Origin of the sequence: Streptomyces sp. NPDC091281, from assembly GCF_044757425.1 — a bacterium.
In the GTDB taxonomy this organism is placed as follows: Bacteria; Actinomycetota; Actinomycetes; order Streptomycetales; family Streptomycetaceae; genus Streptomyces.
Genome location: NZ_JBIVUY010000013.1, coordinates 110549 through 166414 on the forward strand (window position 1 = coordinate 110549; position 55866 = coordinate 166414).

The 55866-nt window shown below is 71.8% G+C and carries 52 protein-coding genes (2 of these 52 only partly in view); 17 read left to right on the forward strand and 35 right to left on the reverse strand.

Annotated elements, in window-relative coordinates; genetic code table 11:
- Positions 1-120, reverse strand: the start of a protein-coding gene (locus ACIQPQ_RS29375; RefSeq protein WP_401309565.1) for a MarR family winged helix-turn-helix transcriptional regulator. 351 nt of this gene lie to the left of the window's left edge; 120 of the gene's 471 nt are visible here — the first part of the coding sequence; the start codon lies at positions 118-120; its stop codon lies off the left edge, out of view.
- A 103-nt stretch (positions 121-223) separates the two neighbouring features.
- On the opposite strand from ACIQPQ_RS29375, the gene ACIQPQ_RS29380 reads away from it, so the two are divergent.
- Positions 224-616, forward strand: a complete 393-nt coding sequence (locus ACIQPQ_RS29380; protein ID WP_401309568.1) for a nuclear transport factor 2 family protein — start codon at positions 224-226, stop codon at positions 614-616.
- Between the two features lie 39 nt (positions 617-655).
- On the opposite strand, the gene ACIQPQ_RS29385 is transcribed toward ACIQPQ_RS29380, so the two are convergent.
- From ACIQPQ_RS29385 to ACIQPQ_RS29395, 3 genes are all read right to left on the reverse strand, one after another.
- Positions 656-1267: a TetR/AcrR family transcriptional regulator gene (locus ACIQPQ_RS29385; protein WP_401309571.1), complete on the reverse strand. Its 612-nt coding sequence runs from the start codon at positions 1265-1267 to the stop codon at positions 656-658.
- Positions 1268-1362: 95 nt separating this feature from the next.
- Entirely contained in the window at positions 1363-2994 is a 1632-nt protein-coding gene (locus ACIQPQ_RS29390) for a TROVE domain-containing protein (protein ID WP_401309574.1), read from the reverse strand.
- Between the two features lie 431 nt (positions 2995-3425).
- Positions 3426-4886 carry a hypothetical protein gene (locus tag ACIQPQ_RS29395; RefSeq protein WP_401309577.1) on the reverse strand — a complete coding sequence of 487 codons (1461 nt, stop codon included), beginning with the start codon at positions 4884-4886 and terminating at the stop codon, positions 3426-3428.
- A 271-nt stretch (positions 4887-5157) separates the two neighbouring features.
- Between ACIQPQ_RS29395 and ACIQPQ_RS29400 the strand changes: the two genes are divergently transcribed.
- Positions 5158-6984 (forward strand): endonuclease/exonuclease/phosphatase family protein, encoded by a 1827-nt coding sequence (locus ACIQPQ_RS29400; RefSeq protein WP_401309580.1) that lies wholly within the window; start codon positions 5158-5160, stop codon positions 6982-6984.
- A gap of 71 nt (positions 6985-7055) precedes the next feature.
- On the opposite strand, the gene ACIQPQ_RS29405 is transcribed toward ACIQPQ_RS29400, so the two are convergent.
- The 4 genes from ACIQPQ_RS29405 to ACIQPQ_RS29420 all read right to left on the reverse strand — a co-directional run bounded on the left by ACIQPQ_RS29405 (position 7056) and on the right by ACIQPQ_RS29420 (position 9600).
- The gene (locus tag ACIQPQ_RS29405) at positions 7056-7832 is read right to left on the reverse strand and encodes an SRPBCC domain-containing protein (protein WP_401309583.1); all 777 of its coding nucleotides are present in this window, start codon (positions 7830-7832) and stop codon (positions 7056-7058) included.
- Positions 7833-7842: 10 nt separating this feature from the next.
- Complete coding sequence (locus ACIQPQ_RS29410; RefSeq protein ID WP_401309586.1) at positions 7843-8493, reverse strand: ArsR/SmtB family transcription factor; 651 nt, start codon at positions 8491-8493, stop codon at positions 7843-7845.
- Positions 8494-8674: 181 nt separating this feature from the next.
- Positions 8675-9184: a DUF3618 domain-containing protein gene (locus tag ACIQPQ_RS29415; protein WP_401309589.1), complete on the reverse strand. Its 510-nt coding sequence runs from the start codon at positions 9182-9184 to the stop codon at positions 8675-8677.
- Entirely contained in the window at positions 9181-9600 is a 420-nt protein-coding gene (locus ACIQPQ_RS29420; protein WP_401309592.1) for a phage holin family protein, read from the reverse strand. The genes ACIQPQ_RS29415 and ACIQPQ_RS29420 overlap by 4 nt, the downstream gene beginning before the upstream one ends.
- Positions 9601-9729: 129 nt before the next feature.
- Here ACIQPQ_RS29420 and dapA point away from each other — a divergent pair, with 129 nt between their 5' ends.
- The 3 genes from dapA to ACIQPQ_RS29435 are packed head-to-tail and all read left to right on the forward strand — an operon-like array spanning position 9730 to position 12000.
- Positions 9730-10635 (forward strand): 4-hydroxy-tetrahydrodipicolinate synthase, encoded by a 906-nt coding sequence (gene dapA, locus ACIQPQ_RS29425; RefSeq protein ID WP_401309595.1) that lies wholly within the window; start codon positions 9730-9732, stop codon positions 10633-10635.
- Between the two features lie 22 nt (positions 10636-10657).
- Positions 10658-11785 (forward strand): DUF1152 domain-containing protein, encoded by a 1128-nt coding sequence (locus ACIQPQ_RS29430; protein WP_401309597.1) that lies wholly within the window; start codon positions 10658-10660, stop codon positions 11783-11785.
- Positions 11782-12000: a hypothetical protein gene (locus tag ACIQPQ_RS29435; protein WP_401309600.1), complete on the forward strand. Its 219-nt coding sequence runs from the start codon at positions 11782-11784 to the stop codon at positions 11998-12000. Before ACIQPQ_RS29430 ends, ACIQPQ_RS29435 begins: the two co-directional genes overlap by 4 nt.
- Positions 12001-12555: 555 nt before the next feature.
- On the opposite strand, the gene dapD is transcribed toward ACIQPQ_RS29435, so the two are convergent.
- The 11 genes from dapD to ACIQPQ_RS29490 all read right to left on the reverse strand — a co-directional run bounded on the left by dapD (position 12556) and on the right by ACIQPQ_RS29490 (position 21494).
- Complete coding sequence (dapD, locus tag ACIQPQ_RS29440) at positions 12556-13545, reverse strand: 2,3,4,5-tetrahydropyridine-2,6-dicarboxylate N-succinyltransferase (RefSeq protein WP_401309603.1); 990 nt, start codon at positions 13543-13545, stop codon at positions 12556-12558.
- 164 nt (positions 13546-13709) lie between these two features.
- A complete protein-coding gene (locus ACIQPQ_RS29445; protein WP_401309606.1) occupies positions 13710-14252 on the reverse strand; it encodes a TetR/AcrR family transcriptional regulator in 543 nt (180 codons plus the stop codon).
- Complete coding sequence (locus tag ACIQPQ_RS29450; RefSeq protein ID WP_383772285.1) at positions 14252-14572, reverse strand: DMT family transporter; 321 nt, start codon at positions 14570-14572, stop codon at positions 14252-14254. Before ACIQPQ_RS29450 ends, ACIQPQ_RS29445 begins: the two co-directional genes overlap by 1 nt.
- A gap of 218 nt (positions 14573-14790) precedes the next feature.
- A complete protein-coding gene (locus ACIQPQ_RS29455; RefSeq protein ID WP_383772287.1) occupies positions 14791-15123 on the reverse strand; it encodes a metal-sulfur cluster assembly factor in 333 nt (110 codons plus the stop codon).
- Entirely contained in the window at positions 15120-15590 is a 471-nt protein-coding gene (gene sufU, locus ACIQPQ_RS29460) for a Fe-S cluster assembly sulfur transfer protein SufU (RefSeq protein ID WP_383772289.1), read from the reverse strand. The genes ACIQPQ_RS29455 and sufU overlap by 4 nt, the downstream gene beginning before the upstream one ends.
- 16 nt (positions 15591-15606) lie before the next feature.
- The gene (locus ACIQPQ_RS29465) at positions 15607-16863 is read right to left on the reverse strand and encodes a cysteine desulfurase (protein WP_383772291.1); all 1257 of its coding nucleotides are present in this window, start codon (positions 16861-16863) and stop codon (positions 15607-15609) included.
- Positions 16860-17624, reverse strand: coding sequence for a Fe-S cluster assembly ATPase SufC (gene sufC / locus ACIQPQ_RS29470; RefSeq protein WP_383772293.1), 765 nt, complete (start codon positions 17622-17624; stop codon positions 16860-16862). The genes ACIQPQ_RS29465 and sufC overlap by 4 nt, the downstream gene beginning before the upstream one ends.
- Before the next feature lie 7 nt (positions 17625-17631).
- On the reverse strand, positions 17632-17961 hold the full coding sequence (locus tag ACIQPQ_RS29475; RefSeq protein ID WP_383772295.1) for a non-heme iron oxygenase ferredoxin subunit: 330 nt from the start codon (positions 17959-17961) through the stop codon (positions 17632-17634).
- Positions 17958-19139 (reverse strand): Fe-S cluster assembly protein SufD, encoded by a 1182-nt coding sequence (gene sufD / locus ACIQPQ_RS29480; protein ID WP_401309613.1) that lies wholly within the window; start codon positions 19137-19139, stop codon positions 17958-17960. The genes ACIQPQ_RS29475 and sufD overlap by 4 nt, the downstream gene beginning before the upstream one ends.
- Before the next feature lie 70 nt (positions 19140-19209).
- Complete coding sequence (gene sufB, locus ACIQPQ_RS29485; protein WP_401309615.1) at positions 19210-20631, reverse strand: Fe-S cluster assembly protein SufB; 1422 nt, start codon at positions 20629-20631, stop codon at positions 19210-19212.
- Positions 20628-21494, reverse strand: a complete 867-nt coding sequence (locus tag ACIQPQ_RS29490) for a helix-turn-helix transcriptional regulator (protein WP_383772301.1) — start codon at positions 21492-21494, stop codon at positions 20628-20630. The genes sufB and ACIQPQ_RS29490 overlap by 4 nt, the downstream gene beginning before the upstream one ends.
- 229 nt (positions 21495-21723) lie before the next feature.
- Here ACIQPQ_RS29490 and ACIQPQ_RS29495 point away from each other — a divergent pair, with 229 nt between their 5' ends.
- From ACIQPQ_RS29495 to ACIQPQ_RS29510, 4 genes are all read left to right on the forward strand, one after another.
- Complete coding sequence (locus ACIQPQ_RS29495; protein WP_401309619.1) at positions 21724-22545, forward strand: aminoglycoside N(3)-acetyltransferase; 822 nt, start codon at positions 21724-21726, stop codon at positions 22543-22545.
- A gap of 102 nt (positions 22546-22647) precedes the next feature.
- Complete coding sequence (locus ACIQPQ_RS29500) at positions 22648-23571, forward strand: ABC transporter ATP-binding protein (RefSeq protein WP_383772305.1); 924 nt, start codon at positions 22648-22650, stop codon at positions 23569-23571.
- A gap of 56 nt (positions 23572-23627) precedes the next feature.
- A complete protein-coding gene (locus ACIQPQ_RS29505; protein WP_401310008.1) occupies positions 23628-24344 on the forward strand; it encodes an ABC transporter permease in 717 nt (238 codons plus the stop codon).
- A 66-nt stretch (positions 24345-24410) separates the two neighbouring features.
- A complete protein-coding gene (locus ACIQPQ_RS29510) occupies positions 24411-25421 on the forward strand; it encodes a heme A synthase (RefSeq protein ID WP_401309623.1) in 1011 nt (336 codons plus the stop codon).
- A 76-nt stretch (positions 25422-25497) separates the two neighbouring features.
- Here ACIQPQ_RS29510 and ACIQPQ_RS29515 read toward each other — a convergent pair whose 3' ends face one another.
- The 4 genes from ACIQPQ_RS29515 to ACIQPQ_RS29530 all read right to left on the reverse strand — a co-directional run bounded on the left by ACIQPQ_RS29515 (position 25498) and on the right by ACIQPQ_RS29530 (position 29087).
- Positions 25498-26247 (reverse strand): nucleotidyltransferase, encoded by a 750-nt coding sequence (locus tag ACIQPQ_RS29515; protein WP_401309626.1) that lies wholly within the window; start codon positions 26245-26247, stop codon positions 25498-25500.
- 222 nt (positions 26248-26469) lie between these two features.
- Complete coding sequence (locus tag ACIQPQ_RS29520) at positions 26470-27576, reverse strand: amidohydrolase family protein (RefSeq protein ID WP_401309629.1); 1107 nt, start codon at positions 27574-27576, stop codon at positions 26470-26472.
- A gap of 68 nt (positions 27577-27644) precedes the next feature.
- Positions 27645-28037, reverse strand: coding sequence for a hypothetical protein (locus ACIQPQ_RS29525; RefSeq protein ID WP_401309632.1), 393 nt, complete (start codon positions 28035-28037; stop codon positions 27645-27647).
- 96 nt (positions 28038-28133) lie between these two features.
- On the reverse strand, positions 28134-29087 hold the full coding sequence (locus ACIQPQ_RS29530) for a heme o synthase (RefSeq protein WP_401309635.1): 954 nt from the start codon (positions 29085-29087) through the stop codon (positions 28134-28136).
- A 491-nt stretch (positions 29088-29578) separates the two neighbouring features.
- Between ACIQPQ_RS29530 and tkt the strand changes: the two genes are divergently transcribed.
- From tkt to pgl, 5 genes are read left to right on the forward strand one after another with little or no spacing between them, the layout of a single operon-like run.
- Positions 29579-31666 (forward strand): transketolase, encoded by a 2088-nt coding sequence (gene tkt, locus ACIQPQ_RS29535; protein ID WP_401309638.1) that lies wholly within the window; start codon positions 29579-29581, stop codon positions 31664-31666.
- Positions 31667-31699: 33 nt separating this feature from the next.
- Positions 31700-32818: a transaldolase gene (tal, locus tag ACIQPQ_RS29540; protein WP_401309641.1), complete on the forward strand. Its 1119-nt coding sequence runs from the start codon at positions 31700-31702 to the stop codon at positions 32816-32818.
- Between the two features lie 4 nt (positions 32819-32822).
- Positions 32823-34346 carry a glucose-6-phosphate dehydrogenase gene (zwf, locus tag ACIQPQ_RS29545; RefSeq protein ID WP_401309644.1) on the forward strand — a complete coding sequence of 508 codons (1524 nt, stop codon included), beginning with the start codon at positions 32823-32825 and terminating at the stop codon, positions 34344-34346.
- Entirely contained in the window at positions 34343-35500 is a 1158-nt protein-coding gene (gene opcA / locus ACIQPQ_RS29550; protein ID WP_401309647.1) for a glucose-6-phosphate dehydrogenase assembly protein OpcA, read from the forward strand. Before zwf ends, opcA begins: the two co-directional genes overlap by 4 nt.
- Positions 35497-36279: a 6-phosphogluconolactonase gene (gene pgl / locus ACIQPQ_RS29555; protein WP_401309649.1), complete on the forward strand. Its 783-nt coding sequence runs from the start codon at positions 35497-35499 to the stop codon at positions 36277-36279. The genes opcA and pgl overlap by 4 nt, the downstream gene beginning before the upstream one ends.
- Before the next feature lie 93 nt (positions 36280-36372).
- Here the strand turns inward: pgl and ACIQPQ_RS29560 are convergent, their stop codons facing one another.
- The 5 genes from ACIQPQ_RS29560 to ACIQPQ_RS29580 form a co-directional block, all read right to left on the reverse strand.
- Positions 36373-37212 carry a carbohydrate ABC transporter permease gene (locus ACIQPQ_RS29560; protein WP_383772326.1) on the reverse strand — a complete coding sequence of 280 codons (840 nt, stop codon included), beginning with the start codon at positions 37210-37212 and terminating at the stop codon, positions 36373-36375.
- A complete protein-coding gene (locus ACIQPQ_RS29565; protein WP_401309653.1) occupies positions 37209-38570 on the reverse strand; it encodes a carbohydrate ABC transporter permease in 1362 nt (453 codons plus the stop codon). The genes ACIQPQ_RS29560 and ACIQPQ_RS29565 overlap by 4 nt, the downstream gene beginning before the upstream one ends.
- 5 nt (positions 38571-38575) lie before the next feature.
- Entirely contained in the window at positions 38576-39907 is a 1332-nt protein-coding gene (locus ACIQPQ_RS29570; RefSeq protein WP_401309656.1) for an ABC transporter substrate-binding protein, read from the reverse strand.
- A 40-nt stretch (positions 39908-39947) separates the two neighbouring features.
- Complete coding sequence (locus tag ACIQPQ_RS29575) at positions 39948-41570, reverse strand: alpha-amylase family glycosyl hydrolase (RefSeq protein WP_401310010.1); 1623 nt, start codon at positions 41568-41570, stop codon at positions 39948-39950.
- A 236-nt stretch (positions 41571-41806) separates the two neighbouring features.
- Positions 41807-43078: an ABC transporter substrate-binding protein gene (locus ACIQPQ_RS29580; RefSeq protein WP_401309659.1), complete on the reverse strand. Its 1272-nt coding sequence runs from the start codon at positions 43076-43078 to the stop codon at positions 41807-41809.
- Between the two features lie 117 nt (positions 43079-43195).
- On the opposite strand from ACIQPQ_RS29580, the gene ACIQPQ_RS29585 reads away from it, so the two are divergent.
- From ACIQPQ_RS29585 to ACIQPQ_RS29595, 3 genes are all read left to right on the forward strand, one after another.
- Complete coding sequence (locus tag ACIQPQ_RS29585; RefSeq protein ID WP_401309662.1) at positions 43196-43720, forward strand: PadR family transcriptional regulator; 525 nt, start codon at positions 43196-43198, stop codon at positions 43718-43720.
- Positions 43717-44466: an ABC transporter ATP-binding protein gene (locus ACIQPQ_RS29590; RefSeq protein WP_401309665.1), complete on the forward strand. Its 750-nt coding sequence runs from the start codon at positions 43717-43719 to the stop codon at positions 44464-44466. Before ACIQPQ_RS29585 ends, ACIQPQ_RS29590 begins: the two co-directional genes overlap by 4 nt.
- A gap of 231 nt (positions 44467-44697) precedes the next feature.
- Positions 44698-46977: an ABC transporter permease gene (locus ACIQPQ_RS29595; protein ID WP_401309668.1), complete on the forward strand. Its 2280-nt coding sequence runs from the start codon at positions 44698-44700 to the stop codon at positions 46975-46977.
- A gap of 40 nt (positions 46978-47017) precedes the next feature.
- Here the strand turns inward: ACIQPQ_RS29595 and pgi are convergent, their stop codons facing one another.
- From pgi to ACIQPQ_RS29630, 7 genes are all read right to left on the reverse strand, one after another.
- Positions 47018-48673: a glucose-6-phosphate isomerase gene (pgi, locus tag ACIQPQ_RS29600; RefSeq protein ID WP_401309671.1), complete on the reverse strand. Its 1656-nt coding sequence runs from the start codon at positions 48671-48673 to the stop codon at positions 47018-47020.
- A 267-nt stretch (positions 48674-48940) separates the two neighbouring features.
- Complete coding sequence (locus ACIQPQ_RS29605; RefSeq protein WP_003976875.1) at positions 48941-49276, reverse strand: RNA polymerase-binding protein RbpA; 336 nt, start codon at positions 49274-49276, stop codon at positions 48941-48943.
- Positions 49277-49483: 207 nt separating this feature from the next.
- The gene (secG, locus tag ACIQPQ_RS29610) at positions 49484-49720 is read right to left on the reverse strand and encodes a preprotein translocase subunit SecG (RefSeq protein ID WP_383772341.1); all 237 of its coding nucleotides are present in this window, start codon (positions 49718-49720) and stop codon (positions 49484-49486) included.
- 133 nt (positions 49721-49853) lie between these two features.
- Positions 49854-50630, reverse strand: coding sequence for a triose-phosphate isomerase (tpiA, locus tag ACIQPQ_RS29615; protein ID WP_401309675.1), 777 nt, complete (start codon positions 50628-50630; stop codon positions 49854-49856).
- 5 nt (positions 50631-50635) lie between these two features.
- Positions 50636-51847 (reverse strand): phosphoglycerate kinase, encoded by a 1212-nt coding sequence (locus ACIQPQ_RS29620; RefSeq protein WP_401309678.1) that lies wholly within the window; start codon positions 51845-51847, stop codon positions 50636-50638.
- A 156-nt stretch (positions 51848-52003) separates the two neighbouring features.
- Entirely contained in the window at positions 52004-53014 is a 1011-nt protein-coding gene (gap, locus tag ACIQPQ_RS29625; RefSeq protein ID WP_383772347.1) for a type I glyceraldehyde-3-phosphate dehydrogenase, read from the reverse strand.
- A gap of 182 nt (positions 53015-53196) precedes the next feature.
- Positions 53197-55866: the 3' portion of a M14 family zinc carboxypeptidase gene (locus ACIQPQ_RS29630; RefSeq protein WP_401309682.1), read on the reverse strand. Its footprint extends 288 nt past the window's final position; 2670 of the gene's 2958 nt are visible here — the last part of the coding sequence; its start codon lies off the right edge, out of view; the stop codon is at positions 53197-53199.

Genomic DNA, 55866 nt, shown 5'->3' on the forward strand with positions numbered 1-55866 from the left:
CTGGGTGAGGGCCCGGTGCAGCCCCAGCCGGGTACTGCGCTTGAGCAGCGTGCCCAGCGCGTCGGCGATCTCCCGTCCCACGGCGGTTTCGCGTCCCACGGTGATCTCGTCGGTCTCCATCCCCCCACAGTAGCGTGCGCCGAGCACGCATATGGGCTACGATGACGGAGACGCGTGCGCCACGCACGCAATACGAGTCGTACGACAGCCGAAGGATTCCGCCATGAACCGCACCAGCATCGCCGCCGCGCTCACGGACCTGCTCTTCACTCCGGGGCTCGCTCTCCAGGAGGCCGCCGACCGGCACTTCGCCCCCGACTACCGCCAGCGCACCGACGGGAACTGGGACGACCGCGACGCCTTCCTGAAGCACATCGCCCACCTGCGCGGCGTCGTGGACAGCGGCGTCATCGAGGTCCACGACGAGCTGTACGACGGCTTCCGCTACGCCGACCGGCACACCGTGCACGTCACGAAGACGGACGGCTCGGTCGTGCGCACGGAGGTCTACCTGTTCGGCGAGTTCGCGCCCGACGGCCGCTTCCGCCGTATCGAGGAGACGACGCTCATGCTCGAAGGCGCCGAGAGCGACCGCGATCTGGGCAGCGCCCGCTGACACCCGGCGGCCACCACCGACACGGCACCGCGCCCGGCGCTAGCTCCCCGCCGGCTCCGCCCCGCCGTCCGCCCGCAGTCCCTCGACGACCAGCGACACGAACCGCCGTACGCCTTGCGCGTCCCGTTCGGCGTCGCGGTCCCCGTGGGCCAGTTCCGCGGCCGTGGACACGCCGTGGGCGAGGCGGAGCACCTCGACGGGGGTGACGTCGGCGCGCAGGGCACCGGCCCGCTGGGCCGCCTCGACGAGCCGGGCCGCCGCGCCCTGCACGGTCGTGCCGCAGACGGTCTCGGCCGCGAGGCTGCCGTCGGCGACGGCGGACCCGAGGAGCGCCTTCATGCCGCGGACCTGGATCGCGCCGACGCACAGCTCGTTGAGCCACTCCACCAGCGCCCGGCCGGGCGGCAGTTCGGCGGCGAGGACGTTCGCGCGCACGGCGAACGCCTCGATCCGGTCGACGTAGGCGGCCTCCAGCAGCGCCTGCCGGGTGGGGAAGTGCCGGTACAGGGTGCCCGACCCGACCCCGGCGCGCTTGGCGATGTCGTCGAGGGAGGCGCCCTCGCCGCGCTCGGCGAACGCCTCCGCCGCGGCGGCGAGGAGCAGCGCGTAGTTCCGGCGGGCGTCCGCACGCATGGGCTTGACCTGCGTCATCGTCCACTCCTCGGGAACCGGCGAGCCTCGCCCCGATTTTATCGCCCCCCGCCGACGGACCGGGCGGGCCCGCCCGGTCCGTCCCTCGCGGTGCGTCAGGCCCGGCCGGCGCCGTCCGCCTCCCACGGCCACGCGGCGTCGCGGGCCGCCTCCAGCAGCGGCACCATCCGGAACGCGGCGTCGGAGAGCCCGCCGAAGGTGTGCCGGTTGCCCTCGCCCGACGGGCCGTGGCCGACCCGGTACCCGGCGAGGTTCCAGGTGTAGACGGGCACGTGGGCCGGGACCTGCTCGGTGGGCGAGCCGTGGCGGCTGGGCGCGTACTGCTCGTCGGTGACGATCAGCACCCGGTCGTGGCCCCGGTAGTGGCGGCGCACCGCCTCGGTGGTGTCGGTGCCGCCCAGGTCGCCGAAGCGGTCCAGGACCTTCAGCACCGACTCCCCCGGCCGGACGTCGATCGCGTTGCTGGAGGTGCCGAACTCGACGAGGTCCGCGTCGGCGGCCCGCAGGGCGAGCGCGGCGCCGAAGACCGCCGCCGCGTCGGCCCGGTTCAGCTCGGACCGGTCCGACAGCCGGGAGTAGAACATCGACCCGGAGCGGTCCACGAGGACGAGGGTGCGGCCGGGCAGCGCGGGCACGTGGGCCAGCGAGTGACCGAGGGCCCGCTCCAGGGGGTACGCCCAGCGCAGCGAGGGCGCGTGCCGGTACGCGGCGAGGTAGCGGAACGGGAACTGCCGCGAGCGTGCCACCTCGCCGGGGTCGGCGATGCGGGCCGCGACCCGCGCCGCGACCTCGTCGCCGACACCCGCCTCGTCGAAGTTGCGCAGGTTGCGGACGAGCGCCATCGGCGCCATGGAGGGGATGACGGCCTCCCAGGCGGCCCGGTCCATCGGCCCCTGGAGCCACCCGGCGAGCGCCTCCCAGGTCATTCCGGCCGCGGCCAGCCGCTCGACGCCGCCCTCGGCGGTGACCACCGCGCGGCGCTCCTCGACGGGCAGCGCCATCAGCGCGCGGTGCGCGGTCAGGACGGTGTCGGCCGCGGGCGGCTCGGCGGTGTCGGGGTGGTGGCGGCGGTCGAGCGCGTAGCGGAACAGCTCGCCCTGCCAGGGCTTGGCCGGGTCGGGCGCGGCGTGCACCAGGTTGAGGACGTCGCCGAAGCGGTAGCCCTTGGACGCGGTGTCGTACTTGAGCAGCGACGTGGCGCGGTAGAGGCGGCGTACGGCGTCGGCGAGGCCGCGCTTGACGGGCTTCGGGACGGCCCGGCCGTAGGTGGCCGTCCAGTAGCCGAGGAATTCGCCGGGCTCGTCGGCGCGCAGCAGCACCGAGTCGACGACCTGCCGGTTGGACGGGCCGTCGGTCGCGCCCTCGGCGAGCCGGGCGTGGACGTACTCGGCGGCGCCGACGAGCGCGGCGGTGCGCAGCTGGGCGTCGGCGCGCAGCCAGCGCAGCAGTCCGGCGGTCCACGCCGGGTCGCTGACGGCGAGGTCGCGGACGAGGCGGGTGTAGCGGTCGTCGCGGGCGGGGCCGGACTCGTGGAACGTCTGCTGGGAGACGAGGTTGGCGACGGCGAGGAGGAACAGTTCGGAGCGGGCGTCCCGCTCGTGTCCCCGGCCGCCGCGCGCGGTGGCCGCCGTACGGCCGGTGGTCCGCACCGCCGAGACGGCGCGGGCCTGGGCGGTACGGGACTGGGCGGTACGGGACTGTGCCGTACGGGTGTTGAAGCGTGCCATGCCGAACTCCCCCCGAGTTCACCGCACATGAGGTTCGCGTCCGGTCCCTGGGGTGGGCGTGGCAAGGGGAGGGTGCCCGAGTTCAGAGGTCGGCGACGGTGTTGCCAGATGCTCTACCCGATTGAGCTACACCGACCCGAGGTCGGTGACGGGACTCGAACCCGCAACCGTCCGATCCGAAGAAGTAACCGCTGCCTGCGCACCGGGCACCCACCGCATGCCGCGCCTCCCGAGATCGGACTGACCACGGCGTGGATTCTTGGAAAGAGAAGTAGCCGTGGTCTTCGCACCGGGAGGTGCGCTGTGCGTGCCTCGACTGTAGGAGGCGGGACGGGCGGGGTGCGAGTCAATTAAGGCGGGGTGCGAGCCCATTACGGCGGGGTGCGGGCCGACCGACTGGCCCGCACCCGTCCTTCGGAGGGCAGGCCCCCTCAACCCCCTTGCTGGGAGCGCGCCTTGAACGCGGCCTTGCGGGCCTCCTTGGCGATGCGCTTGTCCGGGTGGAGGCGGCCCATGGCCTCCAGGACGTCGGCGGTGGCGGGGTGGCCGACCCGCCAGGCGGCGGCGAAGAAGCCGCTGTGCTGCTGGGCGAGGCCTTCCACGAGGGCCTGAAGCTCCTCGGAGTTGCCCTCGGCGGCGAGCTGCGCGGCGATGGTGTCGACGGTGAGCCAGAAGACCAGGTCCTCGGAGGGCGCGGGGACGTCGGCGGCGCCGAGTTCGGTCAGCCAGACCCGGGCCAGGCCGCCGAGTTCGGGGTCGTCGAGGACTTCCCGTACGGCGGGTTCGGCCTGTGCGCCGACGAGGGAGAGGGCCTGCTGGCAGCGCAGGCGGCGCAGCGGCGCGCCGGGGTCGGAGCCGCGGGCGGCGGCCAGCAACTCCCCTGCGGCGGCGACGGGTTCGCGGCGGGCGAGCCACTGCTCGGTCTCGGCGCGGGCGGCCAGCGGCCCGTACCCGGCGCTGCCGTCGAGGAGGGCGTCGGCGCCCTTGTCGGCGAGTTCGCCGACGGCGGGGGCGGTGAAGCCCGCCTCGGTGAGCCGTACGCGCAGCCCGTACACGCCGAGCGGGGTGAGGCGGACCATGCCGTAGCGGGAGACGTCGGTCTCGTCGACGGGGGCGGCGGGCTCCTCGTCGGGGTCGGCCATGAGGGCTTCGTCGACGGGCTGGTAGACGACGAGCCCGATGGGCTCCAGCAGCCGGAACTGGTCGTCGAGGCGCATCATCGCGTCGGAGACCTGTTCGAGCATGTCGTTGGTGGGTTCGCCGAGGTCGCCGGGGACGATCATCGAGGCGGCGAGCGCGGGCAGCGGCACGGGCCCGTCGCCAGGGCCCTCCTCGTTGGCGGTGAGGAGGTAGAGGTTGCCGAGGACGCCGTCGAGGAAGGCGGCCTCGCCCTCGGGGTCCCAGTCGAGCTGCGAGAAGTCGACCTCGCCGCCGCCGTCCAGGGCGTCCACGAGGTCGTCGAGGTCGGGCACGGCGGCGTCGGCGAGGACGGCCTCCAGGGCGGCGAGCCAGATGCCGAGGACGTCCTGCGGGGAGCCGTCGGTGAGCAGCGCGAGGTCCTCGCCCGCCGTGACGGTGCCGTCCCCCTCGCCCGCGGTGTCGCCCCCGTCGCCGTCGTCCGCGTCGGTGACCTCCACGAGTCCGGCGTCCAGCGCCGTGCGCCAGGCCTCGCTCGCCTCGGCGGCGGCGTCCTCGCCGGTCAGCCCCAGGACCTCGGCGGCGTCCGGCAGTTGTTCCTCGACGAGCCCGCCCCCGGCGTCCACCCGGGTCCCGGGCCCGGCCCAGCGCGCGAGGCGGACGGCCCGGGAGAGGAGCGGGGTGGACAGCGCGTCGCGCGCCAGCTCCGCTTCGGGGCGCAGCCGTACCGGCGGCAGGGGGGAGCTGTCTGACATCGGCGGATTCTCCTTGGCGCGTGGCGCACCGGGCTCGACGGGTGGTGCGCTCGACCGCTCAGCCTAGACGGGTTTGGACCCATGCCGCCCGGTTCATCTCCCGGCCGCCTCCCGTACATGGCCGAAACCTTGACAACTGGGCTGGGCAGGCAGGAGATTGACGCGCGTAGAAGTTGGGGGGACAGGTGTTCACTGTAGTTCTACGCGCGTCGTCCGCGTCTCTTGCCTCTCCCTCGTTCCGGCGCTCATGAACGTCCCCGGAGGGATCTCGTTGCCTAGCAGGTCTTCCGCGCGCCTCGCCGCGCTCACCGTCGCCGCCGTGTGCACCGCGGCGTCGGCCGTCGTCGTCGCCTCGCCCGCGCACGCGGACACGGTCCGCATCCACGACATCCAGGGCACCACCCGTCTGTCGCCGTTCAACGGCAAGGCCGTCACCGACGTGGCCGGAATCGTCACCGGTGTACGCGGCTACGGCTCGTCCAAGGGGTTCTGGATGCAGGACCCGAATCCCGACGCGGACCCGGCCACCAGTGAGGGCGTCTTCGTCTTCACCAGCTCCGCCCCGAAGGTCGCGGTCGGTGACGCCGTGACCGTCTCCGGCACCGTCTCGGAGTACGTCCCCGGCGGTACGACCAGCGGCAACCAGACGATCACCGAGATCGTGAAGCCGACGGTCACCGTGGTCTCCGGCGGCAACGCGGTCCCCGCGCCGACGGTCGTGCGCGCCTGGTCGGTCCCCGCCGCGTACGCCCCGGCGGGCGACCCGGCCGCCGGGAACTCGATCAACGGCCTGAAGCTGCGCCCGAACCGGTACGCGCTCGACTACTGGGAGTCCCTGGAGGGCCAGAACATCGAGGTCGCGAACACCCGTGTGGTGGGCGCCACCGACCCGTACACCGAGCTGTGGGTGACGGTGAAGCCGCAGGAGAACGACAACCGCAGCGGCGGCACCGTGTACGGCTCGTACACCGCGCAGAACGGCGGCCGTCTCCAGATCCAGTCGCTGGGCCCGGCCGCCGAGTTCCCCAAGGCGAACGTCGGTGACGTGCTGCGCGGCGCCACCACCGGCCCGCTGGACTACAACCAGTTCGGCGGCTACACCCTGGTCGCCAACGAGCTGGGCACGCTGAAGAGCGGCGGGCTGGAGAAGGAGACCACCCGCAAGCAGAAGAAGGGCCAGCTGGCGGTCGCGACGTACAACGTCGAGAACCTGGACCCGTCGGACGCCACCTTCGACGCGCACGCCGCGGCGATCGTGCACCACCTCCAGTCGCCGGACATCGTGTCGCTGGAGGAGATCCAGGACAACAACGGCGCGACCAACGACGGTACGGCCGCGGCCGACCAGACCGTGCGCAAGCTGATCGACGCCATCGTGGCGGCGGGCGGCCCGGCGTACGACTGGCGCTCGATCGACCCCGCGAACAACACCGACGGCGGCGAGCCGGGCGGCAACATCCGCCAGGTGTTCCTGTTCAACCCGGAGCGGGTCTCCTTCACCGACCGCGCGGGCGGCGACGCCACGACGGCCGCCGGGGTGACCAAGGTGCGCGGCAAGGCGGCGCTGACGGTGTCGCCGGGCCGCATCGACCCGGCGAACGCGGCCTGGAACGCCAGCCGCAAGCCGCTGGCGGGCGAGTTCGTGTTCCGCGGCAAGACGGTCATCGTGATCGCCAACCACTTCAACTCCAAGGGCGGCGACCAGGGTCTGACCGGCCAGTACCAGCCGGTGGCGCGCAGCTCGGAGGTCCAGCGCCACCAGCAGGCCACGCTGGTCAACGGGTTCGTCAAGGACGTGCTCAAGGTCCAGAAGAACGCGGACGTCATCGCGCTCGGCGACATCAACGACTTCGAGTTCTCCGGCACGGCCGAACTGCTGGAGGACGGCGGCGCGCTGTGGTCGGCGGTCAAGTCGCTGCCGAAGAGCGAGCGTTACTCGTACGTCTACCAGGGCAACAGCCAGGTGCTGGACCAGATCCTGGTCAGCCCGTCGATCCGCCGCGACGGCGACCTCGCCTTCGACAGCGTGCACATCAACGCCGAGTTCCACGACCAGATCAGCGACCACGACCCGCAGGTGCTGCGGTTCGAGCCGTAGTCGCCGACCCCCGGTCGCACAGCCGCCGCCCCCGGTCGCCGAACGGTTCGATTCGTCGGTGACCGGCCGGTTCAGGGCCGGCTGAACACGCCGTTCAGCCAGCCCTGCCAGGCGAGTTCGTTCGCCTCGGCGTCGGCGTCCGCGGCGAAGTCGTGGACGCTGACGCCGACGGGCGCGCCCCAGTGGTTGCGCCCGAAGAACCGCACCAGGGCGTGGTCGGTGCGCAGCCCGATGAAGTACGGGTTGCGGAAGTCCAGTACGGCGTCGAGGAGTTGCCCGTCGGGCCCGGTGACCCGCACCGCGTCGCCCACAGCGGCGCCCACGGAGCCGCCGCCCCCGTCGAGGCCGAGCGCCCGGCCGACCGCCTCGAAGGCGTCCGGCGCGGTGGACGCCTCGGGCCCGTCGAACGTCGCGAAGGCGACGGGCCGCGGCGCGAAGTGCGTGAGGTACTCCCGCAGGGTGTGCAGATAGAAGTCGGTGTGCCGGCCCGCCCCGTCGTACTGGTTGTCCCAGTCATCGGTGAAGATCCCGCTGTGCACGTACCGCACCCAGGCGCGCCGCCCGTCGTCGCGGGACTCGATGACGTGCTCCAGCTGGTTGACGCTCTGCGTCGGGAACCCGACGTCCTCGCTGCGGATGACGAGGTGGTGCGGCGGCTCCCAGGCGGTGACGGTCGACCCGAAGGCGGCGGACCCGCCGACGCGCGGCTCGGGCGCCTCCATGGGCCACAGGTATCCCCCGGTGCCGTGCGTGATCGCCTCCCACACTTCCTCCGGCGAGGCGTCGACCTCGAACTCGCGCGCGATCTCGAACGCGCGCTCCTGCTGGTCCTTCTGCTCCTGCGACATGGTGGTGCTCCTACTGTTCCGGGGCGGGGGAGGTCGCGGGGGCCGCCTCGACCTCGGGAGTGTGCGCGGCCTGCGGGTGGCCCTTGACCTTGGGGTGGACGGCGACCACGATCCGGTGATCGCGCCCGCGCTCGGCGCCGGGGGCGTCGTACTTGCGGATGAGCGCGCTCACCCCGGCCGTCAACTCACTGACGAACGCGGCCCGTTCGGCGGCGGAGGCGAAACGGACCTCGCCGTCCAGCGCGAACGTGGCGAGCCGCTGGTCGGCGCGCGCGGCACCGGTCAGAAGCGTGCCGACGTCGCGCACGAGCCGGGCGCCGAGGGCGAGCAGCCAGCGCGCCGAGAGGTGGTCGCGGAAGCGGTCCGGGTCGGGCTGCACCCCGGCCAGCGCGGCGGGCGAGATGACGTACGAGGCGGCGGTGGCGCGCATCAGCCGCTCGGTGACGTTGCCCTTGCGCCGCTCGTCGTCCAGCTCGACCAGGCCGTGCCGCTCCAGCGCCTTCAGGTGGTAGTTCACCTTCTGCCGCGGCAGCCCGACCTTCCCGGCCAGCATCGCCGCCGAGGCGGGCCCGGCGGCCAGCTCGGCGAGCAGCCGCGCCCGGACGGGGTCCAGGGACACGGCGGCGGCTTCGGGGTCCTCGATCACGGTGACGTCCAGCATGCGTCCACCGTCCCACCGAAAACTTTTTTTGTCCAGACGACTTGGGTGTTCGGTTTGGTGGATTCGGGCACCGGCACCGGCATGACAGAGGCCCGGCACCCCGCGTCACGGGATACCGGGCCTCAGCGCCCACTCCCCGCTTCAACCGGAGTCCTTTCGGCCGGGGGGATGGATGCCGCGTCTACCGCTTGCGGCGCCGCCGCACGAGCACACGCACCACCACGAGCACGGCCGTGGCCGCGCCCGCCGCGAGGGCGACGGTGCGGGGGTTGCGCCGGACGGCCTGGACCGGCCCTTCGAGGGCGTCGGGCGCGGACCGCTCGACGGAGTCCCCCGCCTGAGCGGCGGCGTCCTGCACGCTGCGCCCCGCGTCCTTGGCCTTGCCCTGTACGGCGTGGGTGGCGCCCTTCGCCTTGTCCTGGACCACGTGTCCGGCGCCCTTGGCCTTGTCCTGCACCACGTGGGTCGCCTGGGCGGCCGTGCTGCGCAACTGCACGGCCATGGCACCGGCCCGGTCCTTGAGATCGGCGGCCTGCGCCTTGGCCCGCCCCTTGACATCGGCCTTGGCGGCCAACTCCTCCACGGTTCCCCCCAGTTGGCTTCTGGTCTCTTCGATCTGCTTCCGCAGCTCCGCGGAACTGTCCGCGCCGGTGGCGCCGTTCGCGCTGCCGACGTCTGCCCGGTCCGTCATCGATGCGCCCTCTCCTTGATCTCCTCGACGTCCGCCTTGACGCTGCCGAGGGTCTCCTCGGGGGTCGCGGGCGTGGCCCGCCGCAACTGACCGCGCCCGGCGACGGCGAGGATGCCCGCGACCGCGAACAGCACCGCCGTGACGATGAGCGCCGAGGCCCAGACGGGCAGCGCCAACGAGAGGGCGGCGACGCCCGTACCGGCGAGCGCGAAGAGCCCGACGTAAGCGAGGGCTCCGGCCGCGCCGAGCAGTCCGCCGCCCTTGCCCGCGCGACGGCCCTTCTCGGCCAACTCCTCCTTGGCGAGGGCGATCTCCTGCCGTACGAGCCGCGAAAGCTGTTCGCTCGCCTGGCCGACGAGTTCGCCGACCGACTTGTGCCCGTCCTGAGCGGGCCGGGTGTCCAAGGTTCCGGTCACGTTCGCCTCCTCTCGTGTCCGAAAATCCGGGTACCCGACTGCACACGGTCAAACCTCTCAGCTTCTCTTCCATGTACAGGCAAGAAAATGTAAGTAGACCTAAACAGTGATCGCGCGAAGACTGTCGTCATGGCAACGACACCATCCAGCCGCCCTGTCCTCGGTCGTGCCCTGTGCGCGATGATCACCCCGTTCACGCCGACCGGCGCGCTGGACCTGGAAGGGGCCCAGCGCCTGGCGGTGCACCTGGTGGCGGAGGGCTGCGACGGCCTGGTCCTGTCGGGGACGACGGGCGAGTCACCGACGACGACGGACCAGGAGAAGGCGGACCTGATCCGGGCGGTACGGGCGGCGGTGGGCCCGGACGTCCCCCTCGTGGCGGGCGTCGGCACGGCGGACACCCGCCACACCACGGAACTGTCCCGGGCGGCGGAGAAGGCAGGCGCGACGGGCCTCCTCGTAGCACCGCCGTACTACAGCCGCCCGCCCCAGGAGGCCCTGGAAGCCCACTTCCGCGAGATCGCCGACGCCACGGCCCTCCCCGTCCTCCTCTACGACATCCCCGCCCGCACGGGCGTCCGCATCACCCCGGCCACGATCCTCCGCCTGTCGGACCACCCCCGCATCACAGGGGTGAAGGACTGCGCCTACGACCTCCTCGGTACCCAAAAGGTCCTCTCCCGAACGGACTTGGCGTACTACGCGGGCTGCGACGAACAGATCCTGGCCCTGTACGCGGTGGGAGCGACGGGCTACATCAGCACGGCAGCCAACGTGATCCCCACCCAACTCCGAGCAATCCTTACGGAGTTCGACGCAGGCAACACAGGCACAGCCACCCACCACCAACACGCCGCCCTGGACCTGATCGACCTCCTCATGGCAACCCCCCTCCCCGGCACCGTCACCACCAAGACCCTCCTCACCACCCTCAACCTCCCAGCAGGCCCGGTCCGCCCACCCCTCCAACCAGCGGACGAAACGGTGACGCGTCGCTTGCGGGAGGCGTATGAGCGGCTGGTGGGGCGGACCTGAGCGCGGCTCGTACCCTGACCACATGACACGGCTGATCGTCGCGGCAGGTGGTGGGGGTGACGCCGTCGGTGCCGCGCTTCTGCACAGCGCCCTGTACGGCGACGACGACCCGGCCGTGATCCTCACGTACGCCTGGGACCGCCTCCTGATCGACCCGCTGCCGGGTCCCCGGAGCCCCGACGACTTCACCGGGCTGGAGCCCCTCACCCGGACAACGAACGGAGTCCCGGCAACAGCCCGCCCCCTCCCCACGGCAGGCTCCACGCTCCCCCGGCTGGCCGCTCACCTCCCGCACCGCCTCGCCCTCATCGACCCCCGCCACGGCGTCCGGGGCATCACCGACCAGCTCGACGACCTGGTCGCTCACCTCCGCCCGACCTCGGTCGACCTCTTGGACATCGGCGGCGACATCCTGGCGCGCGGCGACGAGCCCACCCTCAAAAGCCCCCTCGCCGACGCCCTCACCTTGGCGGCCTGCGCCCAACTCGACACTGAAGTAAGGCTCCTGATCGCCGGTCCCGGCCTGGACGGCGAACTGCCGTACGACGCTGAACTGCGCGACCTCCTCGGCCCTCGGGTCCACACCTTCACCGCGTGTGACGTCGAACCGATCAGCGCTGTCCTGGAATGGCATCCCTCCGAGGCGACCGGCATGCTCGCGGCGACGGCACGCGGTGTGCGGGGCATCTGCGAAATCCGGGACGCGGGCCTCCCCGTGCCGTTGACCGACGACAGCCCCGTCGTCCACGAGGCCGACCTGGACCAGGTCCTGCACCGCAATGAACTGGCCCGCGCAGTCGTGTCCACCGGCACGCTGCCCGAGGCCGAGGCGCTGAGCCGTCGGGTCTGCGGTTTCTCGGAGATCGACTACGAACGTACGAAGGCGCACCGGCTCGGCCAACGGCAGCCGGGGCCTCTGGACCCCGTCTCCACCCTCCACCACCTCGCCCGCTTCGAGGCGGATGCCCGCGCCCGAGGCGTCACCCACACCACGTTCCGCCGCCTCACCGAGGCCCTGAACCTATCGGGCACCGAACGCAAGCCCCTGCGCCGCCTGTTGGCCGACAGCTATCCACAGCGGTACCGGAGCGCGACACCCCTGTGGAGCCTCACCCCCGCCCAACCGCACTACAGAATCAGGACCCCATGAGCGCCTACAGCAGCGATCCGGACCTCAACGTGCAGGACATCACCGGAAACGGTACCGAGGCAGACGTCGCCGTGAACCTGCTCAACGGTCAGATCAGACTCTCAGTCTTGTGGGCCCAGGAAATCCTCCTGTCCGCAGACGCGGCCGATCACATCGCCGCCGCGCTGCGCCGGGCAGCGGCGCAGTCCCGTGCCATCGGGGCCGAGCAGAAGTAGGCCCCCCTACCCCTCCCCCATCGCCCTTCGTACTCAACGGCCAACTCCTGGCGGTACATGGGTTGGTAGGTTCCGACGGACGTCCAGTCTGGCTGATCAGCAAGACCTCCGGAATTTCGTTGCGCTGCTCACCCGGATTTCGGGCGTGACAGGGCGGATCACCAAGTGGGCCGAGCCAGAGTGCGGGCGGACCTCCGCCGCCATGTTCTGGATGGACCCGGCCCCCGGGGTGATCGACCGGTCACGGCGCCCGAACGACTCCCTCAGTGTCCGGGCTCTCGAAGGAGGCAGCTGTCGGCTCGGATGCGCCCCATCGCGACAAGAAGGGGGCGAAGATCTGCCCCATCGCGGGCCGCCAGGTCTTGCCCCGCACTGCCGACACCTCCGTCGTCAACCCACATGGCAGCCAGGCTCCTCAACGCACGAGTGCCCTCCCCCGCCGTCCGGCGGCTGGGGAAGGGCACTCGATCTGACCAACATCGACAACTGCCCACAGTTCAGCAGCAGAACAGAGCAGTGATCGACAAGGCAGCCTCAGCTCACGGCCGTCCTTGCTCAGTTGTGGCTGTGCAGTACCTCGTTCAGCCCGCCCCACACCGCGTTGTTCGGGCGGGCTTCCACCGCGCCGGTGACCGAGTTGCGGCGGAAGAGGATGTTGGAGGCGCCGGAGAGGTCGCGGGCCTTGACGATCTCGCCGTCGGGCATCGTGACGCGGGTGCCCGCGGTGACGTAGAGGCCCGCCTCGACCACGCACTCGTCGCCGAGGGCGATGCCCACGCCCGCCTCCGCGCCGACGAGGCAGCGCTCGCCGATGGAGATGATGACGTTGCCGCCGCCGGAGAGGGTGCCCATGGTGGAGGCGCCGCCGCCGATGTCGGAGCCGTCGCCGACGACGACGCCCGCCGAGATGCGGCCCTCGACCATCGAGGTGCCCAGGGTGCCCGCGTTGAAGTTGACGAAGCCCTCGTGCATGACGGTCGTGCCCTCGGAGAGGTGTGCGCCGAGGCGGACACGGTCGGCGTCGGCGATGCGGACGCCCTTGGGTGCCACGTAGTCCGTCATGCGCGGGAACTTGTCGATCGACGTCACCTGGAGGTGCAGGCCCTCGGCGCGCGCGTTCAGCCGGACCTTCTCGACGTCGTCCACGGCGACCGGGCCGAGGGAGGTCCAGGCTACGTTGGCGAGGTGGCCGAAGATGCCGTCCAGGTTCTGGCCGTGCGGCTTCACCAGGCGGTGCGAGAGCAGGTGCAGGCGCAGGTAGACGTCGTGCGCGTCGAGCGGCTTGTCGTCGAGGGAGGCGATGACCGTACGGACCGCGACCACCTCTACGCCCCGGCGGGCGTCCGCGCCGATCGCGCGGGCGGCGCCCTCGCCGAGCAGTTCCACCGCCTGCTCGGCGGAGAGCCGCTCGGTGCCGGACGGGCCGGACTCCGCGGTCAGCGCGGGCGCGGGGAACCAGGTGTCGAGGACGGTGCCGTCGGCGGCGAGGGTGGCGAGTCCGGCGGCCGCGGCGCCGGTGGTGCGGGGAGCAGTGGTGTCGGTCATGAGGGAAACCTAACCGGCGCGAGGGCGCGGAGGCCAACCGTCCCGCCGCCGTCTCGGCCTCCGGTCAGCGCGACGCACGGCGCATGGCACGCGACGCACGGCGCACGGCGGCGGACGGCATCCGCGGCACACGCCGTTCCCCCCGCCCCGCGACGAGGGACCCCTCACGCCCCGTCCAGCACCCGCCGCATCATCGCCCGCGCGAACCCCTCGTCGTAGGGCCGGTCCGTCAGGAGGACCTCCAGGGAGATGCCGTCCATCAGCGCCGCCAGCGCGCGGGCCGTGGTCGGGTCGGTGCGCGGGGCGAGCAGCGCGGCGAGTGCCTGCGCCCACTCCGCGGCGACCGGGCGCAGCGCCGGGCGGCGCAGGGCGGCGAGGTACAGCTCGTACTCCAGCTCCACCCCCGACCGCTCCCCCGCCAGCCATTCCCCCAGGAGGGCGGCGAGTTCGACGGCGAGGTCGGCGTCGGGGCCGAGGCGGTCGGCGCGGTCGGCGACGATCGCGGCGAAGCCCTCGTTGGCCTGGCGCAGGGCGGCCACCAGCAGGTCGTCGAGGGTGGCGAAGTGGTACGTCGTGGAGCCGAGCGGGACGTCCGCCTCGGCGGCGACGGAGCGGTGGCTGAGGCCCGCGATGCCGTGCGCGCCGACCACGCGGAGCGCCGCGTCGATGATCCGCTGGCGGCGTTCGGGGTCGTGGCGGCGAGCCATCAGTGCGCCCCGCCCAGGTTCAGCACGACCACGCCGCCGATGATCAGCAGGATTCCGGCGACCTTGGTGACGGTGAGGGCTTCGCCGAAGAGGGTGAGGCCGATGACCGCGATGGCGGCCGTGCCGACCCCGGCCCAGATCGCGTACGCCGTGCCGATGCCGATCGTCTTCAGCGTCTGGGCGAGCAGGGTGAAGGAGACGAGGTAGCCGACGGCGGTCAGCGCGGAGGGGCCGAGCCGGGTGAAGCCGTGGCTGAACTTCATGGCCGTCGTCGCGGCCACCTCGGCGGCGATGGCGCCGGCGAGCAGCAGATATCCCATGCGTACGAGTGTACACATCGATGTGTACGGCCGTACGCATCGATGGGTACGGTCGCACGCATCGGTCGGTCGGCCTCAGCGCCCCACCACCACACACCCCCCACACCCCGCGCACCCCACCCACCCCGCGCACGCAAAACGGCGGTGTCCCTTCGGACACCGCCGTTCCCTGCTCGCTCCACCCCGGTCACCAGGGCTGAACCCGCGTCACTCCGTGCTCAGACGTTGAACCCCAGCGCCCGCAGCTGCTCACGGCCGTCGTCCGTGATCTTGTCGGGGCCCCACGGCGGCATCCAGACCCAGTTGATGCGCAGTTCGTTGACGAGGCCGTCCGTGGCGGACTTGGCCTGGTCCTCGATGACGTCGGTCAGCGGGCAGGCCGCCGAGGTCAGGGTCATGTCGATCGTCGCGATGTTCGCGTCGTCGATGTGGATGCCGTAGATCAGGCCGAGGTTGACGACGTCGATGCCCAGCTCGGGGTCGACGACGTCGTACAGCGCCTCGCGGAGTTCCTCCTCCGAGGCCGGCTTCATCTCAACGGTGTCGCTCATGCCGTCTTCCTTTCGGCGTCGGCGCCGGTGCCCAGCGCCTGGGCCGTCGCGTCCTTCCACGCCATCCAGCTGAGGAGGGCGCACTTGACCCGTGCCGGGTACTTGGAGACACCGGCGAACGCGACCGCGTCCTCCAGCACCTCCTCCATCGCGTCGTCGGGCTCGATCCGGCCCTTGGACTGCATCAGCTCCAGGAAGGTCTCCTGGATCTTCTGCGCCTCGGCCAGCTCACGCCCGACGAGGAGTTCGTTCAGCACGGAGGCGGAGGCCTGGCTGATGGAACAGCCCTGCCCCTCGTACGAGACGTCCGTGATCGTGGAGCCGTCGTACTTCACGCGCAAGGTGATCTCGTCACCGCAGGTCGGGTTGACGTGATGCACCTCGGCGTCGCCGTCGCGCAGGCCCCGGCCGTGCGGGTTCTTGTAGTGGTCCAGGATGACTTCCTGGTACATCGAATCCAGCTTCACGGTTCCAGCACGCCTCTCAGCCGAAGAAGTTCCGGACGTGCTCCAGCCCGTCGACCAGCGCGTCGATCTCGGCGGGCGTGGAGTACAGATAGAACGACGCTCGCGTGGTCGCGGGAATTCCGTACCGCAGGCAGACCGGCCGGGCGCAGTGGTGGCCGACCCGGACGGCGATGCCCTGCTCGTCCAGCACCTGGCCCACGTCGTGCGGGTGGATGTCGCCGAGCGTGAAGGAGATCGCCGCGCCGCGGTCCTCGGCCGTGGCGGGGCCGATGATGCGCAGGTCGGGGACCTCGGTCAGGCGGCGGACCGCGTACTCGGTGATCGCGTGCTCATGGGCGAGGATCTTGTCCATGCCGATCGCCGAGAGGTAGTCGATCGCGGCGCCGAGCCCGACGGCCTGGGCGATCGGCGGGGTGCCCGCCTCGAACTTGTGGGGGGCGGGCGCGTAGGTCGAGGAGTGCATCGACACGGTCTCGATCATCTCGCCGCCGCCGAGGAACGGAGGCAGGTCCTCCAGCAGCTCCTGGCGGCCCCACAGCACGCCGATGCCGGTCGGGCCGCACATCTTGTGGCCGGTGAAGGCCACGAAGTCGGCCTGGAGGGCCTGCACGTCCAGCGGCATGTGCGGGGCGGCCTGGGAGGCGTCGATCAGGACGAGGGCCCCGACCTCCTGGGCGCGGCGCACGATCGCCTCGACCGGGTTGACGGTGCCGAGGATGTTGGAGACCAGCACGAAGGAGACGATCTTCGTCTTCTCGGTGATGACCTCCTCGATGTTCGACAGGTCGAGGCGGCCGTCGTCGGTGAGGCCGAACCACTTCAGCTTCGCCCCGGTGCGCTGCGACAGCAGCTGCCACGGCACGATGTTGGAGTGGTGCTCCATCTCCGTGATGACGATCTCGGTCTCGGCGTCCACGCGGTAGGGCTCGTCGGCCCAGCCCAGCATGTTCGCGACGAGGTTCAGCGACTCCGAGGCGTTCTTGGTGAAGATCACCTCGTCGCGGCTGGGCGCGTTGACGAACGCCGCGACCTTGTCGCGCGCGCCCTCGTACAGCGCCGTGGCCTCCTCGGCGAGCACATGCACACCGCGGTGGACGTTGGCGTTGTGGCGCTCGTAGTACTCGTTCAGGGCGTCCAGCACCTGGCGCGGCTTCTGCGAGGTCGCCGCGTTGTCCAGGTACACGAGCTTCCGGCCGTCGTGGACCAGGCGGTCCAGGGCGGGGAAGTCCTTGCGGATCGCCTCGGTGTCGAGGAGGCCCGGCAGTTGTGTCACGCGGATGCGCCACCCTTCACGTATGCCTCGTAGCCCTCGTTCTCCAGCTTGTCCGCCAGCTCGGCGCCGCCGGACTCGACGATGCGGCCGCCGGAGAAGACGTGGACGTGGTCGGGCTTGATGTAGCGCAGGATGCGCGTGTAGTGCGTGATCAGCAGGGTGCCGACCTCGCCCGTCTCGCGGACCCGGTTGACGCCCTCGGAGACGACGCGCAGGGCGTCGACGTCGAGGCCGGAGTCGGTCTCGTCGAGGATCGCGATCTTCGGCTTGAGCAGCTCCAGCTGGAGGATCTCGTGGCGCTTCTTCTCACCGCCGGAGAAGCCCTCGTTGACGTTGCGCTCGGCGAAGGAGGGGTCCATGTGCAGGCGCTCCATGGCCTCCTTGACCTCCTTCACCCAGGTGCGCAGCTTGGGGGCCTCGCCGCGGACGGCGGTGGCGGAGGTGCGCAGGAAGTTGGAGACCGAGACGCCGGGGACCTCGACCGGGTACTGCATGGCGAGGAAGAGCCCGGCGCGGGCGCGCTCGTCGACGGACATCTCCAGGACGTCCTCGCCGTCGAGCAGGACGGTGCCGCCGGTGATCGTGTACTTGGGGTGCCCGGCCAGCGAGTAGGCGAGGGTCGACTTGCCGGAGCCGTTGGGGCCCATGATGGCGTGCGTCTCGCCCTGCTTCACGGTCAGGTCGACACCCTTGAGGATCTCCTTCGTGGCGTTGTCGGCCTCGACGGTGACGTGCAGGTCTCGGATTTCAAGCGTTGCCATGGGTGCCTCAGGACTCCTGGGTGAGGGAGACGAGCACGTCGTCCCCTTCGATCTTTACGGGGTATACGGGGACGGGGCGCGTCGCGGGAAGGCCGGACGGCTTGCCGGTGCGGAGGTCGAACGCGGAGCCGTGCAGCCAGCACTCGATCTGACAGTCCTCCACCTCGCCCTCGGAGAGCGAGACGTTCGCGTGGGAGCAGATGTCGTGGATGGCGAACACCTCTCCTTCCGTCCGCACGACCGAGACCGGCGTGCCGTCGAGTTCCACCCGCTTCGGGGTGTCCTCCTCCAGCTCGCTCAGTCCGCAGGCGCGCCGGAACGTCGCGGGGGCAGTCATGCGGCCGACGCCTCCAGCTCCTCTTCGATCTTCGCGAGGAGGCGCGCCTCGATGTCGGGGACGCCGATCTGCTGGACCAGTTCGGCGAAGAAGCCGCGCACGACGAGGCGGCGGGCCTCCTCCTGCGGGATGCCGCGGGCCATCAGGTAGAAGAGCTGCTCGTCGTCGAAGCGGCCGGTGGCGGAGGCGTGACCGGCGCCGACGATCTCGCCGGTCTCGATCTCCAGGTTGGGCACCGAGTCGACCCGCGCGCCGTCCGTGAGGACGAGGTTGCGGTTCATCTCGTAGGTGTCGGTGCCCTCGGCGCTCGCCTCGATCAGGACGTCGCCGATCCAGACGGCGTGCGCGTCCTGGCCCTGGAGGGCGCCCTTGTAGACGACGTTGGACTTGCAGTGCGGCACGTTGTGGTCGACGAGGAGGCGGTGCTCCTGGTGCTGGCCGGCCTCGGTGAAGTAGAGGCCGAACAGTTCGGCCTCGCCGCCGGGGCCCGCGTACGCGACGCGCGGGTGGAGCCGGACGAGGTCGCCGCCGAAGGTGACGACCACGGACTTGAAGGAGGCGTCGCGGCCGACCAGCGCGTTGTGCTGGGCGACGTGGACGGCCTTGTCGTCCCAGTCCTGGACGGAGACGACGGTGAGCTGGGCGCCGTCGCCGAGGACGTACTCGACGTTGGCGGCGAGGACGGCGTCACCGGTGTGGTCGATGACGACGATCGCCTCGGCGAACGCGCCGAGTTCGATGACCTGGTGGCCGTAGGCGGTGCCGCCCTCGCCGTGCACGGCGATCCGGATCGGCTCGGTGAGCACCGTCTCCTTGGGGACGGTGACCACGCCGGCCTGCTCGAACGCGCAGTACGCCTGGGCGGCGACCCGGTCCACGGGGGTGCCGGCCCGGCCGAGGCGGGCGTCGTCGCGGCCGACGGTCTCGACGGTGACGCCCTCGGGCGCCTGGACGTCGACCTTCACGCCGCCGGTGGCGACCGCGGTGCCGTCGTGCAGGCCGCGCAGCCGCTCCAGCGGGGTGAACCGCCACTCCTCCTCACGGCCGTGCGGGACCGGGAAGTCCGCCACGTCCTGGGACGGGGGCGCGCTCATGCGCGTGGCGACGGTCGACTCGGCGGCCACCGCGATGGCGCCGGCGGTGGTGGAGCCCACCGGGGAGTTCTGAGCCTCAGCCATGGCTGTCGTAGTGCTCGCTTTCTGGGACGTCAGGGCCGTGTGGGGCGGTGGGGTGCGACGCGGTGGCGGGTCAGCCGACCGAGCCTTCCATCTGCAGCTCGATGAGCCGGTTCAGCTCCAGGGCGTACTCCATGGGGAGTTCCTTGGCGATGGGCTCGACGAAGCCGCGCACGATCATCGCCATCGCCTCGAACTCACTGAGGCCGCGGCTCATCAGGTAGAAGAGCTGGTCCTCGGAGACCTTGGAGACGGTCGCCTCGTGGCCCATCGACACGTCGTCCTCGCGGACGTCCACGTAGGGGTAGGTGTCGGAGCGGGAGATGGTGTCGACGAGCAGCGCGTCGCAGAGCACGTTGGACTTGGAGCCGTGGGCGCCCTCGCCGATCTCGACCAGGCCGCGGTAGGAGGTGCGGCCGCCGCCGCGCGCCACCGACTTGGAGACGATGTTGGAGGAGGTATTGGGCGCCATGTGGACCATCTTGGAACCGGCGTCCTGGTGCTGGCCCTCGCCCGCGAAGGCGATGGAGAGCGTCTCGCCCTTGGCGTGCTCGCCCATCAGGTAGACGGCCGGGTACTTCATCGTCACCTTGGAGCCGATGTTGCCGTCGATCCACTCCATGGTGGCGCCCTCGTAGGCGACGGCGCGCTTGGTGACCAGGTTGTAGACGTTGTTCGACCAGTTCTGGATGGTCGTGTAGCGGCAGCGGGCGTTCTTCTTGACGATGATCTCGACGACCGCGGAGTGCAGCGAGTCCGACTTGTAGATCGGGGCGGTGCAGCCTTCGACGTAGTGCACGTAGGCGCCCTCGTCGACGATGATCAGGGTCCGCTCGAACTGGCCCATGTTCTCGGTGTTGATGCGGAAGTAGGCCTGGAGCGGGATCTCGACGTGCACGCCCTTCGGCACGTAGATGAAGGAGCCGCCGGACCACACGGCCGTGTTCAGCGCGGCGAACTTGTTGTCGCCCGCCGGGATCACGGTGCCGAAGTACTCCTTGAACAGCTCGGGGTGCTCCTTGAGGGCGGTGTCCGTGTCGAGGAAGATGACGCCCTGCTCCTCCAGGTCCTCGCGGATCTGGTGGTAGACGACCTCGGACTCGTACTGGGCGGCGACACCGGCGACGAGGCGCTGCTTCTCCGCCTCGGGGATGCCGAGCTTGTCGTACGTGTTCTTGATGTCCTCGGGGAGGTCCTCCCAGGACTCGGCCTGCTTCTCGGTGGAGCGGACGAAGTACTTGATGTTGTCGAAGTCGATGCCCGACAGGTCCGAGCCCCAGTTCGGCATGGGCTTCTTCTCGAAGAGCTTGAGGCCCTTGAGGCGGAGCTTGGTCATCCACTCCGGCTCGGACTTCTTCCCCGAGATGTCGGTGACGACGTCCTCGTTGATGCCGCGTCGCGCCGAGGCGCCGGCCGTGTCGGAGTCGGCCCAGCCGTATTCGTACTTGCCCAGGCCCTCGAGTTCGGGGTGGGCAGTCTCCGTGGGGAGCGTCATGCGGGGTTCCTCCCGGCCGTGCTGGTGGATGCGTTGTCGGACGTGTGAGATGTGCGGGACGTGCGGGACGCGTCCGAGGGTTCGGACGCGGCGGACACGGGGTGCGGACCGGCGTGGGTGCTGCTGGGGATGAACGTCGTGCAGACGCCGTCCCCGTGCGCGATCGTCGCCAGCCGCTGGACGTGGGTGCCCAGCAGTTGGGAGAAGATCTCGGTCTCCGCGTCGCAGAGCTGCGGGAACTTCTCCGCCACGTGGGCGACGGGGCAGTGGTGCTGGCACAACTGCTCGCCGCGCTGCGGGAGGGGTGCGCTGCGCGCCGTAGCAGCGTACCCGTCCGCGCTCAGGGCCTTCGCGAGGGCTTCGGTGCGGCCCTCGGGGGCGGCGGCCTCGACGGCCGCGCGGTAGGCGGCGGCCTGCTCGGCGATCCTCGCGCGGGCGAAGGCGACGACGGCCTCGTCCCCGCCGAAGCGTTCCTGGATGTAGCGCAGGGCGTCGGCGGCGAGCTGGTCGTAGGACTGGTCGAAGGCGTCGCGGCCGCAGTCGGTGAGCGCGAAGACCTTGGCCGGGCGGCCGCGGGTGCGGGCGCCGTAGACGCGCTGCTCGCGGGGGGCCACGACGTCGTCGGCGGCGAGGGTGTCGAGGTGGCGGCGGACGGCGGCCGGGGTGAGGCCGAGGCGGCCGGCCAGTTCGGTGACGGTCGAGGGGCCGTGGGACAGGATGGAGCGCGCGACGCGGTCACGGGTGGACCGGTCCGAACGATCCGTGCGATCGGTGCGGTCCGGACGGTCCGCGCGCTTCCCCGTCGCGGGCTTCTCCTGAGGGGCCCCCGAGGGGGTGTCCCGAGCCTCGCCGACGTATTTCACAACACCATTGTTGCGTAATTCCCGAGACACAGGCAAGCCACGCCCGACCCTCCGCACGGTGCCCTGCGTCACTTAGGTAAACCTAATCTGACCTGCGGAAACGATCATCTGTTGATCGGCACGCGGCCCGCCGGACCCGCCCCGGCCCCGCCCCGGACACCCACCGGCCCGGCGTGCGGAAGCGTAAAACGATGGCGCCCGGCACCCCCGCCGGGAAGACTGCCGGACCATGCCCACACCCCCTCCGACCGGCCCACTTGTCACCCGCGACGACCTCGCCGCCGCCCTGCGTGACCTAGGGGTCGAACCGGGAGAAACCCTGCTCGTCCACTCCTCGCTCAGCGCCCTCGGCTGGGTCTGCGGCGGCGCCGTCACCGTCGTCCGCGCCCTGCTCGACGCGCTCGGCCCGGACGGCACCCTCGTGGTCCCGGCCCAGTCCGGGGACCTCTCCGACCCGGCGGTGTGGCGCGATCCGCCGGTGCCCGAGGCGTGGTGGGAACGCATCCGCGCGACCATGCCCGCCTACGACCCGGAGACCACCCCCACCCGCGGCGTCGGGGTCGTCCCCGAGACCGTGCGGACCTGGCCGGGCGCCCTGCGCAGCGCGCACCCGCAGACCTCGTTCGCCGCCCTGGGCCCGCGCGCCGCCGGGGTCCTCGACGGCCACGCCCCCGACTGCCGGCTCGGCGAGCGCAGCCCGCTCGCCCGGCTCGAACGGCTGGGCGCGCGGGTGCTCCTGCTCGGCGCCGGATACGCCACCTGTACCGCCTTCCACCTGGCCGAGTACCGGATCGAGGCCCCGCTCGTGGCAGTGGGCCGGCCCGGTCCGGACGGCTGGGAGGTGCGGACGGAGGTGTCCATCGACTCCGACCGCTTCGACGAGCTGGGCCACGACTTCGAACGGGACCGTCCCGTGGCCCGCGGCCGGGTCGGCGCCGCGGAGGCCCGGCTGTTCCCGCTGGCCGACGCGGTGGCGTACGCGGAGCGCTGGCTTCCGCTGCACCGCCCGCGCGGCGGCGACGTCCTGCACCCGCCGCGCCCCGCCGGGTGAACCCCGCGCCCCGGCCCCGCCGCCGGGCCCCACCACCCCGTACGGGCGGCTTCCCGCACCCGGCCACCGGAGCGCCCCCCGGCGAACCTAGACTCTGGGAACATGCGAACTGAGCCTGTCGTCCGGGTCCAGGCACTGGTGAAACGGTACGGCCCGAAGACCGCGGTCGACGGGCTCGACCTCACGGCCCGGCCCGGCGTCACCGCCGTCCTGGGCCCCAACGGTGCCGGGAAGACGACCACCGTCGAGACCTGCGAGGGCTATCTCCGGCCGGACTCCGGCACCGTGCGCGTCCTCGGCCTCGACCCGGTGCGGGAGGCCGCCGCGCTGCGCCCCCGGATCGGTGTGATGCTCCAGTCCGGCGGGGTCTACTCGGGCGCCCGCGCCGAGGAGATGCTGCGGCACGTGGCCCGGCTCCACGCCCGCCCGCTCGACGTGGACGCCCTGATCGAACGGCTCGGCCTCGGCTCCTGCGGCCGGACCTCCTACCGGCGGCTCTCCGGCGGACAGCAGCAGCGGCTCGCGCTCGCCATGGCCGTCGTCGGCCGCCCCGAGCTGGTGTTCCTCGACGAGCCGACCGCGGGCCTCGACCCGCAGGCCCGGCGCGCCACCTGGGACCTCGTGCGCGACCTGCGCCGCGACGGCGTCTCGGTGATCCTCACCACCCACCACATGGACGAGGCCGAGCAGCTCGCCGACGACGTGGCGATCGTCGACGCGGGCCGGGTGGTCGCCCAGGGCTCCCCCGAGGAACTGTGCCGGGGCGGCGCCGAGAACACCCTGCGCTTCACCGGCCGCCCGGGGCTCGACGTGGCGTCGCTGCTCAAGGCGCTGCCCGCGGACACGGCCGCGGCCGAGCTGACGCCGGGCACCTACCGGATCACCGGCGAGGTCGACCCGCAGATGCTGGCCACCGTGACGTCCTGGTGCGCCCAGAACGGGGTCATGCCGGACCGCATCGCGGTGGAGCGGCACACCCTGGAGGATGTCTTCCTGGAGCTGACCGGCAAGGAGCTGCGCGCGTGACCACGACGACCCCGGGCACCTACGCCCCCGCGCCGGGCGCCGCCCCCCTGGCCCGCATGATCGTGGCGCAGGCGGCGCTGGAGACGCGGATGCTGCTGCGCAACGGCGAGCAGCTTCTGCTCACCGTGATCATCCCGTCGCTGCTGCTGGTGCTGTTCGGCTCGGTCGACATCGTCGACACCGGCGCGGGCGAGGCGGTCGACTTCCTCGCCCCGGGCGTCCTGGCGCTCGCGGTGATGTCGACGGCGTTCACCGGCCAGGCCATCGCCACCGGCTTCGAACGCCGCTACGGCGTCCTGAAGCGGCTCGCGGCGTCCCCGCTGCCGCGCTGGGGCCTGATGACGGCGAAGACGCTGTCCGTCCTGGTCACCGAGGTGCTCCAGGTGGCGCTGCTGACCGGGATCGCCTTCGCGCTGGGCTGGTCGCCGCACGGCGACCCGTTCTCGGTCCTGCTGCTGCTCCTGCTCGGCACGGCCGCCTTCTCCGGCCTCGGCCTGCTGATGGCGGGCACCCTCAAGGCGGAGGCGACGCTCGCCGCCGCCAACCTGGTCTTCCTGCTGCTGCTCGTCGGCGGCGGGGTGATCGTCCCGCTGGACAAGTTCCCGCCCGCCGCGCAGGACGTCCTCGGGCTGCTGCCGATCTCGGCCCTCTCGGACGGTCTGCGGGACGTGCTCCAGCACGGCGCGGGCATGCCGTGGGGGAACCTCGCCGTGCTGGCCGTCTGGGCGGTCGCGGGCCTGGCCGCGGCGGGCCGCTTCTTCCGCTGGGAGTGAGCCCGCGACGTGCCGCGGGGCCCACTGCCGGACCCTCGTGAAAGCGTGCACAAGCGGCCCCCTACGATGGGGCACGTGCCAAAGCTGACCCCCGCCGACGCCGTAGCGGCCGTGCGCAACCCCCTCGCCTTCATCGCCGCCCGCTGGACCCCGGACCCACGGACCGTCCAGCGGGCCGCCTTCGCGGCGCTGCTCATGGCGGTGATCATCGTGGTCACCGGCGGTGCGGTGCGGCTCACCGGCTCGGGCCTCGGCTGCCCGACCTGGCCCAAGTGCACCGACGACTCGCTCACCTCCACCCGTGAGATGGGCGTGCACGGCGCGATCGAGTTCGGCAACCGCATGCTGACGTACGTGCTGTGCGCGGCGGTCGGCTGGGCGATCATCGCGGCCCGCTCGCAGAAGCCGTACCGGCGTGGCCTGACCCGGCTGGGCTGGGCCCAGTTCTGGGTGGTCATGAGCAACGCGATCCTCGGCGGGATCGTGGTGCTGGTCGGCCTCAACCCGTACACGGTCGCCGCCCACTTCATGGCGACCTCCGCGCTGATCGCGGTCGCCGCGGTGATGTGGCAGCGCACCCGCGAGGGGGACGGCGCGCCCCGGCCGCTGGTCGGCGGGGCGGTGCGGCAGCTCGTGTGGTCCCTGGTCGGGACGACGGTGCTGCTGATCCTGGTGGGTACCGTGGTGACCGGCGCGGGCCCGCACGCGGGCGACTCCAGCGAGGTCGAACGCATGCCGCTGGACTGGGAGACGGTCTCCAAGGTGCACGCGGTCCTCGCCTGGATCGTGGTGTCGCTGACCTTCGCGCTCTGGTTCGTCCTCAAGGCCGTCGACTCCCCCAAGGGCCCCCTGAACCGCACCCGCGCCCTCTTCGTGATCCTGCTCGCGCAGGGCGTGATCGGCTACGTCCAGTACTTCACCGACCTCCCCGAGGTGCTGGTGGGCCTGCACATGCTGGGCTCGGCCCTGGTCTGGATCGGCGTCATCCGCGTCCACCTCTCCCTCCGCGAACGCCCCCCGCTGACGGTGGACCTCCCGTCCCCGGCGACCGAGGCGGCCCTCAGCTCCCGCGGCTGAGCCCCCTGACCGGCCTCCCCGGCAGACCACGGGGGGGGCGGGGCACCCGTACGGCCGGATCACCCGTAGGGCCGGATCAGCCGTACGCCGCCACCAGCCGGTCGACGGACCGGCCGAGCCACCCGCACACCAGCCCCGCCCGACGCTCCCGCCAGGCCTCCCCCGCCATCGGGGCCGACGGGGTGACCCCGCCGTAGCGGCGCAGCCGGACGTCCTCGACGGCCTCCGGGGGCGCACCGAGCGCGAGGAGTTCGGCAAGGGCCTCGCGCTTGGTGATCAGCCGTCCTTCCCGCAGGGTGACGGCGGCCCGCGCGTGGGTGAGCAGGCCGAGGTCGATCCAGATGTCGCGGGTCCACAGGCGGGCGTCGTCCAGGGCCGGGCGCCAGTAGTCGCGCTGGTCGGCGACGACGAAGGCGGCCAGCTCGGCGTCGGTGACCGGGGGCAGCAGGCCCGTCGGCGCCGCCCCGGCCAGGACCCGGCCGAAGGCGTGGAGTTCGCGGCGGGTGACCGGGGTCACCGGACGGCGCGTCAGGCCGCCGTGCGCCCAGGTGAGATGCCCGCGCGCGGGGTCGGCGGCCGTGGCCGGGGTGAGGTAGGAGCAGTGCAGGCCGCCCGCGAGGGGTTCGGCGCGCAGCGACTGGTGGGCGACGGCCACCCGCCAGGCCGTGACCGGCCGGACCGGCCCCGGCAGGACCGCGATCAGGTCGAGGTCGCTGCGGCCCTCCCGGTAGTCGCCCCCGGCGAGCGACCCGTGCGCCCAGAGCGCGAGGGGTTCCAGCGGGGCGAGGGCGGCACGGAAGCGGTCGAGCAGGCGGTCGGTCGTCATCCGCCCACTCTCGTACGGCGCCACGACCCCCGTCCGCGGAATCCGCCCGCCCGCCCGCGCGCCCGGAAGCACGCGCCGCCGCGGGCGGAGCCGTCCCCGGCGCGCACCCCGTGCCCGTACCACCGCCTCACCCCCACGCGCCCCCCGGCGGCCCCCCGGACGCGCCGCTCACCCCGGCCCACGGAGATCGGCCCCGTGCACCCCGCCCCGCGGCACCCACCCTCACTCCACCCCGTAGACCCGCCGCGCGTTGCCCGCGGCCACCATGTCCGCGACGCGGCGGGCGTCCGTCAGGGACCAGGCGCCCTCGGCGACCCAGGTGCCGAGGACGCGGCCCAGGGCCTCGCGGAAGAGGCGGGCGCCGACGACGTGGAGTTCGGGGAGGGCCTGGCCGCCGCTGGAGAAGAGGATCTTGCCGAAGGGGGCGAGTTCCAGGATCTCCGCGAGGATGGTCGCCGCGCGGGCCCCGGTCCGCACCAGGGCGGCGCCGGAGTCGGCGTAGACGTGCGGGAAGACGCCCGCGAGGTGGGCGGCGTGCCGGTGGTAGGGGTAGCCGTGCAGCAGGACCAGGTCGGTGCCGAGTCCGGCGGTGGCCCGGACGAAGTCGGTGAGCAGGACCGGGTCGGTGCGGTCGATGCGCAGGCCGGGCTCGCCGAGGCCCGCGTGGAGCTGGAGCGGCAGCCCGGAGGAGACGGCGATCCACAGCAGGTGCCGCAGCAGCACCGGGTCGGTCAGCTCACCGCCCACCCGCCGCCCGGCGAGCCAGCGCCCCGCCGCGCCCCGCACCTCCCCCGGCCCCGGCGGTTCGGGCGCCAGGGCGAGGCCGTGCCGGACCCCGGCGACGGAGGTGAAGGCGACCGCGGTCCCGGCGGCGCCGTGCACGGCCTCGGCGAGGTTGGCGAGGAAGGCCTCGACGGTGCCGGAGGTGTCGGCGACCTGCTCGGCGAGGAGTTCGAGGCGGACGATCTCGCGGGCGTCGGCGCGGGCGGCCGAGGCGAGTTCCTCGGGTCCGGTGAGGTCGCCGGGCAGCCCGGTGTCGACGAGGTAGGTGGTGATGCCGCTGCCGCGCAGCAGCCGGCGGCCCGCCTCCAGGACGCCGAGTTCCCGGCGCCGGGCGAGGTAGCGGGCGGGCGGGCAGTGCGGTTCGAGGCCGAGCAGCGGCGGGCACCAGCGGCGGACCGCGAACCCGGTCTGGGTGTCGAAGAGGGTGGTGCCGGGGGCGGGCGGGCCCTCGGTACGGGCCAGCTGGGCCTCGAACGTGCCGAGGCCCAGCTCCGTTCTCAGGACGCCGTGGCAGTACTGGTCCACCAGCGACGGTGTTTCGATCATCGGGACTCCCGTGACTGGACCTGTGCTCCCTTCAGGTCCTAACGGGTGAACCGGGTGTCAGGTGTCGCTCAGGTGTTCCGCGGCCCGCCGACCTGGATGCCCGCCATGCGGCTCCACTCGTACGGCCCCGTCCGCACCTTGGCGGCGAACTCGCCGTCGAAGTCCTCGTGGACGGTGATCCCGGACCTCTCGACGGCCTGCCGCGCGACGTCCATGGAGGGGGCGACGAGGTCGCCCCAGCCGCCGTCCTCGCCGACGAGCACGATCCGCGCGCCGCGTTCGCCGATGTAGGCGATCTGGCCCTCGGCGCCGCCGTGTTCCTTGGCGAAGGCGCCGATGCGGCGGGCCAGCCGGGCCGCCACGCGCTCCGCCTTCGCGTCGGCCTTCGCCGCGGCCTTCGAACCGCTCGCCGCCGGGGTCTCCGCCCCGGCGTCCGCGTCAACCTGCTTGGTGTCTGCCATGGCCAGGATGCTACCGACGGGTAGCGGAGACGGCGACGGCCGGGGTGCGTGGCATGGACCACGCGCCCCGGCCGTGACCGGCGGGCGGGAGGGCGCTCAGCGCAGGAAGGGGTCCACCGCGACGGCGACGAAGAGGAGGGAGACGTAGGTGATGGACCAGTGGAAGAGGCGCATCTCCTTGAGCTTCGCTCCGGTGGCGTCGGCCTTGGCGCGGTTCTGGAGGGCGTGCGCCTCCCACAGCCACCAGCCGCCCGCCGCGAGGGCGACGGTGGTGTAGAACCAGCCGGTGTAGCCGAGGGGGGTCAGCAGCAGGGAGACGGCGACCATCACCCAGCTGTAGAGGACGATCTGCTTGGCGACGGTCTTGTTGGAGGCGACCACCGGCAGCATCGGCACGCCGACGCGGGCGTAGTCGTCCTTGACCTTCATGGAGAGCGGCCAGTAGTGCGGCGGCGTCCAGAAGAACATGACGAGGAAGAGGACGACCGGCGCCCAGGAGAGCGAGTCCGTCACGGCGGACCAGCCGATGAGGACGGGCATGCACCCGGCGATGCCGCCCCAGACGATGTTCTGCGACGTACGCCGTTTGAGGATCATCGTGTAGACGACGACGTAGAAGAGGAGGGCCCCGAGGGCGAGCCAGGCACTCAGCCAGTTGACGGTGAGGCCGAACAGCAGGGTGGAGACGACGGCGAGGCCGAGCCCGAAGGCGAGGCATTCGCGCGGGCTGACCATCCCGGTGACGAGCGGGCGCTGCGCGGTGCGGTCCATCAGCGCGTCGATGTCGCGGTCGATGTACATGTTCAGCGCGTTGGCGCCGCCCGCGGACAGATAGCCGCCGAGGCACGTCAGCAGCACGAGCCCGAGGTCGGGCACGCCCTGCTGGGCGAGGAACATCACCGGAACGGTGGTGATGAGCAGCAGCTCGATGATCCGCGGCTTGGTCAGCGCCACGAACGCCATGGCTCGGGCCTTCACCGGCCGTCGGCTCGGGCTCTGGCTCGTCCCGATAACCCCCGCTGGACGGGATTCAACGGCCGTCACGCACACCCCTGACAGAGACTCCCAGCAAGCCTGACGGTGTAAAGGACCGGTGACGGCTCGCGCGTACCACGCCACTGTAGACGTTGCCCATACGTCGTCCTTCGCGGGGGTGGGTCGTGTTGGGAAGGGCCGCCCGGCCGGGGTTCACCGTCGCGCGCGACCCCTTCGCGACCTTGTTCGGAGGCGCGCGCGCAGGGCCGCGCGCAGGTGCGTCCGCGGGGGTGTCCGGAGCCTGTCCGGGGGTGCGCTCACAGCTCGTACGGAAGCTCGATTGAGCAGTCAGATGAGCGGCGCCGTATTCATGTGCCGAAAGGGGCCGCGGCCCCTCGGGAGGCGGATGGCGAGCGGGCCCGGCAGTCTGGAATGACTCGAAAAAACGCACGTCCTCACGGGGGTAGGCTCGACAACGGCCGGTGGCATCCACTGCACCGGGGAGCCGGTGGGCGCGCGCCCGAAACAGCCGGTATTCGACATGTGGAGAGGAGCCCTGACCCAGGGTGAGCACCAAGCCGACCACCACAGACCTCGAGTGGACCGAGTTGGACCAGCGGGCCGTCGACACCGCGCGTGTCCTGGCCGCCGACGCCGTACAGAAGGTCGGCAACGGCCATCCCGGTACGGCGATGAGCCTGGCGCCCGCGGCCTACACCCTCTTCCAGAAGGTGATGCGGCACGACCCGGCGGACGCCGACTGGGTGGGCCGGGACCGCTTCGTGCTGTCCGCGGGCCACTCGTCCCTGACCCTCTACACCCAGCTCTACCTGGCCGGCTTCGGCCTGGAGCTGGACGACCTGAAGTCCTTCCGGACGTGGGGCTCGAAGACCCCGGGTCACCCCGAGTACGGGCACACCACGGGCGTCGAGACCACCACCGGCCCGCTGGGCCAGGGTGTCGCCAACGCCGTCGGCATGGCCATGGCCGCCCGCTACGAGCGCGGCCTGTTCGACCCGGAGACGCCGCAGGGCGAATCTCCGTTCGACCACTTCATCTACGCCATCGCGGGTGACGGCTGCCTCCAGGAGGGCATCTCCGGCGAGGCCTCCTCGCTGGCGGGCCACCAGAAGCTCGGCAACCTGGCCCTGCTGTGGGACGACAACCACATCTCGATCGAGGGCGACACGGAGACGGCCGTCTCCGAGGACACCGTCAAGCGCTACGAGGCGTACGGGTGGCACGTGCAACGGGTCGCCCCCAAGCCCGACGGCGACCTCGACCCGCACGCGCTGTACGACGCGATCGAGGCGGCCAAGCTGGTGACGGACCGGCCGTCCTTCATCGCGATGCGCTCGATCATCGCCTGGCCCGCCCCGAACGCGCAGAACACCGAGGCCGCGCACGGCTCGGCGCTCGGCGACGACGAGGTCGCGGCCACCAAGCGTGTGCTCGGCTTCGACCCGGAGCAGAGCTTCGAGGTCTCCGACGAGGTCATCGCGCACACCCGCGGCGCCCTGGAGCGCGGCGCGCAGGCGCGGGCCGAGTGGGAGAAGTCCTTCCAGCTGTGGCGGGACAACAACCCCGAGCACGCCGCCGTGTACGACCGGGTGGCCGCCACCGAACTGCCCGCGGGCTGGGAGGAGAAGCTCCCGGTCTTCGAGCCCGGCAAGGGCGTCGCCACCCGCGCGGCCTCCGGCAAGGTGCTCCAGGCTCTCGGCGCGGTCATCCCGGAGCTGTGGGGCGGCTCGGCCGACCTCGCGGGCTCCAACAACACGACGATCGACAAGACCTCGTCGTTCCTCCCGGCGGACAACCCGCTGCCGGAGGCGGACCCGTACGGCCGCACGATCCACTTCGGCATCCGCGAGCACTCCATGGCCGCGGAGCTGAACGGCATCGCGCTGCACGGCAACACCCGTGTCTACGGCGGCACGTTCCTCGTGTTCTCCGACTACATGCGCAACTCCGTACGGCTGTCGGCGCTGATGCACCTGCCGGTGACGTACGTGTGGACGCACGACTCCATCGGTCTCGGCGAGGACGGCCCGACCCACCAGCCGGTCGAGCACCTGGCGTCGCTGCGTGCGATCCCGGGCCTGAACGTGGTCCGCCCGGCCGACGCCAACGAGACGGCGATCGCCTGGCGCGAGATCCTGCGCCGCTACACCAAGGTGTTCGGCAAGGGCGCCCCGCACGGTCTGGCGCTGACCCGCCAGGGCGTGCCGACGTACGAGCCCGACGAGAACGCGGCCAAGGGCGGTTACGTCCTGTTCGAGGCCTCCTCGGGGACGCCCGAGGTCATCCTCATCGGGACCGGTTCCGAGGTGCACGTGGCCGTCGAGGCGCGTGAGCTGCTGGAGGCCGAGGGCGTGCCGACGCGGGTGGTGTCGATGCCGTCCGTGGAGTGGTTCGAGGAGCAGGACCAGGGGTACCGGGAGAGCGTGCTGCCGCCGTCCGTGCGGGCCCGGGTGTCCGTCGAGGCCGGTATCGGGCTCACGTGGCACAAGTACGTCGGGGACGCCGGCCGGATCGTTTCCCTGGAGCACTTCGGTGCTTCGGCCGACGGCAAGGTCCTCTTCCGCGAGTTCGGCTTCACTGCCGAGAACGTGGCCGCGCAGGCCCGTGCATCGCTCGCGACCGCTCAGCGCTGACGCCCACCCACGAACCGTAGGAGATGTAATTCCATGACAGACGCACTCAAGCGCCTCTCCGAGGAAGGCGTGGCGATCTGGCTGGACGACCTGTCGCGCAAGCGGATCACGTCCGGCAACCTCGCCGAGCTGATCGACCAGCAGCACGTCGTGGGCGTCACCACCAACCCCTCGATCTTCCAGAAGGCGATCTCCCAGGGCGACGGCTACGACCAGCAGCTGGCCGACCTCGCCGCCCGCAAGGTCACGGTCGAAGAGGCCATCCGGATGATCACGACGGCGGACGTCCGGGACGCCGCCGACATCCTGCGCCCGGTCTTCGACGCCACCGGCGGCCAGGACGGCCGGGTCTCCATCGAGGTCGACCCCCGCCTGGCCCACAACACGGCGGCGACGGTCGCCGAGGCCAAGCAGCTGGCCTGGCTGGTGGACCGCCCCAACACCCTGATCAAGATCCCGGCGACGCGGGCGGGTCTCCCGGCCATCGCCGAGGTCATCGGCCTGGGCATCAGCGTCAACGTCACGCTGATCTTCTCGCTGGAGCGCTACCGCCTGGTGATGGACGCCTTCCTGAGCGGCCTGGAGAAGGCCAAGGAGCGCGGCCTGGACCTGTCGAAGATCCACTCGGTGGCGTCCTTCTTCGTGTCCCGCGTGGACACCGAGATCGACAAGCGCCTCGACGCGCTCGGCACCGACGAGGCGAAGGCCGCGCGCGGCAAGGCCGGTCTCGCCAACGCCCGGCTCGCGTACGAGGCGTACGAGGAGGTCTTCTCCTCGGACCGCTGGAGCGTGCTGGAGCGGGCGGGCGCCAACAAGCAGCGCGCGCTGTGGGCCTCCACCGGTGTGAAGGACCCGGCGTACAAGGACACCCTGTACGTGGACGACCTGGTGGCGCCGAACACGGTGAACACCATGCCGGAGGCGACGCTGTTCGCCACCGAGGACCACGGGCAGATCACCGGGAACACCATCGCGGGCACCTACGAGCAGGCGCGTGCCGAGATCGACGCGGTGGAGAAGCTCGGGATCTCGTACGACGAGGTCGTGCAGCTGCTGGAGGACGAGGGCGTCGAGAAGTTCGAGGCGTCCTGGAACGACCTGCTCAAGTCGACCGAGGCGGAGCTCCAGCGCCTCGCCCCGTCGGAGGGCTGAGAACTTGTCGAGCAGCAATCCGCTGCGTGACCCCGCAGACCGACGGCTCCCGCGTATCGCGGGGCCGTCGGGCCTGGTCATCTTCGGCGTCACGGGCGATTTGTCACGGAAAAAGCTGATGCCCGCGGTGTACGACCTCGCGAACCGGGGTCTGCTGCCGCCGGGCTTCTCGCTCGTCGGGTTCGCCCGCCGCGAGTGGGCCCACGAGGACTTCGCCGCCGAGGTCCACGACGCCGTCAAGGAGCACGCCCGGACCCCGTTCCGCGAGGAGGTCTGGCAGCAGCTCATCCAGGGGATGCGCTTCGTGCAGGGCACCTTCGACGACGACGAGGCGTTCGAGCGGCTGCGCTCCACCATCGAGGAGTTGGACAAGGCACAGGGCACGGGCGGCAACTTCGCCTTCTACCTGTCGGTGCCGCCGGGCGCCTTCCCGGTCGTCATCCAGCAGCTGAAGAAGCACCAGCTGGCCGACCAGACGGGCGGCTCGTGGCGGCGGGCGGTCATCGAGAAGCCGTTCGGGCACGACCTGAAGTCGGCGGAGGAGCTGAACGCGCTCGTCCACGAGGTCTTCGCCCCGGACCAGGTCTTCCGCATCGACCACTACCTCGGCAAGGAGACCGTCCAGAACATCCTGGCGCTCCGCTTCGCCAACACGATGTTCGAGCCGATCTGGAACCGGTCCTTCGTGGACCACGTGCAGATCACGATGGCCGAGGACATCGGCATCGGCGGCCGGGCCGGGTACTACGACGGCATCGGCGCCGCCCGCGACGTCATCCAGAACCACCTGCTCCAGCTGATGGCGCTCACCGCGATGGAGGAGCCCGCCTCCTTCGACGCGGACGCGCTCGCCGCGGAGAAGACCAAGGTGCTGGGCGCCGTCCGGCTGCCGAAGGACCTCGGCCGCGACACCGTGCGCGGGCAGTACGCGGCGGGGTGGCAGGGCGGCGAGAAAGCGGTCGGCTACCTCCAGGAGGAGGGCATCGACCCGAAGTCGAAGACCGACACCTACGCCGCCGTGAAGCTGGAGGTCGACAACCGCCGCTGGGCGGGCGTCCCCTTCTACCTGCGCACCGGCAAGCGGCTGGGCCGCCGGGTCACCGAGATCGCGGTGGTCTTCCAGCGCGCCCCGCACTCCCCCTTCGACCACACGGCGACGGAGGAGCTGGGCAAGAACGCGATCGTCATCCGCGTCCAGCCCGACGAGGGCGTCACGGTCCGCTTCGGCTCCAAGGTGCCGGGCACCTCGATGGAGATCCGGGACGTGTCCATGGACTTCGCCTACGGCGAGTCCTTCACCGAGTCCAGCCCCGAGGCGTACGAGCGGCTGATCCTCGACGTGCTGCTCGGCGACTCGAACCTCTTCCCGCGCACCGAGGAGGTCGAGCTGTCCTGGAAGATCCTCGACCCGATCGAGCAGTACTGGGACAGCAACGGCACGCCCGCCCAGTACGAGTCGGGCACCTGGGGTCCCGTCGAGGCGGACGACATGCTCGAACGAGACGGACGGAGCTGGCGCCGGCCATGAAGATAGACCTCACGGACACCACGGCCGGCAAGGTCAACAAGGCGCTGGTGCAGGGCCGCCGGGCCATCGGCACCCCGGCCGTCGGCATGGTGCTGACCCTCGTCATCGTCACCGACGAGGAGAACGCCTACGACGCCCTCAAGGCCGCCGGGGACGCCTCGCGCGAGCACCCCTCGCGCACCCTGGTCGTCATCAAGCGGGTCTCCCGCTCACCCCGCGACCGCACCACGTCCCGCCTCGACGCCGAGGTACGGGTGGGCGCGGACGCGGGCACCGGCGAGACCGTGTTCCTGCGGCTGTACGGCGAGGTGGCCGAGCACGCGCAGTCGGTCGTGCTGCCGCTGCTGCTGCCGGACGCGCCGGTCGTCGTCTGGTGGCCGGTGAACGCGCCGCTGGACCCGGCCAAGGACCCGCTCGGCGCGCTGGCCCAGCGCCGGGTCACCGACACCTACGCGGGCGAGCACCCGGTCGAGGACCTGACGGTCCGCTCCGAGACCTACACCCCCGGCGACACCGACCTGTCCTGGACCCGGATCACGCCCTGGCGGTCGATGCTGGCGGCGGCCCTGGACCAGGTCACCTGCACGGTGGAGTCGGTCGAGGTGGAAGGCGAGGAGTTCAACCCGAGCTGCGAGCTGCTGGCGATGTGGCTCGGGGACCGGCTGGACGTGCCCGTCCTGCGCTCGCCGTCGAGCGGGCCGGGGCTCACGGCGGTCCGGATGCGCACCGACTGCGGCCCGATCGTGCTGGACCGGGCCGACGGTTCGCTCGCCACGCTCTCCATCGAGGGTCAGCCCGACCGCGCGGTGGCGCTCAAGCGCCGCGACACGGCCGAGCTGATCGCGGAGGAGCTGCGGCGCCTCGACCCGGACGACACGTACGCCTCGGCGCTGCGGTTCGGGGTGGGGCGGCTCGACTCCCCGGCGGACTCTGCGGGTTCGGCGGGTTCGGCGGGTTCGGCGAGCGGTGGCTCCGCGAACGGTTCGGTGAACGGTGCGGGCGACTCCGGTGCGGGCGCCTCGGGTTCCGCCGCCGCCAAAGGAGAACCGGCCGGTGACGGCGCGTCGGCTGCTGAAGCACCCGCTGCGCAGGCGGCGGCGCCGGACGCGGTGACCCCCGCGAAGGGGAAGGCGAAGAAGGCGGCGGCCGAGTGAGCGCCCCGCAGCTCGTCGTCCACCGCGACAAGGAGCTGATGGCCGAGGCCGCCGCGGCCCGGCTGATCACACGGATCGTGGACGCGCAGGCCTCGCGGGGCGTCGCGTCGGTGGTCCTCACCGGCGGGCGCAACGGCAACGGCCTGCTGGCCGCGCTGGCGGCGGCGCCCGCCCGGGACGCCGTCGACTGGGCCCGGCTGGACCTGTGGTGGGGCGACGAGCGCTTCCTGCCGGAGGGCGACCCGGAGCGCAACGTCACGCAGGCCCGCCAGGCGCTGCTGGACGCGGTGCCGGTGGACCCGAAGCGGGTGCACGCGATGCCCGCCTCGGACGGCCCGTACGGCTCGGACGTGGAGGCCGCCGCGGCGGCCTACGCCGAGGAGCTGGCGCAGGCGGCCGGTCCGGGCGAGCACGGCGGGGTGCCCGCGTTCGACGTGCTGATGCTGGGCGTCGGCCCGGACACCCATGTGGCCTCGCTCTTCCCGGAGCTGCCGGCCGTGCGGGAGACCGAGCGGACGGTGGTCGGGGTGCGCGGCGCGCCGAAGCCCCCGCCGACCCGGGTGAGCCTCACTCTTCCGGCGATCCGGGCCGCCCGTGAGGTGTGGCTGCTGGCGGCCGGGGAGGACAAGGCGGAGGCCGCGGCCATCGCCCTGTCGGGCGCGGGGGAGATCCAGGCCCCGGCGGCCGGGGCGCGCGGGCAGGCCCGCACGCTGTGGCTGCTGGACGCGGCGGCGGCCTCGCGGCTGCCGCGCGCGCTGTATCCGCCGGCCACGGCCTGACACCGGGCCGCGCGCACGACGCGAGGGCGGGCGGGGGAATCGCGTCCCCCGCCCGCCCTCTCGCGCGTACGGTCGTCTACCGGGACCGTCGGGTCACTTGACCGAGCCCGCCATCACGCCCTGCACGAAGTGCCGCTGGAAGGCGAAGAAGACCGCCACCGGCACGATCAGGGAGAGGAACGCGCCCGGTGCCAGGACGTCGATGTTGCTGCCGAACTGGCGGATCTGGGACTGGAGTTCCACGGTGAGCGGCTGGGAGGAGCTGTCGGCGAACAGCAGCGCCACCAGCATGTCGTTCCACACCCACAGGAACTGGAAGATGGCGAGGCTGGCCAGGGCGGGCCGCCCGACCGGCAGCACCAGCCGGGTGAAGATGCGCCACTCGCCGCCGCCGTCCATGCGGGCGGCCTCCAGCATCTCCTTCGGTATCTCCACGAAGTAGTTGCGCAGCAGGAACACCGCGAACGGCAGTCCGTACGCCACGTGGAAGAGGACGACGCCGGGGATCGTGCCGAACAGGCCCAGCTCGCCGAAGAGTTTGGCGACGGGCAGCAGACCGATCTGCACAGGCACCACCAGCAGGGCGACCACACCGAGGAAGACGGCGTCCCGGCCGGGGAACTCCAGCCAGGCGAAGGCGTATCCGGCGAGCGCGGCGAGGACCACGACCAGCACGGTGGTGGGCACCGAGATCAGCACCGTGTTCCAGAACGCCTGGGTGATGCCGGAGTTCTTCAGCAGCTCGGAGTAGTTGTCGAAGGAGAGCTGTCCGGGGCTGTCGAACACCGTCCACCAGCCGCCCTCGGCGGTGTCCTCGGCCGACCGCATCGAGGACAGGAAGAGACCCGCCAGGGGGGTGAGCCAGATCAGGCCGATCACCACGAGGACCGCCTGGACGAGGCCGTTGCCGACCAGGCGCCGTACCGCGTTCATCGCTGACTCCTTCGGAAGCGGCGGACGTTGAAGACCATGGCGGGGACGACGAGCAGCAGGAGCAGGACACCGAGCGCGCTGCCGAGTCCCTGGTTGTTGCCGCCGCCGAAGGACACCAGCCACATCTGGGTGGCGAGCACCGTGGCGTCCTCCTGCACGGGTCCGGGGGCGATGATGTAAACGAGGTCGAAGACCTTCATCACATTGATCACCAGGGTCACGAACACCACGGTCAGGACGGGTGCGAGGAGCGGCACGGTGATCCTGCGGAAGATCTGCCACTCGTTGGCACCGTCGATCCGGGCCGCCTCCAGCGCGTCGCGTGGCAGGGTGGCGAGTCCGGCGCCGATCAGCACCATCGCGAAACCGGTCCAGATCCACAGGTACGCTCCGATGATCGCCGGGGTGACCAGGGCCGGCCCCAGCCAGGAGACGCCGTCGTAGGGCTCGGCGAAGTTGGCGGCGGGGAGGCGCAGTGTGTAGGAGCCGGCGTCCAGGCCGGTGAAACGGTAGGAGCCGTCGGCGGCGGTGGTGGTGCTGGCGGCGGTACGGCCGTCGCGGACCGCCTCGACCTTCATCTGCGGCAGGCCGCTCTCCTGCCGGTCGACGCTGTTCTGCTGTCCGCCGCCGCCGGGGGTGAAGTCGAGGTAGACGACCCCGCGCAGTTCGCCGGGGGCGGCGTCCTCGCCCGACGCCGGGAAGGCGGGGGCCGCGCCGGAGGGCAGGTCCTTGGGGGCGACGCCGACCAGCGGGAGGTTGACGGTGTCGCCGGGCGAGACGCTCGCGCCGGTCGTGTAGGAGCCGTCCTTGTCCGCGTCGAGGTCGCCGCCGGGACGGGCGCGGGCGGTGGGGTAGGCCGCCGAGTCGGAGAACGCGTCGTGCACGGAGACCAGGGCGGCGTTGAGGACGCCCTTGTCGGGGTCCTCGTCGTAGGCGAGGCGGAAGATGATGCCGGCGGCGAGGAAGGAGACCGCCATCGGCATGAAGAGCAGGAGCTTGAAGGCGGTGGCCCAGCGGACCTTCTCGACCAGCACCGCGAGGACGAGCCCGAGGCCGGTGAGGAGGGTGGGGGCGACAACGACCCAGATCGCGGTGTTGCGGACGGCCTTGAGGGTGGCCGGGTCGCGGAACATCTCGGTGTAGTTGTCGGCGCCGACGAAGGTGTCGCCGGAGGCGTCGAAGAAGCTGCGTCCCACGGAGAACAGGACGGGGTAGACGACGAGGGCGCCCAGCAGCAGCAGTGCGGGCAGGGCGAACAGCAGGGCGATGATCCGCCCTCTGCTGCGGGCGCGGCGGGCGGAGTCGCTCGGACCGGTGGGCGGCGCGGGCGCCGCCCCCGTGGCCAGGGTCGCGGTCATGACCCTCAGCCCTTGTAGGCCTTGGCCGCCGCGGCTTCCAGCTCGGCCGCGGTGCCCTTCGGGTCGGACGGGTCGCGCAGGAAGTCCTGGAGGATCTTCCACTCGCCCGCGCCCTTGGTGCCGCCGAACGCGGCGGGCGCCTGGTCGGACATGTCGAAGCGGACCGAGTCGCCCGCCTCCACGAGGGACTTGGCGGTGGCGCGGGTGACGTCGTCGCCGTAGGAGGAGAGGTCGAGTTCCTTGTTCGGGGAGAGGAAGCCGCCCGCCTTCGCCCAGACCGCGGCGGCCTCGGGGGTGGCGAGGTACTCGACAAGCGCCATGCCCGCCTTGGCGTTCTTGCCGTCCTTGAGGACGACGGCCGCGTCGCCGCCGCTGACGACGGGGGCCTCACCGCCGCCGACCGCGGGGAAGGGGAAGAAGTTGGCGTCCTCGCCGATGGTCCGGCCGAACTGGTCCTTGGCGACGCCCGCGACGAAGTCGCCCTCGTAGACCATGCCCGCCTCGGGCTTGGGGCCGAAGACCTTCTCGACGGAGCCGGGGAAGTCGGTGTTCAGGGCGCCCTTCTGGCCGCCCGCGAGAAGCTGCTTGTCCTTGAAGAGGTCACCGAGGGTGGTGAGGGCGGCGACGACGGAGGCGTCGGTCCACTTCAGTTCGTGGGCGGCGAGGGCGTCGTACTTCTCGGGTCCGGCCTGGGAGAGGTAGATGTTCTCGAACCAGTCGGTGAGGGTCCAGCCGTCCTGGCCCGCGACGGAGAAGGCGGCGAGCCCGGAGTCGGAGACGGTGCGGCCCGCCGTGAGGAGGTCCTCGTAGGTGGTCGGCGGCTCGACCCCGGCCTGGGTGAGGGCCTCGGGGCTGTACCAGACGGTCGACTTGTGGGCGGCCTTGAAGTAGAGGCCGTAGAGGGTGTTCTCGACGGTGCCGTAGTTCTTCCACACGGGGGCGAAGTTGGCGTCCACGGACTTCTGGGTGGCCGGGGAGAGCGCGGTGAGCCAGCCGTTGTCGGCGAACTGCTTGAGGACGCCGACCTGCGGGACCATCACGACGTCGGGGGCGTTGCCGCCCTCGATCTTGCTGCCGACGACGGTGGAGACGTTGTCGCCGGTGGAGACGAACTGGGTCTTGGCGCCGGTCTTCTCGCCGAACGCGTCCAGCACCTTCTGGAAGTTCTTCTGCTCGGTGCCGGTCCAGACCCCGGCGACGGTGACGGTCTGGCCGTCGAGCGTCTTGTCGCCGCCCCCGGCGGAGACCGGGTCGTCGCTGCCTCCGCAGGCGGTGGCGGAGAGCGCCAGTACCAGGGCGGTGCAGCCGGTGAGGAGGGTCGTACGTCGTCGCATCATCGTTGATGTCCCTTCGGGGAGTGGGGCGTGGACGAGAGATTCAGTGGTCGGCGAGCCACCAGGCGGCGGTGGAGCCGGGCAGGACGCCGGGGGCGCAGGGACCGCTGGACAGCAGCGGGGTGCCGGAGACCGGGGCGGGTGTGGGGGCGGTGCCGAAGTTGACGGCGCAGACCAGGCCGTCGCCGCGGACGAAGGCGAGGACACCGGGCGGGCTCTCCAGCCAGCGCAGGCTTCCCTCGCCCAACTGGGGCAGGCTGGAGCGCAGTTGGAGGCCGTCGCGGTAGAGGTGCCAGAAGGAGCGGGTGTCGGCGAGTGCGCGGTCGGTGGCGTACGCGGCGAAGTACTCGGGCTGCGGCAGCCAGGGCTTGGCGGACTCGGCGCCGGAGGTGAAGCCGAACGGGGAGGCCTGGCCCGACCAGGGCAGCGGGACCCGGCAGCCGTCGCGGATGCGGGCGCGGCTGCCGGTGCGGCGGAAGATCGGGTCGGTCAGGACGTCGTCGGGCAGGTCGACGACCTCGGGGAGGCCGAGTTCCTCGCCCTGGTAGATGTAGGCGGCGCCGGGCAGGGCGAGCATCAGCAGGGCGGCGGCGCGGGCGCGGGCGGTGCCGAGGCCGCTGCCCTCGGTGGCGGGTTCGCCGTAGCGGGTGACGGTGCGGACCTGGTCGTGGTTGTTGAGGACCCAGGTGACGGTGGAGCCGGTGCCCGCGATGTCGTCCATGGCCTCGGAGACGACCTTGCGGAAGGCGTCGGCGCTCCAGGGGGCGCTGAGCAGGTCGAAGAAGAAGGCCTGGTGGAGTTCGTCGGAGCGGACGTAGCGGGCGTGTTCGCGGGCGGTGGGCACGGAGACCTCGCCGACGAGGAGGCGTTCGCGGCCGTCGGCGGCGGTGTACTCCTCGCAGACGGCCCGCCAGTGCCGCCACACGTCATGCACCTCGGGCTGGTTCCAGGCGAGCGGGTTGACCGAGTCGCGGGTGCGGGCGTCGGCCTCCGGGTCGTCGGAGTCGGGCAGGGCGGGGTGCTTGTAGAGGCCGGCGGCGACGTCGATGCGGAAGCCGTCGACGCCCCGGTCGAGCCAGAACCGCAGCACGCGGTCGAACTCGGCGGCGACCTCGGGGGTGCGCCAGTTCCAGTCGGGCTGCTCGGGGGTGAACATGTGGAGGTACCACTGGCCGGGGCGGCCGTCGGGGTCGGGGACCCGGCTCCAGGCGGGGCCGCCGAACATGGCGTGCCAGTTGTTGGGCGGCTCGGCTCCGTCGGGGCCGCGGCCGTCGGCGAAGTGGAAGCGGGCGCGGGCGGTGCTGCCGGGGGCGGCGGTCAGGGCCTCGCGGAACCACGGGTGCTCGGTGGAGCAGTGGTTGGGGACGATGTCCAGGAGGATCTTGAGGCCGAGGCGGCGGGCGGCGGCGACCAGCAGGTCGAACTCGGCGAGGTCGCCGAAGACGGGGTCGACCTCGCAGTAGTCGGCGACGTCGTAGCCGTGGTCGTGCTGGGGGGACGGATAGAACGGGCTCAGCCAGATGCCGTCCACGCCGAGCTTCTTGAGGTACGGGAGCCCGGCGCGGACCCCGGCGAGGTCGCCGATGCCGTCGCCGGTGCTGTCGAGGAAGCTGCGGACGTACACCTGGTAGATCACTGCGTCGCGCCACCAGCGGTGGGTGTCGATGAGCTGAGTTGTCACCCGAGTCGGCCTGTCTGTGCGTGCCGGTTGTTATGCATGCATGTTAAGTAAACGTGTCGCAGGGGTGTCAACGAGTAGGCGGAAGCTACTGGGTAGTTGGCCCGGCAAATGCGCATCTATCGGGGCAGAATCCGGACAGATGAGACCCTGGCGTTACCTAACATGTAAGTAGGCGGGCTACGGCAGAGAGAGGGCCGGGCCGTAGGCGGTCCGGGCGCGGCTCAGCGCGCGGAGACCGCCGCCAGTTCGCGCGCGAGGCGGCGCACCGCCGACGAGGGCGACTCGTGCCCGGTCATCGCGTCGTCCACCACCGCCTGCACCACCAGGCTGACCTGGTCGTAGCGCGGGCTCTTGGGCCGGGGCGCGGCGGCGAGGACGCTCGCCCGCAGCGTCGGCAGGTAGGGGAAGTCCCGGATCAGGTCCGGGTCCTCGTACAGCGCCGACCGCACCGGCGGCAGCGCCCCCTGGGTGAGGACCTGGCGCTGCACGGGCTCGCTGGTGAGGTAGGTGATCAGCCGCGCGGCGGAGTCGGGGTGCCGGGCGTGCGCGCTGACGGCCAGGTTGGAGCCGCCCAGCACGCTGGTCCCCGGACCGTCCGGCCCCGGCAGCGGCACGGCGCCGATCTTCCCGGCCACCGGGGAGCTGGCCTCGGAGGCGGCGACGTAGGCGTAGGGCCAGTTCCGCAGGAAGAGCAGGCGGCCGTTGCGGAACGCCTCCTTCGACTCCTCCTCCTTGTACGTCAGCGACTCCTTGGGGATCCAGCCCTCGCGCACCCCCCGGGCGAGGAAGGCGATGCCCTCGCGGGCGGCGGCGGAGTTCACCGTGACCCGGGTGCCCTCACCGCCGAGGATGCTGCCGCCCGCCGAGTACACGGCCTCGGCGACGTTCACGGTGAGGCCCTCGTAGGGCAGGAACTGGCCCGCGTAGCCGTCGAGTCCGTACTTCGGGGCGACCGTCCTCGCGGCCCGCTCCAGCTCCGCCCAGGTGCGGGGCGGCGGCACGCCCTCCGCGTCGAGGACGTCCTTGCGGTAGAGCAGCAGCCCGGCGTTGGTGACGTACGGGACCGCGTACAGGCGGCCGTCGTAGGTCGCCGTGTCCACCACCGGCGGCAGGAACGCGTCGAGCGGGAAGCGCTCGCGCGGCAGCGCGCGGATCCAGCCGGCCGCGGCGAACTCCGAGGTCCAGTTGACGTCGATGTTGAGGACGTCGAAGCGGTTGCGGTCGCCGTCCTTGAGGTCGGTGGCCATCTGCGCGCGGGTCTCGTCGGCGGAGTCCGGCAGCTCGACGAGGGTGACCCGCTCACCGGGGTGGGTGCGGTTCCAGCCCTCCAGGAGCGGGCCGAGATAGCCGGTGAGGTCCCCCGCGGTGGCGAGGGTGAGCGGCCCGCGGCCGGTCAGCGCCGCCTCGTCGGCGCGGGCCCCGGAGGCGACGTACCCGCTGAGGATCACGGCGAGGACGAGGAGGCCCCTACCGGCGGTGTGGACCCACCGCATAGATTCCTCCCAGCACGACGGCACGGGCCCCGTCGCCCGGTCCGGGGCCATGTATACCCGTTAGGTATGCGCGATACTAGGGCCTGGAGCACATTCGCGGACTAGGAGGAAGCACGAGTGCGCCTGCCCCTCCTGGCCCTTCTCGCGCGCGGTCCGGCCCACGGCTACGAGCTCAAGCAGGACCTTGAGCAACTTCTGGGCGCCGCGTACCCTCAGGCCAACGTCGGCCAGATCTACGTCACCCTCGGCCGCCTGGAGAAGACCGGCATGATCGAGGGCGAAGAGGTCGAGCAGTCCAGCCGGCCGAACAAGAAGATCTACCACCTCACCGACGCGGGCCGTGCCGAGCTGCGCGCCTGGTACGAGGAGACGGCCGACGAACCACGGGTACGGGACGAGTTCTTCATGAAGCTGGCACTCGCCCCGCAGACCGGCATCGCCGACCAGATCTCCCTGATCAACCGGCAGCGGCGCCAGTACCTGACCACCATGCGCAACCTGTCGAAACTGGCGGCGGCGGAGAACCGCGACAACCGGATCGCCCAGTTGCTGATAGAAGGTGCCATGCTGCACCTCCAGGCCGACCTCGACTGGCTGGAACGGTGCCAGGAAGAGCTGGAAGAGCTGGAGGGACTGGAGTGAGCGAGCGTCCCGTTCCCCTGCTGCGCGCCGAGGGCCTGGTCAAGACCCACCACGGCGAGGGCGCCCCGGCGCACGCCGTGCGCGGGGTGGACCTGTCGGTGGAGCGGGGCGAGTTCGTCGCGGTCACCGGCCCGTCCGGCGCCGGGAAGTCGACCCTGCTGCATCTGCTGGGCGGGCTCCAGCGGCCCGACGAGGGCAGCCTCCTGCTGGACGGCGAGCGCACCGACGGCTGGCGCGAGGCGCGCTGGGCGGTGGAGCGGCGGCGGCGCATCGGGATCGTCTTCCAGTTCTTCAACCTGGTCTCCAACCTCTCCGTCGCCGACAACGTCGAGCTGCCCGCGCTGCTCACCGGCGTCTCGCCCCGGCAGGCCCGCGCCGAGCGGGAGGACCTGCTGTCCGAGCTGGGGCTCACCGGCAAGGAGCGCGCGCTGCCGGGCGAGCTGTCCGGTGGCGAGCAGCAGCGGGTGGCGCTGGCGCGGGCCTTGGTCAACCGGCCGCCGCTGCTGCTCGCCGACGAGCCCGCGGGCAGCCTGGACAGCAAGGGCACCCGCGAGGTCATGCGGCTGCTGGCCCGCTTCCACCAGCGCGGCCAGACGATCGTCCTGGTCACCCACGACGCCCGGCTGGCGAGCGCCGCGGACCGGGTGATCAGCTTCTTCGACGGCCGGATCACCGACGACGCCGACCTCGACGGCACCCCGTCCCGCGGCAGCGGGATATCCGGCGTGCTGGAACTGAGGGACTGACATGGGGGCGCGGGACGGCGGGGCGGCGGGTCGCCTGACACGTGCACACGAGGCCGGGCACGGGGCGGGACACATACCCGCCCGCGCGCTCCTCCGGCCGCTTCCGCTCCCCCGGCCGTATTCGCCCTCCCGGCCCGTCCCGCTGCCCCGGTTCGCCCGGCTGTCCCGGCCCGTCCCGGCGGTCCCGCTGTCCCGACCCGTCCCGCTCCCCCGGCGAAGGGGCTGAGCGGCATGCGGGCCACCCTGCGCTGGGCGCACTCCGACCTGCGGACACACCGCGGCGAGGCGTTGTTCCTCGTCGTCGCCACGGCGGGCATCGTCGCCTCGCTGCTGCTGGCGACCGCCCTCTTCGGATACGCCACCAACCCCTGGCAGCGGGTCTTCACCCAGGCCCGCGGCGCCCACGTCTGGATCCACACCGGCCCCACCGCCGCCGCGTCCGGCCTGGCCGGGCTGGACGGCGTGGAGGACGTCGCGGGCCCCTTCCCGGTCTCCGTCACCACCCTCACCTCACGCGGCGCCCGCGCCTCCGTCGAGCTGCGCGGCACCGTGCGGGAACCGGCCGTGGGCCGCCCCCTGCTCACCACCGGCCGCTGGCTGGACCCGGCGGTCCCGGACGGGGTCGTCCTGGACAGCCGCCTCGCCCGCACCCTCGTCGCGCAGCCCGGCGACACCCTCGCGCTGCCCGGCACCGGCGAGCTGACCGTCCTCGGTGTCGCCGACAGCGCCGAGCCGCGCTACCGCCCCGGCGACCGGCCCGGCGTGGTCTGGGCGCTGCCCTCCGCCGTGCCGTCCCCGAGCGGCCAGGTCATCGGGCTGCGGCTGACCGACCCCGGCGACACCGACTACACCGTGCAGCGCGCGGTCACCGTCCTCGGCGCGGGTGCCGTCAGCGAGGTCTCCACCTGGCAGCAGGCCCGCGCCGAGGCCCAGGGCGACAACCGGCTCCTCGGGCAGGTGCTGGGGCTGTTCGGCCTGGGCGCGCTGGTCGCCGCCGGACTGGCCGTGCACGGGGCGATCAGCACCCGTATCCGCGGGCACCTGCGCGACATCTCCGTGCTGAAGGCGATCGGTTTCACGCCGGGCCAGGTGGTCCGCATCTTCCTGGTCCAGCACTTCGCGTACGCCCTGCTCGGCGCCGCCGCCGCGGCGGCGCTGGTGCAGGCGCTCGGCAGCCGCATCCCGGGCCGTCTGGGGGACGCGGTCGGGGTCTGGCAGGGCCTGCCCGCGCACGCGGTGGCGCTGCTGGCCGTCCCGGTGGGCGTGGTGCTGTTCATCGGCGCGACCACCGGCCTGGCCGCCTGGCGGGCGGGGCGGGTGCCCCCGGTGCCGGTGCCCCGGACGGCGGCCCCGGCGGGCGGCCGGCTGTCCGGCGTGGCCCGCCGCGCCCTCGGTCTGCGGGTGCCGCCCGCGCTGGTCCTGGGCTGGCACCGCGCGTTCCCGCTGCGCCCGCGCTCGCTGGCGACGGTGGCCCGGCTGACGCTGCCGCTGCTGCTGATCGTGGTCGCGCTGAGCGCGTGGACCACCATCGACCACTTCCGCAGCAGCCCCGAGGAGACCGGCCTGCCGACCGCGCTCACGGCCCGCGCGGACACCGGGCTGTCCGACGTGGGCGCCCGCCGTCTGCTGGAGCGGGACCCGCAGGTCGCCGCCGCCTATCCCGGCGTGGAGATGGCGGCGCTGGTCCCCGGCCAGACGGCGACGATCGCGCTGCGCGGCCTCGGCACCCGCGCCGACCCGTATCCGTTCACGCTGGCCGAGGGCCGCGCGGCGCACGGCCGCGACGAGGCGGTGGCCGGGCAGGGGCTGCTGGACCTGCTGGACGTCGAGGTGGGCGACTGGGTGCGGATGACGGTGGGCGACCAGCCGCAGATCCTGCACATCGTGGGCCGCAGCATCGAGCCGGAGAACGGGGGCCGCGTCATCTCGACCTCGCTCGACACGCTCCGCGAGAACGACCCCGAGGTGGCCCCGACCCTGTACCAGCTGCGGCTGCGGCCCGGCGCCGACCCGTACGCGGTGGCGGGTCGGCTGACCCTCGCCGGGGAGGGCCACCTGGACGTGCAGGCCGTGCCCAACCCGGCCGACGGGCTGTCCCCGCTGCGTGGTGTCGTGGTCGGGGTGATCGCCGTGCTCGCCCTGATCGGGCTGATCGAGCTGCTCACGGCGATCGGCGGGACCGTGCGGGACGGCGAGCGCGATCTGCTGGCGCTGAAGGCCATCGGCCTGTCACCGCGCCAGATCACCGCGATCACGATGACCGCGACCGGCTGCACCGCCCTGGCCGCCGCTCTGGTCGGGACGGTGCTGGGGACGCCGCTCGCGCACTGGCTGATCGACGCCCAGGGCCGGTCGAACGGCATGGGCGCCGGGATCGCGCACGGCCCCTCCCCCACGCTGCTGCTGCTCTTCGGGGCGGCGGCGGTCCTCGGCGCGACCGCCCTCGCCGCCGTCCCGGCGACCCGCGCCGCCCGCCGCCGCCTGGCGGACACGCTCAGCGCGGTGACGTGACGGCGGCATCGCCGGGGCCGTCGCGGCCCCGGCGGTCCGGTCAGCCGCGTCCGCGCAGCTCCCGGTACGTCGCGACGAGCGCCCGGGTCGAGGGGTCGAGGCCGGGGACGTCGGCGCCCTCGGTCAGGGCGGGTTCGACCCGCTTGGCGAGGACCTTGCCGAGTTCGACGCCCCACTGGTCGAAGGAGTCGATGTTCCACACCGCGCCCTGCACGAACACCTTGTGCTCGTAGAGCGCGATCAACTGGCCGAGCACGGACGGGCTCAGCTCGCGGGCCAGCACGGTCGTCGTCGGGTGGTCGCCGCGGAAGGTCTTGTGGGCGACCAGTTCCTCCGGCACGCCCTCGGCGCGTACCTCGTCCTCGGTCTTGCCGAAGGCGAGCGCCTGGGTCTGGGCGAAGAAGTTGGCCATCAGCAGGTCGTGCTGCGCCTTGAGCCCGTCGCTCAACTCGCCGACCGGGCGGGCGAATCCGATGAAGTCGGCGGGGATCAGCTTGGTGCCCTGGTGGATCAACTGGTAGTAGGCGTGCTGCCCGTTGGTGCCCGGCGTCCCCCACACCACCGGTCCCGTCTGCCAGTCGACGGGCTTCCCGTCCCGGTCGACGGACTTGCCGTTGGACTCCATGTCGAGCTGCTGGAGATAGGCCGTGAACTTCGACAGGTAGTGGCTGTACGGCAGCACCGCGTGGGACTGCGCGTCGTGGAAGTTGCCGTACCAGATGCCCAACAGGCCCATGATCAGCGGGACGTTGGCTTCCGGGGGCGCGGTGCGGAAGTGCTCGTCGACGAGGTGGAAGCCGTCGAGCATCTCCCGGAACCGCTCCGGGCCGATCGCGATCATCAGGGACAGGCCGATGGCGGAGTCGTAGGAGTAGCGGCCGCCTACCCAGTCCCAGAACTCGAACATGTTGGCCGTGTCGATGCCGAACTCCGCGACCTTCTCCGCGTTGGTCGACAGCGCGACGAAGTGCCGGGCCACCGCCTTCTCGTCACCGCCGAGACCGGCCAGCAGCCAGGCCCGCGCCGAGGTGGCGTTGGTGATCGTCTCGATCGTGGTGAACGTCTTCGACGCGATGACGAACAGCGTCTCCGCCGGGTCCAGGCCGTGCAGCGCCTCGTGCAGGTCGGCGCCGTCCACGTTGGACACGAACCGGAGGGTCAGCGAGCGGTCGGTGAACGCCCGCAGCGCCTCGTACGCCATCGCCGGACCCAGGTCGGAGCCGCCGATGCCGATGTTCACCACGGTGCGGATACGGCGCCCGGTGTGTCCGGTCCACTCGCCGGAGCGTACGCGCCCGGCGAAGTCGGCCATCTTGTCGAGGACCGCGTGCACCGCCGGGACGACGTTCTCCCCCCCGACCTCGATCACCGCGTCCCGCGGGGCGCGCAGCGCGGTGTGCAGGACCGCCCGGTCCTCGGTGGTGTTGATGCGCTCGCCGCGGAACATGGCGTCCCGCAGCCCGAACACGTCGGTCGCGGCGGCGAGTTCGCGCAGCAGCCGCAGCGTCTCGTCGGTGATCAGGTGCTTGGAGTAGTCGAGGTGCAGGTCGCCGACCTGCGCGGTGTAGCCGCTGCCGCGCCCGGGATCGGCGGCGAACAGCTCCCGCAGCCGCACCTCGCCCAGTTCCTCACGGTGCTTGGCCAGCGCGGTCCACTCGGGCGTCTGGTTCAGCCTCGTACGGCCGTCTGCGTTCATGTCGGACCCAGCCCTCTTTCTCACCTTGTCCGTGCTGCACGTGTTTGCCCCGCTGGGTCCCAACCTAGTTGATCAGCACGGGTCGGGCGCTGTCGTGGGCTGGTCCGGCGGAACGACCACAGGTGAATACGGAGGCGGGACACGGACGTATCAGAGCGAACGCAAGGCGGTCCGGGGCGCACGCAGGGTGCCGGCGCGCACGGCACGTCGGAGGGCCGCACGAAACGCGGCCAGGTCCCTTCGGGATACCTGGCCGGTCCTGAACTTCTAGATCTCGCCCCGCAGTTTGGCGAGCGCCTCGGCGAGGATCGCCTCGCCGTCCGCGTCGCTGCGCCGCTCCCGCACATAGGCGAGGTGGGTCTTGTAGGGCTCGGTGCGGGGTGGGTCCGGCGGATTGTCCCGGTCCTGGCCCGCGGGGAAGCCGCAGCGTGGGCAGTCCCAGGTCTCGGGCACCTGCGCGTCGCTGGCGAAGCTGGGCTGCGTCTCATGCCCGTTGGAGCACCAGAAGGAGATGCGCAGACGCGGCGCGGACTCGCCGCGCTCGGCCTCGCCCATCGGCCCCGCCCCGACCCGGCTTCCACGGATCGCGTTGCCACTTGCCACGGTCGTAACTCCCTGCGTGATGGTGCCGCGAAGCGAGTCGGCGTTTCGCTCCACTGCGAGCGCCTTAGTCTACGTAAGGCCCAACGCGCGTCCAGTGATTGGAGTGACAACCCCCCACACGTAGACGCAAGCCCCATGATAGGCCGCGCTCAGCTGCGCGTACCGAACATGGGGCGTTACGTACCGATCGTGTGCCTGGGTGCGGCGTCAGCTGCTCGTCTTCATCAGCAGGGCGAGGACGATGATGCACGCGAACCAGAGCAGGCCGACGAGCACGGTGATGCGGTCGAGGTTGCGCTCGGCGACCGAGGAGCCGCCGACGGAGGACTGCATGCCGCCACCGAACATGTCGGAGAGGCCGCCACCCTTCCCCTTGTGCATCAGCACCAGCAGCATCATCAGCAGGCTGAAGACGATCAGGGCGATCGAGAACCCCAAAACCACGGCTGGACCAACTTCCTCGGATGCGGACAATGACTTCCGGCGGGAACTACTGACGACGACGGGGGCACAGCCACAGCGCTGTGCCCCCGCAAGGGTACGACGGATCGCCGCTACCGCATACTCACGGCCCTGCTCACTGGTCGCGGAAGCGGACGATCTTGACGAACTCCTCGCTGTCCAGCGAGGCGCCGCCGACCAGGGCACCGTCGATGTCGGCCTGCGCCATGATCTCGGCGACGTTGCCCGACTTGACGGAGCCGCCGTACTGGATGCGGACCTTGTCGGCCAGCTCCTGGCCGTACAGCTCGGCCAGCTTGCCGCGGATGGCGGCGCAGACCTCCTGCGCGTCCTCGGCACCGCAGACCTTGCCGGTGCCGATGGCCCACACCGGCTCGTACGCGATCACGACGGTCTCGGCGTGCTCGGCCGGGAGATCCTTCAGACCGCCCTCGACCTGGGCGAGGGTGTGGGAGACGTGCGCGCCCGCCTCGCGGACGGACAGCTCCTCGCCGACACAGAGGATCGGGGTGAGGCCGTGCTTGTAGGCGGCCTTGACCTTGGCGTTGACGATCTCGTCGGTCTCGGCGTGGTACTGGCGGCGCTCGGAGTGGCCGACGGCGACGTAGGCGCAGCGCAGCTTGGCCAGCATCACGCCGGAGATCTCGCCGGTGTAGGCGCCGGCGTCGTGGGCCGAGATGTCCTGGGCGCCGTACTTGATCTTCAGCTTGTCGGCATCGACCAGGGTCTGCACGGAGCGCAGGTCGGTGAAGGGCGCGAGGACGGCGACCTCGACGGCCTTGTAGTCCTTGTCGGCGAGGGCGAAGGCGAGCTTCTGGGTGTGGGCGATGGCCTCCAGGTGGTTGAGGTTCATCTTCCAGTTGCCCGCCATCAGCGGTGTACGGGTGCTCATGCGGGTCAGTCCTCCAGTGCGGCGAGGCCGGGGAGCGTCTTGCCCTCGAGGTATTCGAGGGAGGCGCCGCCACCGGTCGAGATGTGGCCGAATGCGTTCTCGTCGAAGCCCAGCAGGCGGACGGCCGCGGCGGAGTCGCCGCCGCCGACGACCGAGAAGGCCGGGGAGTCGAGGAGGGCCTGGGCGACCGCCTTGGTGCCCTCGGCGTAGTCGGGGTGCTCGAAGACGCCCATGGGGCCGTTCCAGAAGACGGTGGCGGCGTCGGCGAGCTTCGAGGCGTACAGCGTCTGGGTCTCGGGACCGATGTCCAGGCCCATCCCGCCGGCGGGGATCTCGCCCGCGGCGACGGTCTCGGGGTGGGTGTCGGCCTTGGCCTTCAGGTCGGGGAACCCGCCGGAGACCACGACGTCGACCGGTACGACCAGCTCGACGCCGCTCTCCTCGGCGCGCCGCAGGTACTCCTGGACGGCCGGGATCTGGTCCTCCTGGAGCAGGGACGCGCCGATCTCGTGCCCCTGGGCCTTGAGGAAGGTGTAGGCCATGCCGCCGCCGATGAGGATGCGGTCGGCCTTGCCGAGGAGCTGGTCGATGACGGCGAGCTTGTCGGAGACCTTGGCGCCGCCGAGCGCGACGACGTAGGGGCGCTCGACGTCCTCGGTGAGCTTCTTGAGGACGTCGACCTCGGTGGCGATGAGGTACCCGGCGGCGTGCGGCAGGCGGGCGGGGAGGTCGAAGACCGAGGCGTGCTTGCGGTGCACGGCGCCGAAGCCGTCGCCGACGTAGACGTCGGCCAGCTCGGCGAGGCGGTCGGCGAAGGCGCCGCGCTCGGCGTCGTCCTTGGCGGTCTCGCCCGCGTTGAAGCGCAGGTTCTCGATGACGGCGACCTGGCCGTCGGCCAGCGCGGCGACGGTGGCCTTCGCGGAGTCCCCGACGGTGTCGGTGGCGAAGGCGACGTCAGCGCCGAGGAGTTCACCGAGGCGGGCGGCGGCCGGGGCCAGCGAGAAGGCCGGGTCGGGCTCGCCCTTGGGGCGGCCGAGGTGCGAGGCGACGACGACCCGCGCGCCCGCGTCGGCGAGGGCCTTGACGGTGGGCAGCACGGCGCGGATGCGGCCGTCGTCGGTGATGGTGGCGCCGTCCAGCGGCACGTTGAGGTCGGCGCGGACGAAGACCCGCCGGCCGGCCACGCCGTCGGCGAGGAGTGCGTCGATCGTCTTCATGTAAGGGGCTCCCTGGGAGGGCTCGTGGTGCTCCGTGATCGTAGGGAAGGGCCGGTGCGGACCGTGCGGGCGGCTCCGCACGCGAGTCAGGGCCCGGGCGACGCGTCCCTGCGCCGTCCGGGCCCTGCTCTCACGTCGAGGTGCCCGCTCTGTCCGTCAGAGCTGCTCGCCGACGAAGACCGTGAGGTCGACGAGGCGGTTGGAGTAGCCCCACTCGTTGTCGTACCAGCCGAGGATCTTCACCGAGTTGCCCTCCTGGACCATGGTCAGGGAGGAGTCGAAGGTGCAGGAGGCCGGGTCGCTGACGATGTCCGAGGAGACGATCGGGTCCTCGGTGTACGCCAGGTAGCCCTTGAGGTCGCCGTCCTCGGAGGCCTTCTTGAACGCGGCGTTGACCTCGTCCTTGGTGACCTCGCGCTGGAGGGTGACGACGAGGTCGGTGGCGGAGCCGGTGGGGACCGGGACGCGCATCGCGATGCCGTCCAGCTTGCCCTTGAGCTGCGGGAGGACCAGGGCGGTGGCCTTGGCGGCGCCCGTCGTGGTCGGGATGATGTTCTCGGCGGCGGCGCGGGCGCGGCGCAGGTCCGAGTGCGGGAAGTCCAGGATGCGCTGGTCGTTGGTGTACGCGTGGACCGTCGTCATCAGGCCCTTGACGATGCCGAAGTTCTCGTCGAGGACCTTCGCCATGGGCGCCACACAGTTGGTGGTGCAGGAGGCGTTGGAGATGACGTGGTGGTTGGCCGCGTCGTACTTGTCCTGGTTGACGCCCATCACGATGGTGATGTCCTCGTCCTTGGCCGGGGCCGAGATGAGGACCTTCTTGGCGCCGCCCGCGAGGTGTTTGGCGGCGTCGGCCTTCTTGGTGAAGATGCCGGTGGACTCGATCACGATGTCCACGCCCAGCTCGCCCCACGGGATGTCGGCGGGGTTGCGCTCGGAGAGCACCTTGATGGTGTGGCCGTCGACCGTGATGGTGTCGGCGGTGTGCGACACCTCGGCCTTGAGGCGGCCCAGGATGGTGTCGTACTTGAGCAGGTGAGCGGTGGTCGCGGTGTCACCCAGGTCGTTGACAGCCACGATCTCGATGTCAGCACCCTGCTCCAGCAGCGCGCGGAAGTAGTTACGACCGATGCGGCCAAAGCCGTTGATGCCTACGCGGATCGTCACGAACCGATCTCCTCGTTGGTACGCCGGCCATGCGGTGCCGGCGAGCTGTATTTGGGATGTCCCCGACCACCCACGACCCTACCTCCCTGCGGGCGCCGGAGTGACATCGAGACGCCTCATACACGGACGGGCGGCCCGTACCCGCCAGTAGGGGTACGGACCGCCCGGCCGCTCCGGGTCACTCAGTCGTCGAGTGAGCCCAGGGCCTTTCCGATGAGCGCCTTGCGGTCGGCCGCCGAGGTGAGGTGCTCCAGGCCGAAGCCCAGCAGCACGGTGTCGTCGGTGGTGACCGCCCCGTACGTCTGGAAGAGCGCTCCGGTGCGCGCCCAGTCCTTCAGCACGGCGGGGCTGCCCGGCGGCGGGCCGCCGACCTTCCAGGCGCCGAGGGAGGTCTCGAAGCCCTCGGTCTCGGTGGCGGTGGAGCCGGTGACGAGCGAGGCGTCGTCGACGAGGACGCCGTGGCCGCCGCTGCCCGGGTCGGTGACGTAGCTGATCGACACCTCGATCGACTTCCCGGCGTAGGCGCTCAGGTCGAAGTTCACCTGCTGCCAGCCGCTGGAGGCGCCGGTGAAGGCGTTCCAGGCGCCGGTGGTGCCGGTCGGGGCGCAGCCGTCGGCGCCGAGCGTGAGGTAGCGCAGCAGCTGCGGGTGCTCACGCACGTAGAACCCGGCCTCGCACTCGGCGGGGACGGTGGTGCTGGTGGCGCCGCCCTTCTCGGGGAGCGTCGTCCAGTCGTCGCCGCCGGCCGTGCGGACCTCGACGATCGCGTTGTCGTAGCCCGGCTCGGTGTCCCACAGCAGCTGGGTGCGGAGCGCGGGCTGGTCGGCGGCGGTGGTGCCGGTGAGGTCGACGGTGCGGGTGAGGCGCTTGTAGGCGTCGTCGGTGTGCACCGCCGCCGCCATCCAGGCCCCCGCGAACGGGCCGTACGGGTTGACGGTCCCGGCGAACTGTCCGGCGCCCGCGCTCTTGAACTGCGGATACGTGGCGACCGGGAGTTCGTCGGAGGTGACGCCGTAGGTGCCCGCCCGGTCCAGCGGGTTTCCGGGGGCGGCGCCGAGGGGGCCGCCCGCGCCCGCGAGCGCGCCGGAGCCGTTGAAGCCGGTGGCGCCGGGCGTGTTGGTGCGGGAGTAGGCGCCCAGGTAGTACTGGCTGAAGTCGTTCGACGGGTTGCCGCCGCCGAGGTCGACGTTGCCCCCGGCGCGTTCGCCCGCCTCGATCAGCTTGCCGCCCTCGTTGAGGAAGGCGCGCAGAGCGAGCTGGGTGGGATTGCCGGGCAGGCTGTCGCCCGTGTAGTGGACGACGGTGCCGAAGTGGCTCAGCACGCCGAGCGCGTCGGGCGCGCCCTGGGTGGCGACGTCCCACACGGTCGCGCGGCGGCCGTTGGCCTTGAGCGCGTCCACGTAGGTCTGCGCCTGGGTGGCGGCGACGCCCTCCTCGGCGACGACGAGGACGTCGGCGCGGGGGCGCTGGGCGATGGTGTAGGTGAAGCGGCTGCTGGTGACCTTCGTGCCGCTCTTCGTCTCGCCGGTGAACCAGACCTCGACCTTGTCGCCGGGTTCGCCGTCCTGGACCTTGGCGCGGTACTCGTCGTAGTAGAGGTTGTCCTCCCCGCCGAAGACCTCGCCGCCCTTCCAGGGCCGCAGCGTCTGGTCGTACGTACGGCCGCCGTTGACGCGGTACTTCAGCTCCTTGTCGCGCAGCGCCTTGCGGGCGACGACGGAGATCTGCTGGTCGGCGCCGCGCGAGTAGGAGGTGGTGAAGGGGGCCGGGGTGAACTCGGCGGCGCTCAGGCCGACCGAGGACTTCGGCCGGTCGGGCGTGGCGGCGCTCTCCGCGACGGACAGCGCGAACGGCACGTTCTTGGCGAACTCGTCCTGGATCAGCTTCTCGTCGTCCGGGAAGTTGAAGACGGAGCGGCAGTCGGACGCGTTCCACTGGTCGTCCGGCGAGATGTTCGACGCGGTCTGGCAGGTCGACATCTCGGGGGTGAACATCGCCGTGCCGTTGACGTTCGCCGCGTGTCCGTCGGCCTCGCCGTTGGTCGTGTACAGCTCCGAGGAGACCTGCGGGTGGTAGCCGGGGATCGCGGAGTTGTCGGGGGTACCGGCGAGCGCCTCGTAGACGACGTCGTCCGGGGTGTCCGTGGCGACCTGCCAGCCGACGCCGTAGAGGAGCAGTTCGGCGGCGGAGTGGTAGTTGATGCCGTACGTGAAGCCGATCCGCTTCTCGAAGGCGTCCAGGGCCTTGGTCTCGGGCTCGGAGCCGGGGCTCGCGCCGCGGTAGGTCTCGCTGGTGGGGTTGGGGGACGAACCCTCGTCGTCGTAGCCCCACTTGTAGGCGAAGTTGCGGTTGAGGTCGACGCCGTCGCCGGTGGTGATGGCGCCGTCGCCGTTGACGTCCCGCAGGTTCTTGCGCCAGAGGCGGTTGGCGTCGTCCTGGAAGGTGTAGTCGTAGCCGTCGGGGTTGGCCGACAGCACGAACCACAGCTCGGTGGAGTCGACGATCTTCTTGATCCGCCGGTCCTTGCCGTAGTTGTCCAGGTAGTGGTGGAGCAGCCGGCGGGTCATCTCCGGGGTGATCCACTCACGGGCGTGCTGGTTGGACATGTAGAGCACGGAGGGCTTGGAGCCGTCCTTGGACGTCTTCGCGTTCTTGGTCAGTTTGACCGCGAGGATGTCCTGGCCCTTCACCGTCTTGCCGATGGAGACGACCTTGGTCAGCCCCGGGTTCTGCTGCCCGGTGCGGAGGATCTCCTCCTTGAGACCGCCACTGCCGCTGTACGGCCGGAAGACGCCGTCGGCCGCGGCGTCGACACGGTTCTCGGCGCGGGCGGTCAGGGTGTGCTCGGCCAG

Excerpts from the sequence above, each read along its gene's own strand:
- ACIQPQ_RS29380 (WP_401309568.1), top strand. The coding sequence starts at position 224 with ATGAACCGCACCAGCATCGCCGCCGCGCTCACGGACCTGCTCTTCACT.
- ACIQPQ_RS29385 (WP_401309571.1), bottom strand. The coding sequence starts at position 1,267 with ATGACGCAGGTCAAGCCCATGCGTGCGGACGCCCGCCGGAACTACGCG.
- ACIQPQ_RS29390 (WP_401309574.1), bottom strand. The coding sequence starts at position 2,994 with ATGGCACGCTTCAACACCCGTACGGCACAGTCCCGTACCGCCCAGTCC.
- ACIQPQ_RS29395 (WP_401309577.1), bottom strand. The coding sequence starts at position 4,886 with ATGTCAGACAGCTCCCCCCTGCCGCCGGTACGGCTGCGCCCCGAAGCG.
- ACIQPQ_RS29405 (WP_401309583.1), bottom strand. The coding sequence starts at position 7,832 with ATGTCGCAGGAGCAGAAGGACCAGCAGGAGCGCGCGTTCGAGATCGCG.
- ACIQPQ_RS29410 (WP_401309586.1), bottom strand. The coding sequence starts at position 8,493 with ATGCTGGACGTCACCGTGATCGAGGACCCCGAAGCCGCCGCCGTGTCC.
- ACIQPQ_RS29415 (WP_401309589.1), bottom strand. The coding sequence starts at position 9,184 with ATGACGGACCGGGCAGACGTCGGCAGCGCGAACGGCGCCACCGGCGCG.
- dapA (WP_401309595.1), top strand. The coding sequence starts at position 9,730 with ATGGCAACGACACCATCCAGCCGCCCTGTCCTCGGTCGTGCCCTGTGC.
- ACIQPQ_RS29430 (WP_401309597.1), top strand. The coding sequence starts at position 10,658 with ATGACACGGCTGATCGTCGCGGCAGGTGGTGGGGGTGACGCCGTCGGT.
- ACIQPQ_RS29435 (WP_401309600.1), top strand. The coding sequence starts at position 11,782 with ATGAGCGCCTACAGCAGCGATCCGGACCTCAACGTGCAGGACATCACC.
- dapD (WP_401309603.1), bottom strand. The coding sequence starts at position 13,545 with ATGACCGACACCACTGCTCCCCGCACCACCGGCGCCGCGGCCGCCGGA.
- ACIQPQ_RS29445 (WP_401309606.1), bottom strand. The coding sequence starts at position 14,252 with ATGGCTCGCCGCCACGACCCCGAACGCCGCCAGCGGATCATCGACGCG.
- ACIQPQ_RS29450 (WP_383772285.1), bottom strand. The coding sequence starts at position 14,572 with ATGGGATATCTGCTGCTCGCCGGCGCCATCGCCGCCGAGGTGGCCGCG.
- ACIQPQ_RS29455 (WP_383772287.1), bottom strand. The coding sequence starts at position 15,123 with ATGAGCGACACCGTTGAGATGAAGCCGGCCTCGGAGGAGGAACTCCGC.
- sufC (WP_383772293.1), bottom strand. The coding sequence starts at position 17,624 with ATGGCAACGCTTGAAATCCGAGACCTGCACGTCACCGTCGAGGCCGAC.
- ACIQPQ_RS29475 (WP_383772295.1), bottom strand. The coding sequence starts at position 17,961 with ATGACTGCCCCCGCGACGTTCCGGCGCGCCTGCGGACTGAGCGAGCTG.
- sufD (WP_401309613.1), bottom strand. The coding sequence starts at position 19,139 with ATGGCTGAGGCTCAGAACTCCCCGGTGGGCTCCACCACCGCCGGCGCC.
- sufB (WP_401309615.1), bottom strand. The coding sequence starts at position 20,631 with ATGACGCTCCCCACGGAGACTGCCCACCCCGAACTCGAGGGCCTGGGC.
- ACIQPQ_RS29495 (WP_401309619.1), top strand. The coding sequence starts at position 21,724 with ATGCCCACACCCCCTCCGACCGGCCCACTTGTCACCCGCGACGACCTC.
- ACIQPQ_RS29500 (WP_383772305.1), top strand. The coding sequence starts at position 22,648 with ATGCGAACTGAGCCTGTCGTCCGGGTCCAGGCACTGGTGAAACGGTAC.
- ACIQPQ_RS29505 (WP_401310008.1), top strand. The coding sequence starts at position 23,628 with ATGATCGTGGCGCAGGCGGCGCTGGAGACGCGGATGCTGCTGCGCAAC.
- ACIQPQ_RS29510 (WP_401309623.1), top strand. The coding sequence starts at position 24,411 with ATGGGGCACGTGCCAAAGCTGACCCCCGCCGACGCCGTAGCGGCCGTG.
- ACIQPQ_RS29515 (WP_401309626.1), bottom strand. The coding sequence starts at position 26,247 with ATGACGACCGACCGCCTGCTCGACCGCTTCCGTGCCGCCCTCGCCCCG.
- ACIQPQ_RS29520 (WP_401309629.1), bottom strand. The coding sequence starts at position 27,576 with ATGATCGAAACACCGTCGCTGGTGGACCAGTACTGCCACGGCGTCCTG.
- ACIQPQ_RS29525 (WP_401309632.1), bottom strand. The coding sequence starts at position 28,037 with ATGGCAGACACCAAGCAGGTTGACGCGGACGCCGGGGCGGAGACCCCG.
- tal (WP_401309641.1), top strand. The coding sequence starts at position 31,700 with ATGACAGACGCACTCAAGCGCCTCTCCGAGGAAGGCGTGGCGATCTGG.
- opcA (WP_401309647.1), top strand. The coding sequence starts at position 34,343 with ATGAAGATAGACCTCACGGACACCACGGCCGGCAAGGTCAACAAGGCG.
- ACIQPQ_RS29560 (WP_383772326.1), bottom strand. The coding sequence starts at position 37,212 with ATGAACGCGGTACGGCGCCTGGTCGGCAACGGCCTCGTCCAGGCGGTC.
- ACIQPQ_RS29565 (WP_401309653.1), bottom strand. The coding sequence starts at position 38,570 with ATGACCGCGACCCTGGCCACGGGGGCGGCGCCCGCGCCGCCCACCGGT.
- ACIQPQ_RS29570 (WP_401309656.1), bottom strand. The coding sequence starts at position 39,907 with ATGATGCGACGACGTACGACCCTCCTCACCGGCTGCACCGCCCTGGTA.
- ACIQPQ_RS29580 (WP_401309659.1), bottom strand. The coding sequence starts at position 43,078 with ATGCGGTGGGTCCACACCGCCGGTAGGGGCCTCCTCGTCCTCGCCGTG.
- ACIQPQ_RS29595 (WP_401309668.1), top strand. The coding sequence starts at position 44,698 with ATGCGGGCCACCCTGCGCTGGGCGCACTCCGACCTGCGGACACACCGC.
- pgi (WP_401309671.1), bottom strand. The coding sequence starts at position 48,673 with ATGAACGCAGACGGCCGTACGAGGCTGAACCAGACGCCCGAGTGGACC.
- tpiA (WP_401309675.1), bottom strand. The coding sequence starts at position 50,630 with ATGAGCACCCGTACACCGCTGATGGCGGGCAACTGGAAGATGAACCTC.
- ACIQPQ_RS29620 (WP_401309678.1), bottom strand. The coding sequence starts at position 51,847 with ATGAAGACGATCGACGCACTCCTCGCCGACGGCGTGGCCGGCCGGCGG.